A 57052-nucleotide genomic window follows, 5' to 3' on the forward strand; every position below is an offset into this window, starting at 1 on the left:
TTGCAGAATGCACCCGACCACGATGCGGATTATTTTAAAATTCCGAAAGTGATTGAGCGATAGCTTTTAGCTGTCAGTAATCAGCTATCAGCTTCTGGCAATCGGTACTTAACTACCAATTTAAAAAACCTGCTATTCGCTGAAGGCTGATAGCTGATCACTTATTCATACGGCTGCATCTTCTCGCAAGTGCAAACACAATTCGGATCGGAGATATTTAATTTTTTTAAAAAAGCCTGGTAAAAACCGGCGCGGTCTGCCGGGCCAAACTGGTTTGCGCGGCCGCATTCTACTTCGCCGTTGATAATGTTGGTAGTCATGCCGAAACCTGCTGTCCTGCCTTTTGCCGTATCGGCGGCGGTTGGTTTCCAGTTTCCGGCCATTACAGCATGTGCCGATGGTTTTTGTTCCTGCGGCATCATCCAAAAATAAAGAGCTGTTTTAAAAGCCGTTACGGCATCGGTGGTAATTAAATCCGGGTTTTGCAGCAGTTTGTTTTTATCGCCAAAAATACAATCGCTTGCAAAACCATAATTGCCGTTGTAACTGATCTGCATCGGCCCGCGGCCATAATATTTTTTTTCGGGAACAGCCGGATAAACATCGTTCTTGTCCACGTAAGGCAAATTGGTGTTCACTTCGTGCAAAAACATCAGGCCGTCGTCGTATTGTCCGTTTCGGCCGTGCCGCGTTTCGTGAGCAATTTGGGCTAAAAATGCGGCCAGTTCCCGCTTGCTGGTTTCCAAACTTTTATCGGCACAAAAAGTGCCAAAATCAACGGTAAACTGGGTGTATGCTTTAGCTTTTGCCCAGGGTTGGTTCCAGTCCGCATCCTGCCGAACTACAGCAGATTTTCCGGTAGCTCGGTCTGTCCGAGTAATCCGAAATAGATACGTATCCCGTTTTTCAACCTTGATTACAATGTTTGATAGCGCTTTAATTGCACCGGTAAAAGAAGCATACGTGTAAAACGGGTCGCGCTGCGGAAACATTTCTTCAAAAGTTTTTTGGCTGAGCATAGCAGCGAAAGGAACTTTTGCAGGTGCTTCAGTTTGTTTGGTTCGGGTTGATGACAGGTATTTGAAACCGGCAATCAACATAAAGCTTAAAATTAAGGTGCTAAAAAAAGCATATTTTTTCATGGGTTGAGAAGTAAAACAAAGTCCGGGACCAGCAAAAAGCAAAACATAATTTTTAGATGATAAACAAAGTAAGGTTTATTTAATTGTATCAGCATGAAGATTTATACCAAAACCGGCGATTCTGGTTACACTTCTTTAATCGGCGGAACTCGCGTTCCAAAACATCATTTGCGTATCGAAAGTTATGGTACAATGGACGAGCTGAACAGTTACATCGGTTTGATTTGGGGCCAGGAAATTGATGGGCAAGACCGTTTGCTGCTCAAAGAAATACAAGACCGGCTGTTTACCATTGGCGCTTCGCTGGCTGCCGACCCGGAAAAATCATCTATGAAAATCCCTGACATTCACTTAAAAGATATTGAATTGCTGGAAACAGAAATGGACAGGATGGAAGGTGTTTTACCGCAACTGAAGCACTTTATTTTGCCGCGCGGCAACAATGCAATTGCCTTTTGCCATTTGGCACGTTGCGTTTGCCGTCGGGCAGAACGGATTGTAGTTTCCTTGTCTGAAGAAAGTTTTGTAGAAGAAAAGGTGAAAATTTACCTGAACAGATTAAGCGATTACCTGTTTATGTTGGCACGAAAGATTGGGCACGATCAAAATATTGCAGAAAATAAATGGGTTCCGCGTATTTAATCCGGCAAAACATTTCGATATTAAAACTAAAATATTATACTTTTGCAAACTTTTAAATAACACAAATTTATTTATGTATTGGACACTCGAACTGGCATCGCACTTAGAAGATGCACCATGGCCGGCAACTAAAGATGAACTGATTGATTATGCCATACGCTCCGGGGCACCGGTTGAGGTAATTGAAAATTTGCAGGCTTTGGAAGACGACGGCGAGCCGTATGAAAATATTGAAGAGATCTGGCCTGATTACCCTACAAAAGACGATTTCTTTTTTAACGAAGACGAATATTAGCAACTTAGTTATTTTAAGTTTATTGCCCTTATTAAAGCAGCATAACTTCTTTTTTTAAAATTATTGCTTTAAGTTGACTTTTTGGAACGGTTTTCGCTTATGAGAAACCAAAATAACCACTTAAACTTTAAAACTTAAACTTAGAAATTATGGGAAATCTATTGTATCTTATCGCTGTAATCCTGATTATCTTATGGGTAGTCGGATTTTTATTTCATGGGCTCGGAACTTTTGGTGACGGAGGAATTATACACGTATTGCTTGTTATCGCCATCATCATGATCCTGTTAAAAGTGATCAGAAGAGCATAAGCAAATCTTGATAACGAAAAAAGCCGCTACATGCGGCTTTTTTCGTTTAATAACATTGCTGCAATTCTTAGATCAGATGGAAACGTAATTTTAAAATTTTCCGGGTTTCCTTCTATTAAGTTGATTTTTTCTCCGGAGCGTTCTACTACGCTGGCATCATCGGTAAATTCTTCCAAATATTCTTGTTCGTAAGCTTTTTTTAACTGGTATGATTGAAAAGTTTGCGGCGTTTGTACTAAAAAAACTTCGCTTCGGTTTAAGTTTTGCGTCTCGCCGTTTGCCTTTTGCCATCGAACAGAATCTTTACTGGGGACGGCAACAACGGCATTTTCAACTTTTAATGCCTGTTGATAAGCGTTTGAAATAATTTCTGTGCTGATTAAAGGCCGAACCGCATCATGAATGGCAACAACGTCGTCTCCGCCTATTTTTTCTAATGCATTTTTTACACTGTGAAACCTGGTTTCTCCGCCTGCAACCAATTGGTGTTTGATTTTAAATTGATGCAATTCGCACAAACTTTCCCAGTAAGAAAACTGCTGCCGGTTTAAAACAACCAAAATTTCGGGTTTTTCCAACGAAGCAAAAAAAGCCGAGATCGTGTGCATGATCACCGGCTGTCCATTCAATAACAAAAATTGTTTTGGTATTTCGCTGTTCATCCTGGTACCAGAACCTCCTGCAACAATCACCGCAAAAAATTTCATCTGTACCTGAAACCTAAAATTTATGTGCTAAAAGAAGCATTTAGATAATCAGCATGGCATCGCCATAACTGTAAAAACGGTATTTTTCTTTGATGGCCACTTCGTAAGCGTGCATCACGTTTTCGTACCCGCCAAAAGCGGCAATCATCATCAGCAGAGTTGATTCCGGCGTATGAAAATTGGTGATCATGCAGTTGGCAATACTAAAATCATAAGGCGGAAAGATGAACTTGCTTGTCCAATCGTTGGCTGCTTTCAAAGTATGGCTTGCCGAAACTGCCGATTCAATGGTGCGCATCGAAGTTGTCCCAACCGCACAAATGCGTTTTTTGGCTGCAATGCCGCGGTTTACAATGTCGGCTTGTTTTTGCTCAATGATAAACTGCTCCGAATCCATTTTGTGCTTGGTCAAATCTTCCACCTCAACCGGGCGAAAAGTGCCTAAACCAACGTGCAAGGTAACTTCTGCAAATTCTACACCTTTCAATTCCAAACGTTTCATCAGTTCGCGGCTGAAATGCAGACCGGCAGTTGGTGCGGCCACTGCGCCTTCGTTTTTCGCAAAAATGGTTTGGTAACGCTCTTTGTCTTCGGCAGTGGCTTTGCGTTTAATATATTTCGGAAGCGGTGTTTCGCCCAAAATTTCTACGTTTTTTCTGAATTCTTCGTCTGTTCCGTCAAACAAAAAACGAATGGTGCGGCCGCGGGAAGTGGTGTTGTCCACAACTTCGGCAATCAGCAAATCGTCATCGCCGAAATACAGTTTGTTGCCCACACGGATTTTTCGTGCCGGGTCAACCAAAACATCCCACAAACGAAGCTCTTTGTTCAATTCGCGCAGCAAAAAAACTTCGATGGTGGCACCGGTTTTTTCCTTGTTGCCATACAAACGGGCCGGAAAAACTTTGGTGTTGTTCAAAATCATTACGTCTTTGTCATCAAAATAATCCAGCACGTCTTTAAATATTTTGTGCTCGATTTTGCCCGAATCACGGTGCAGTACCATCAGCCTGGATTCGTCCCGCTTTTCGGAAGGCGAATGGGCAATCAATGATTCTGGCAGGTTGAACTTAAATTGAGATAATTTCATGGTTCGGCGTAATAAATTTAAGGGCGCAAATGTACAAATTTATTACCTTAAACGAACAGCTTAAACGGTTGTTTTTGCAGGATGTTAAAACGTGGTTTAAAGCGCTGCCGGTAAGTTTGGCTTTTGTGCCGATGCTTCTTTTACACCTGTTTTTTTGGTGTGCTTTTTGTTTTTTCAAACCAAAAAAGTTTTATTGGTTTTTTAAACCAGCCGTAAAAACAAATTTTTGCATAAAAATATAAGCCCGAATATCATTTAACTACCAAACAATTGTACTTTTATCGGCTTATAAAGCAAGCTGGTTAAATCTTGTACTTAAACAGGTTTTCATCCGCGGAAACCTGTTTATACGTTTATTATAAATTTTATTTTCATGTCAGAAACAGCACAAATAAAGCTTTCCGAAAATACCTATGATTTCCCTGTCATCACAGGGACCGAAAATGAAAAGGCGGTTGATATTTCAAAACTTCGTGATTTAAGCGGTTATATTACCCTGGATACCGGTTATAAAAATACTGGCGCTACCAAAAGTGCCATTACTTTTTTAGATGGCGAAAAAGGTATTTTAAGATACCGCGGTTATTCGATTGAGCAATTGGCTGAAAAATCAAATTTTATAGAAGTGGCTTTTTTGCTGATTTATGGCGAATTGCCAACGGAAAAGCAGGTTGCCGATTTCCAAAATGAGATCAGCCACCACACGTTGGTGCACGAAGACATGAAGAAGTTTTTCGACGGGTTTCCAAGCCATTCGCACCCGATGGGGCAGTTGGGCTCGCTGGTTTGTTCGCTTTCGGCTTTCTATCCCGAATCTTTGAAACTCAACCAAACTGAAGCGGAGATTAACCAAACAATCATCAAAATGCTGGCCAAAATGAGCACGATCGTTTCCTGGATCTACAAAAAATCTTTCGGCCACCCGGTTATCTATCCCAAAAACAAATACGATTATGTAAGCAATTTTTTGCACATGACTTTTGGCCAGCGTACAGAAGATGTTGAAATTGACCCGGTTTTGGTGGATGTGATGAACAAACTGCTGATCTTGCACGCAGACCACGAGCAAAATTGTTCTACTTCAACGGTCCGCATTGTGGGTTCTTCGGATTGTAATTTATACGCTTCTATTTCTGCTGGGATTTCTGCGCTTTGGGGCCCGCTTCATGGTGGTGCAAACCAAGCCGTGATCGAAATGCTGGAGCAGATTAAAGAAGATGGCGGCGACACGCAAAAATGGATTGCCAAAGCAAAAGACAAGAACGACCCTTTTCGTTTGATGGGTTTCGGACACCGGGTTTATAAAAACTTTGATCCTCGTGCCAAGATCATCAAAAAAGCCTGTGATGACGTGCTTGAAAAATTAGGCGTAAACGACCCGGTTTTAGAAATTGCCAAACAATTGGAAGAAGTGGCTTTGAAAGATGATTATTTTGTGCAGCGAAAATTGTATCCAAACGTAGATTTTTATTCGGGCATTATTTACCGCGCTTTAGGTTTCCCGACGGATATGTTTACCGTGCTGTTTGCGTTGGGCCGTTTGCCGGGCTGGATTGCGCAATGGAAAGAAATGAAAGAAAATAAAGAACCGATTGGCCGTCCGCGCCAGGTTTATACCGGTTATACCGAACGGGATTATGTGGAAATGCAGGCACGTTAAGTTTTAACACTGATTTTTATACGGTAAAAGAAGCTTCCGAAAAACGGGGGCTTTTTTTGTGCAGTTGTTTTTGCTGTCATCCCGACCAGGAGGGATTTTCTTTGAAGCGGAAGGTTTAGATTTTCTGGCTTGTTGAAAGAAGGTTTCTCCTTTCGGTCTGAAATAACAACACCACCAATTTTTGCATGATAAAAGAAGCATCAGCCTAAATCCCTTTGCTTAAAATTTATGTGGTAAAAGAAGTATTCAAGTTGAAAGAAGACTTTTGTCTTCGGATCGAAATAACAACACCACCAATTTTTGCATGATAAAAAAAGCATCGGCTTAAATCCTTTTACTCAAAATAAGAAACATACTTTGCCGGGATAGCTTTGATATTCCTGATTTTGATGTCTTTATAAAACACTTCCGCTGCTTCACTTTGCAATTGGATTTTGCCATGCGTAAGTGGTTTGCGCTGATTGCCGTCGTGGTAACTTGAATTGCTAAGGGCCATCACTACATGTCCGTTTACAATATGCAAACTTTTGCCGCCAAAACTAATCAGCTCAAGTTCTGTCCATTCGCCGTGCGGGCTTTCGTAATTTCCGCTGGCCTGGATAAAGTTTTTACCGTTACCAGTGGTAATTATTTCGCCTTTCGGGTTAAATTTTAGCGAGTCTTTTTTTGGCGAATAGTCAATGCGCACGTCAGCCTGCGAGTTGGCAATGCACCAATAATCGCCCATCGAATTTCCATTTTCATGTGCCGAAACCTGAAACTCCTGGCTCAACATCCACGAATGCCAGTAATCCACGCCGGCCGGGCCTTGCGAGTTATACAAAATGCCCGAATCCCAGGGTTCAGTTAAGCGCGGTACCCATTTTTTGGTGCCCCATTTTACCTTCAGCTTTAAATCATAGTTTTCAAAATCCTGTTTGGTAAAAACGCAACCGTAAATTTCGCCGCTGATGCGTAAAACTGGTTCGCCGTTTTGCATCACCACCGAAAAAACGTTGGCTTCATTTTTATTGTAACCAATTGGCGCAATCGGTTTTCCGCTGGCATCCACCGGAACCTGGCCTTTATAACCCAACTGGTGCCGGTAACTTTCATAGTTTTCCCACTTCGATAGGTTTTTATCCAGCAAATCCGTCCACAAATTTGGTGGCATAAAAGAAGCATTCAGCAGCAGGAATAAGCCGCAAAACAGCAAAATTGCAATTCGTTTCATATTTATTTAAGTTGAAGTATTTGCAGTTGGTTTTCAGTAGTCGAGATAACCACTACCTAACCTGATGCTGCAATGCAAAAGATAAAAAGCTGCCATCAATAGCCAAAGCAAAAGCCAAAATAAGGGCAGGCGTAAAGCCTTTAATTTCAAAACCGGCAAATATGGCATCGGCTATTTTAACCACAACGGCGGTAACCAATAACCGGATGATAAAAGAAAGCAGGCCAAGTGTAAGCAAATTTAAAGGAAAGCGGATGACGGCACCGATGGTTGCATTTAATAAACCAATGACCAAAGCAACTAAAATGGCAGTCCCGAAATTGCGGATAATAATGGTTGGTAAAAAATGCGACAGTAAAAGGATGATGCCTGCGTTTACCAGTAATTCAATAATAAAGTGCATAGGTTTTTTTGTATTTTTTATTAATGGTTAAAACTAAAAATTTATACCGATAAAAACAGTATCAGGTTTTGGAAGTACCGGAGAATTGAACACTGCAATTCCTTTTTTCTAAGTAAGATCCTTTGTTTACACTTGCATCAAAAGCAATAAGCATGATTAAAATAGGCATCATTGGTTTGGGCGATATTGCAACGAAAGCGTACCTTCCCGTTTTAAGCAGCAAAGCCGGTTTCGAGTTTCATTTATGTTCGAGGAATGAAAGCCGGTTGCAGCAATTGGGCACCCAATACCGCATTTCAAACTTGCATACAAATTTAACTTCGCTGATGGCAAGCGGAATACAAGCTGCTTTTGTAAATGCCGCAACCGAAGCGCATTATGAGCTGGTGAAACAATTGCTGGAAGCCAACGTTGCCGTTTTTGTAGACAAGCCTTTGACGATGGATTACCCTTTATCAAAGGAGTTGGTAGAACTGGCCGAAGCGCGAAATGTATTGCTGATGGTTGGTTTTAACCGCCGTTATGCGCCTGTGTATCAGCAGTTAAAATTGGAAGAGCCGATGCTTGTTTTAATGCAGAAAAACCGGAAATCGTTGCCGGATTTTGTCCGCCGGTTTGTGGTGGAAGATTTTATCCACGTGGTAGATACACTGCGTTATCTTTTTCCATACGAGATTAAAAATCTGCTGGTAAACGGCATCAAAAAAGGAGAAATGTTGCACCAGTTGGTAGTCCAGTTTGTAGCTGAAAACGGCGCGGTTGCCATCGGCATCATGAACCGCGACACGGCAACAACTGAAGAAAAAGTGGAAGTGATGACGGCCAAACATAAACGTGTAGCTTATAATGTGGCCGATTTGGTAATCGAAGAAAACCGGAATAGTATTCGAACCGCAACCAATGATTGGGAATCTACTTTGCGCAAGCGCGGTTTTGAGCAAATGGCGGATGATTTTTTGCAAGCGGTTGTCCATCAAACTACAACCCAAATTTCTGCACGCGATGCTTTGTTTACCCATGAAATTTGTGAACGGATTGTGGAAGATTTGGAGGCAAACTTGTAATTTGTTAAATCATAACCCCAATTGCAGTACTTTCTTTCTAAAATTTGGCAAGAACTTGCCAATCGTTGATAAAAGAATTTGTACCTTTAACAGTACAAAATTATGAAAGCTATAACTATTTCGGCGTTGCGCGCTAAGATGAAAGCTTATTTGGATGGTGTAAGCAAATCGCAGGACGTTTTGATTGTTCCCCGAAACAACAAGGAAGAAGATGCCGTGGTGATTATGTCTATCAAAGAATATAATTCATTAACGGAAACCAATCATTTATTGTCTACTGCTGCCAACCGCAAACGGTTGGAGAAATCTCTTAAACAACTTCGTTCGGGCGATACCACCGCTTATTCTTTTGATGAAAAAGATGTAGCGGTACATTGATATGAATACCGAATTTACCCCGGACGGCTGGGAAGATTTTGAATATTGGCTGGACAACGATCAGCAAACAGCGGATAAAATCAGGGAATTAATAAAGTCTATTAAACAAACTCCATTTAAAGGTTTGGGGAAACGAACCGTTAAAATATGAACTAAAAGGGCTTTGGTCGAGAAGGATAACCGGAGAACACAGGTTGGTTTATCAGGTTTCTGGTACTAAAGGAGAAGATCAAAAATGCTCGATTGTTCAAGGTCGGTTTCATTACGACCATTGAATTTATCAATCAAACACCGTTTAAACAATTCAGTTTTAATCTTCATTCTGTTAATAAAAAGAGTGGAATAAATGTCATAAATAATAAAAATTATTATTTTAAGTAACTTTTAAGTAACTTTTAAGTAACTTTTAAGTAACTTTTAAATTCTAAACACGTAAAATTGTACCGGCTATCAAAAACTAAAACCGTTTTAAGGTAGTAAAAATTTGCTGATCCTTGCCCGTTGCAAAACGGGCTTTTTATTTTTTGGGCAAAAAAAAGCCGGAAAATTTTCCCGGCCTACACCAATTTTTATCCGATAAAAGAAGCATTGGCAAAGTTTAGTTCTCGCCGCGTTTCAACCCAAACTTTTCAATTTTACTGTATAAATGGCTGCGTTGGATGTCAATATCGTCGGCCGTTTTAGAAACGTTCCAGCCATTTTTTTCGAGCTTGAATTTGATGTATTCGCGCTCGGCAAAATCCTTGTATTCCTGGAAACTTTTAAAGTTGTCAAAATCCGGCTGTGCAGAAATGGCTTGATGCCCAACCGTAACCGGGGCCGATGGGTTGGCAAAAGCTTTTACATCCAAATCGGTAATTGTTTTGTCGCTCAGGATGATCAAACGTTCGATCATGTTGCGCAGCTCGCGGATGTTGCCCGTCCAAGGCAAAGCTTTTAAAGCTTCCATGCCTGCATCCGAAACCTTTTTTACCGGCATGCCATAATCGGTGCAAACTTCTTCCAGAAAACTTTTGGTGAGGAGCGGAATATCATCACGCCGGTCCGAAAGTGGCGGCACATGGATCAGGATCACGCTTAAACGGTGGTACAAATCCATCCGGAAATTGCCGGCTTCGATCTCTTTCAGTAAATCTTTGTTGGTTGCGGCCACCACGCGTACGTCCACATCAATTTCTTTTTCGCCGCCCACGCGCGTAATTTTGCTTTCCTGCAAAGCACGCAGCACTTTGGCTTGGGCCGAAAGGCTCATGTCGCCAATTTCGTCCAAAAAAAGCGTGCCGCCGCTGGCAGATTCAAACTTGCCGATACGTTGTTTTACTGCGGAAGTGAAAGAGCCTTTTTCGTGGCCAAACAATTCGCTTTCAATCAGTTCTGAAGGGATTGCCGCACAATTGACCTCAATTAACGGCGCATCGCTGCGGTGCGATTTCTCGTGCAGCCAACGGGCAACCAATTCTTTTCCACTGCCGTTGGCACCGGTAACCAGTACGCGCGCTTCGGTTGGCGCCACGCGGTCTATCGTTTCTTTTATTTTGCTGATGGCTTGCGACAGGCCCAGGATTTCGCGGGTTTTAGAAACTTTTTTCTTTAAAACTTTTGTTTCCGAAACCAGTGAGCCGCGGTCCAAGCCATTACGTACCGTGATGAGCAAACGGTTTAAATCCGGTGGTTTGCTGATGAAATCAAAAGCGCCTTTTTTGCTGGCTTCCACCGCTGTTTCTACCGTTCCATGGCCGGAGATCATGATAAAAGGCAGGTCTGGTTTTACGGCAAGCGCTTCGGTAAGCACTTCCAAACCATCCATACGGTTCATCTTGATGTCGCACAAAACCAAGTTGTAGTCGCCCTTTTTGATCAGGTTGAGCGCATCAACGCCGTTATCTACATCATCTACCTGATAATCTTCGTACTCCAAAATTTCCCGAAGCGTACTCCGTATGGCACGTTCATCATCTATAATCAAAATTTTCGACATTGATTTTTATTGCTTAAAGGCTTGGTTTTTTTCCGGCCGCTAAGATAGAATTTTTTGGGCTTTAAAAATCAAACCCTCTCCATGTTGCAGAAAAGGGTTTGGTGTAATAATCCGGATAGCAAACCTGTAAGCCGGGTTCTGTGCCCGGTTGCCCGGGTTTCTGCCATTTATCTGGGATGATGATCGCCCATCACCTCAATCAGCCTACCCGTTCCGGCGTTGCGTGGCAACAAAAGCGGACCGCTTTCTGTGGTTGCCGGAACCTATTTGGCCTTTCAGCTCCTGAGGTTTACCGCAAGGCATGTTGCCATGCCAGGCCGTGCGCTCTTACCGCACGTTTTCACCCTTGCCGCCGATAAATCGGGGCGGTTTATTTTCTGTGGCACTTGCTGTCGCCCATCCGGAAATGGCGCCTTCCCGTTAGGAAGCAGGATGCCCTGCGCTGCCCGGACTTTCCTCCCCGAAGGGAAAACCCAACGGAGCGGCAGAACGTTTTGCTGGGGGCGAAGATAGTAATTAGCTGAAAGCATTCAGCTATCAGCCATCAGCTTCTTTTATAGCTGGTAGCTAATAGCTGATAGTTAATGGTTGATAGCTAATAGCCGGGAGCCGATAGCTAACTGCTGACTGCCGATAGCTGACTGCTGATAGCTGACTGCCGATAGCTGAAAGCCGATAGCACCTTTTCCCAAACAAAACATTTTCCAAAGAGTTAATAGGTTTAAAAACAGATAAAAACTTCGACATGAAAAAATATAACCATTACTTATTGCTTGCTGCTTCCGTTTTTGTGATTTCCTGCGGCCACAGTACTTCGGGCGGTACCACAGACAAAGAAAAAGATGAAGCCCAAAAAGGTGCTTTGGCCGATACCGTTAAAACTACCGATGTATTGCAGGTTGGCACGGGCGATGCCGGTTTTGCTTATAAAGCCGCTGCCAGTGGCATGATGGAAATCCAATTGAGCGGCTTGGCGCAGCGAAAAACTATGGCGCGATGATGGTAAAAGACCATACCAAATCAAGCACCGAATTGAAAAACCTGGCTAACAGCAAAAAATTAACTTTGCCGGTGGCTTTGGAAAAAGATGTGCAAGACCGTGTAGATTCGATGAGCTTGCAAAGCAGCGCCGGTTTCGATTTAAAATATATGGAGATGATGGTGCAGGCACATCAAAAAGACGTGGCCGAATTTGAAAAAGCAACCACCACGGTAAAAGACCCGGACTTGAAAGCTTTTGCCGTAAAAAACCTGCCGATTTTAAAAATGCACTTAAACGAAGCGGAAAAACTGAACGCTTCCCTCAACAAAAAAAATGACGCCAACAATGCCAAAAATGCCAGCGCACAAAAAAAGTAAGCGTATTTTAGGCCGGTAAAAGAAGTATTGGTTTAAACTAAAAAGCCGTATTTTCCTCAAAACAAATTGATTGTTGGTTGGAAAGTGCGGCTTTGTTTTTTAGCTGTGATTTTTCAGGGGAACCGGTCGTAAGCCGATGCTTCTTTTACCGGCATTTTTTCAGCCTCAATCAAAAAAATACTAAAAATATTAGTAATTTTAATATTGATTTTCTACCTTAGCAGAACATAATTCAAGCATTTCCTCTAACAAAAAAAAATTGACCAGCATGAAAACAGCAAAAAAAGTTGTCTTGAAAGGAAGCCACAGGCCAACGCCCAAAACCGAACTAAAACCAATTGATTCGGAAGCGTTTATAGAAGTTACCGTTCGCATCCGCAGAAAAAGATCAATAGATGAAGCCATAGCCAAAGGCGAAGTGATTGCGCGCGAAGACTATGCGCAGGAATTTGGCGCTTCGCAGGAAGACGTAGAAGCGGTGGAAACTTTTGCAAACGAGCATCATTTAACCACGGTTTTGGTGGATTTGGCACGCCGAAGCGTGATTTTGAAAGGCAAGATCAGTGATTTTGAAGCAGCTTTTGCCGTAAACCTGAACTTGCAAGACCAACAAGGAACAGAATTTAGAATCAGGACGGGCGATATCCATGTGCCTGCAGAGTTGGCCGATGTCATCACCGGTGTTTTTGGTTTTGATGAACGCCCGGCAGCGCGGCCGATGTTCCAGATTTACAAACCCGATCAGAAAATTATAAACCATGCTGCCGGAACGCCATCTTACACCAGCGACCAGTTGGCCAAAATTTACGGTTTCCCCACCGGCGTAACCGGAAAAGGGCAATGTATCGGCATCATTGAGTTGGGCGGCGGCTATAAAACGATTGACATCACCAATTACTTTAAAAACCTGGGCATAAAAAAACCGGTGGTAAAAGCAGTATCGGTAGATGGCGGCAAAAACGCGCCAACAAATGCAAACAGTGCCGACGGCGAAGTTTTGCTGGATATTGAAGTGGCCGGGGCAGTAGCGCCCGAGGCAAAATTGGTAGTTTACTTTGCACCAAATACCGATCAGGGTTTTTTGGATGCGATTACGCAGGCAGTGCATGATACAACCAATAAACCTTCTGTTATTTCCATCAGTTGGGGTTCGGCAGAGGTAAACTGGACACCGCAAGCTTTGACCAATTTTAACGAAGCTTTTAAAGCCGCTGCCGTTTTGGGCGTAACCATTTGTGCTGCCGCCGGCGATGGCGGATCGGCCGATGGCGTAACCGATGGCAAAGTGCATGTGGATTTTCCTTCTTCCAGTCCGTACATTTTGGCTTGCGGTGGCACCAAACTGTTGACCGATGCCAGCAACAAAATCACTTCCGAAACCGTGTGGCATGCCGCCAGCGATTCGGCAACCGGTGGTGGCGTAAGCGATGTTTTTCCGTTGCCCGATTATCAGGCAAATGCAAATGTCCCTGCTTCTTTAGATACCAAATTTAAAGGCCGCGGTGTGCCGGATGTTGCCGCCGATGCCGACCCAAGTACAGGCTACAAGGTTTTGGTGGATGGCCAGCAATTGGTTTTTGGCGGAACAAGTGCCGTTGCACCGCTCATGGCCGGGTTGATCGCTTTAGTTAACCAGCAAAAAGGTAAAACGGTAGGTTTTATCAACCCAACCATCTACGCAACGCCAAACTTATGCCGCGATATTACCGTTGGCGATAACAAAACCACCAAAACCACTACCGGTTATACGGCCGGCCCAGGCTGGGACGCTTGTACAGGTTTGGGTGTTTTATCACAATTGCCATAAAATATAGTGCTAAAAGAAGCATTGGTATTGTTTTGATTGAAGGATGTTTAAACAAGTCCAGGATTGGCAAACGTGGCTCTGGCATTTCGAAACGCAGTGAGAAATCTTCTTCTAACAGTAAAAGTTAAAACGCTTTGAAGAGAATTTCTCTCTGCGGCCGAAATGACAGCAGGCTACAAATCAATTTTATCTTTTGATCGCTTTTTTCAAATCTTGTATCAACAATTCTGTTCGGTAATCCACACCTTTTTTAGTTAAATGATAAGGTGTATCAAAAATCAAACTGTCAGGAATGATGTATTCTTCAGGAGAAGAAATCAGTAAAAAATGATTGTCTTTTAATACTTCTTTTACATGCATAATTTTGGTAACAGAATTTTGATAGGATGATTTTTGATAACCCGGAAATGTAACGTACAATTTTGCTTTTTTTTGATAAACTTCCTTTCTAAAATTTAACAAAGCTTGCAGTGCATCCAAGTTAAAACTTTCATTAATTGCAGGATAAGGTTTTGGGTTTTCGCCAGATAATTTCCAATGTGCAGTTGCATCGCCAAAATTGTTAAAAGCTGCACGGTCGTATCGTCCAACGCCATCGTTCTTTGGAAACTTGTAAAATAAAAAGATGGGCCGAAGTTTGGATTGTGCATACTCCGGCAACAATTTTGCAAGTGTAAAAACTTGTTGGTAATCAAGCAGTTTTCGGCTTTGCGGTATAATATCGGTTACCAATGAAAGCAGTTCGCCTTCTCCGTTGGCCAGGTTTCCGTAAAACTGTTGGTATTCAGAAGATAAAACAATAATGTCGCCAGGTTTGATATATTGCAAAGTATTGGACAGCATAAATTTTAACCCAAGGTTTACATGCACGCCCGTATTAATCGGGTTGATGTTCAGCGAATCTTTGATCTTTTTACTATCCAAACCATAAGCCAGGTTAGAACCGCCAACAAAAATAAGGCGCGGTTTTAGCGTATTTTTTAAAAGCTTGTTTTTGTCAATTTGGGTATAAAGCATATTTTGCCTGCCAGATTTTGCAGGTATAAAAAGAGCAACAATTAGCAAAACAAGTAATCCAAGTACAAAGATTGATGTTTTGACGAAGAACTTTTTCAGCATCTAAAATTGGAAATAAATAAACTGACGTTGAGAAAATTCTCCAAAAACCACAATCATAATGAGCAAAATATAGTAAACTGACCAACGCAACCAAACAGGTTTGCACGCCAATGCTTGTACAATGCTTCTTTTACCTTGCAAATATTGAACTGTTTCCAGAAACAAAATCAACAATACCGACAAAGCCATCTCTTTGTTGTTCAACCCGTAATCTTGTAAAACCGGCAAGTGGTTTGTAAAGTGGTTAATTATATCCGGGATGTCTGTAAAAATATGTTTAACAATATAAAAAGCAGTGTGCAAATTATCCGCACGAAAAAAGATCCAGGCAAAAGCAACCAGCAAAAACGTGGTCAAAGTTGATAAAAATGGAATTTTATCCAGTAAAAGAAGCTTGTTGGTTTTCTCTCGAAAGTTTTTGGTAATGATCGCAAAGATGAGGTAAAAGCCATGCAAAGCTCCCCAAATGATATACGTCCAACTGGCGCCGTGCCACAAGCCGCTAATCAGAAAAACAATAAACAAGTTAAAATACCAACGGGAAATGGCAACCCTGTTTCCGCCCAACGGAATGTACAAGTAATCGCGAAACCAGGTGGATAAGGAAATGTGCCAGCGTTGCCAAAACTCGTGCAAACTTTTGGCCTGGTAAGGTTTGTTAAAGTTAACCATCAACCTAAAACCCATTACCCTTGCAATGCCGATAGCCATGTCCGAATAGCCGGAGAAATCGCAAAAGATTTGAAAAGCAAAAAATACGGTTGCCAAAATTAAGCTGAAACTATTGAAATGCTGCGGATGGTTGTAAACCGAATCTACCACAATTGAAAGCCGGTCGGCAATCACCACTTTTTTAAACAAACCCCAAGCCGCAAGTTTCAATCCGATGGTAACTTGTTCGTAATTAAAATGGTGCTTTTCCCTAAATTGGTATAAAATATTTTGTGGCCGCTCGATTGGACCGGCCACTAATTGCGGATAAAACATGACATACAAAGCGTAAATACCAAAGTGTTTTTCGGCTGGATGATTGCCGCGATACACTTCGATGGTATAACTCATGGCTTGGAAAGTATGAAAAGACAAACCGATTGGCAACAAAATTGACAAGTACGGAAGTGGGTTTTTCGTTTCAAAGTTCTCCAATAAAAAGCTTAGGTTTTGATTGATAAAATTGAAATATTTAAAAAAAACCAATACGCCAATGTTTGCAATTAAACTTAAGATTAAAAACAACTTACGATGTTTGCCTTGTGCGTTTTCAATCCAAATTCCGGCAAAGTAATCAACAACAATGGTGAAACCTAAAATTAGAATATAAACCGGAACAAAAGCCATGTAAAAATAGCAACTGCTTAACAAAAGCAACAACCATCTTTTTGAATAAGGCAACAAATAATATAAACTTGTAACAATGATAAAAAAAACCAGAAATGAATAAGAGTTAAAAAGCATAGGTTTTGGTTGTCAATGTAATTTCTCCAATTTTAATTTAAATCAGCTTTTTATTGAAGTAACAACATATCCAACCAACTCTTTAACATAAATATTCCAATCCGACAAAGTTTGTGCAGACGGAATAAAATCAGCAAAAGTAAAAAGCCCTTTTCCGGCAAAATAGTTACAAGGATATGGCTCAATATTTAGGTTTGCTTTTTTGCAAATCAACAAAGCACGCCGCATGTGAAAGGCCGAAGTAATCAGCAAATATGGTGGCGGCAAATGTTTGGCTTCTAAAATTTGTTTTGAAAATTGGATATTTTCAATTGTGTTGCGCGATTTTTTTTCAAACAATAAGGCACTATCAGCAATATTAAAACTTCGGGCTTCTGTTCTGATCCAATTGCCTTCGGTAAAATTAAATTTGTCGGGAACTAAGTTTGCACTGCCGCCGGTAAAAAGTAAATGGCTTACGGTTCCGTTTTCTTTTAGTTTGATGCCTTGGATAAACCGATCAGAAGCAGCGTTTAAAAAACCATGACCACTATTATCTTCGTTAATGTAACCGCCTAAAATTAAAGCACAACTATAATTGTTTTTTTTTAAGGTTGTGGTTTGGATGTCCCAATATTTGGCAAATTGGTTTAATAAAAATGGATCAGAGAAAAAAAGCAACAGGACAACACTTGCAATTATAGCTACGCGACGATGCCTTTTATGTTTTGTAAAACACGCAAACAGGAGCAAAATGATAATCCACATGATTGGGAAAATAAAAAAGATTAATAGTTTTGAGAGGATGAAAAACATATTTTCCAGTTGGTAAAGTTTGATGAACAATAGGATTAAAAGCTTTGTAGGCACACTAAATTTTGCCGATAAAAGAAGCATTAGAAAACACACAAGTAAAATCTAATTTTTTGAAATTAATCTCTGTTATGCTTAAATTTAATGGAAACAATATTGGTTAAAACATAAGCGATAAAGACTGTCCAAAAAGGCATCGTGATATAAAACATTCTTCTGAAAGCACTTACCAGTGTACTTCCAGCCAGGTAAATTAAGATGAACAAAAGCAGTAGAATTATTTCTTGCGGTAGTTTTTTATAATGAAAAATGCCCAATCCAAGCGTAATTACCATAAAAACAAGCACAAACATATTTGGAATAATGGTGAAATAAGTTTTAACATCTTGTTCCATGTTGGTGAAAGGGTATGAGAAAAACATACGACCCAAATTGGCCACGCAATTTAGCATATATTTCTTTGGATAATGTTTGATGTTTTCAATTGCTTTGGTTTTGTAAATTGCATCGCGCTCTAATGGTGGTAATTTTAAAACGCTGTCCACAAAAACTTTGTAGTTTGGGTTTTGCAACATTTGCGGGTTATCTTTCCAATCGCCCCAATCATTTGGATACGGCGCACTCATGTTGTACAACGACCAGCCGCCGCTGTTTGTCCAATAAAAAGGTTTGTGCGTAACGCTGTAAGTGTAAACAAGATAAGGTACGCAAAGTAAAAACGACAGGGCAAATACGTAGGTAAATTTTTTTGCCGATGACCGAAATTTAGGCAGTAAAAACAGTATCAAAGAAATAAACAACATAGCGATAATCACATAGCCGAATACAACTTTAGTCATAGTTAAAAATGCAATTGCAATGGCACAAAGCCAAATTGTTTTTGAGGAAAGCTTTTTCTCTTTTCCAATCTTAAAAAACAAATAACCAATCAAGCTTATTAAAAACCAGGTTAAACATTCTGTCAAAACCAATGGGATTTTTTCGTAAACCGGAAAATACAATCCTAATAAAATTGCACAAACTAAGGCTGTTTTTTGAGAAGCATAAAGCCGGATGGTTTTATAAACAAGTACCAATGAAGCGTACATCATCAAAGCATTCAATATTCGGATGATCATCAACGGAAGTTTCAATAACAAAAAAGGCGCTACAACTAATGGATAACCCGGCCCGTTCCAAAGGTCAATATTGGGAAGCGGCGGCGAATAAAACCCGTGTAAAATGTTTCTTGCAAACCGGATGTATCGTTCTTCATCATCCACAAAATTATGTGGCGCAAGTACAACACAAATCGCCAAATACAATAATAGAAATGGAGCTAATTGTAAATAAATATTTAAGCCAGAATACCAACGTAAAAGTTTTTTCATATCCAATTACATTTTAAAAAGTCCGTATTTTGTGATCGAATACAAAGCCCGGAAACCATCTTTCCAGCCAATTTTTTTTCCTTCTTCATACGTCCTTCCGTAATACGAAATGCCAACTTCGTAAATCCTTATTTTGGGCACGCGTGCAATTTTCGCCGTAACTTCAGGTTCAAATCCAAAACGTTTTTCTTTTAATTGGATGTTTTGGATCACGTCTGTTTTAAACAACTTGTAACAAGTTTCCATATCTGTTAAATTGAGATTGGTGCACATGTTAGAAAAAGTGGTCAAAATTTTGTTGCCGATGGTATGCCAGAAAAACAAAATGCGGTGCGGGTTGCTGCCCATAAACCTGGAGCCGTAAACCACATCGGCAAAACCGGTGATGACAGGCTTTAATAAGTCGTTGTATTCGTTCGGGTCGTATTCCAAATCGGCATCTTGCACAATCAAATATTCGCCGGTTGCTTTGGCAATGCCGGTGTGCAAAGCCGCGCCTTTTCCCTGGTTAATTTCATGTTTAAAATAATTAATTGGCAGGTCAGGGTTGTTGGATTTATAAGTTAGAATTGTATTTTCGGTGCCATCGGTAGAGCAATCGTTTACAATAATCACTTCTTTTTCAATCTGGTTAACCAACTCAACCTGCTTTAATTTATTTAGAATGAGGTGGATGGTTTGCGCCTCGTTGTAAGCCGGAATGACGATGGATAATTTGCGGATCATTTTTTAAAAGTATAAATTTTATCGAATTAACATCAGGGCAAATTAATTTATACGTAACACTTGAATGTTTAAGTTACGCCATTTACCTTTGTTGCAATGATGCTTCGGCGTGTAGTTTCCCTTTTTCTGCTTTTGGCGGTGGTTTCGGCTAATTTTGGCCGGCTTTTCGTTTGTGCAGGTTTCGGGATAAACCAAAAATACATCGCCAGCAATTTGTGCGAAAACCGCGACAAGCCTTGGATGCACTGTAACGGCCATTGTTATTTGATGAAAAAGATCAAACAGGCCGAAGAAAAAGAGAAAAGCGAGGAGCGCCAAACGCAAAAAAGCTTGTTCCAGGAAAGTTATTTGGTGGTTTCTTCTGAAGTTAAATTCCACGCACAATTGTTGCAGATTATTGCCACGCCTTATTGTTCCGACTTTCAAACGCCAAATCCCGGCGCTGTTTTTCGCCCGCCACAGGCAGGATAAATGCTTCTTTTAAGGCTGTTTTTTTAGTGTTCATTTCAAATTAATTGGACTGAAACCTGCTGTGTAAATTCTGCAAAACAGCTTCCTTTTAACTCAATTATCCATTTATTTTTTTCGGGAAGCGGAAAACTTCCTGCCTGTTTCTATGAAGCGATACTTCTTTTACCTACTCTTTTTCATTGTCCCTTCGTTTGTGAATGCACAAAATTTATTGCAAGGAACGGTTACCGATGCCATTACCCACGAACCTTTATCCAATGTTGTTATAAGTTCGGCTGGCGCGGATTTGAATGTTTTTAAAGACCTCGGCCAAACCAATGCACAAGGAAAATACAATCTAAACTTACCGCAAGGAACAGTTAAAATCCGGTTTTCGATGACGGGTTATACTTCAAAAATTGTTAATATTTCTGCTTCAACCTTAAACATTAGCCTGCAACCGGCAACGCTTGATCTGCAACCCGTTATTGTTTCTGCAAGTAGAGAAAAGCAAGCGCGGCAGGATGCACCAATCGCCATCAGCAAGATCACTTCAATGCAAATTCAAGACACCAAGGCAACAGCATTATACCAATTGTTGAATAAAGTTGCCGGCGTTTACATGGTTGATCTGGGCAACGAGCAGCATACGATGGCCATCCGCCAGCCTATTACTTTAAGCGCTTTGTATTTGTACATGGAAGATGGTTTGCCCATCCGGCCGACCGGTATTTTTAACCATAATTCTTTGTACGAAATCAACATGAGCAGCGTGCGCGATATTGAAGTGATTAAAGGCCCGGCTTCTTCGCTTTACGGCAGCAATTCGGTTGGTGGCGCGGTTAATTTTATCACGCAAAATCCGCCTTCGGGTTATGCCGGAAACGTGAGTTTGCAGGGTGACCAATACCATTACCGCCGCGTGGATGCCAATGCTGGTTTTACTGCCGGAAAATTTGGTTTGTATGCGGGCGGTTATGTAGCGCATCAAAAAAATGGCTGGCAGGATTATTCTGATTTTGACAAGTATTCTTTCAACCTCAAATCTACGTATGATTTTGACGCCGCCACGCGTTTAACCGCCGCCGCTTCCTACAATTACCTCAACACACAAACGCCAGGAACGTTGGATAGCGCGCATTTTTACGATAAAAGTTACGGCTCCAACCAGCGTTTTACGTATCGAAAAGTGGAAGCTTTTCGTAGCAGCGCGCGTTTGGATCATGCTTGGAACGAACGTAATGCTTCTTTTATCACTGCTTTTTTCAGGGATAATTCCACCGCACAATTGCCCAGTTATTACATTGGCGATGTTCGAAATGCGGCTGGACAATACCTGAGTTCGAACGGACAAGTAAACGACCAGAAGTTTCGCAGTTACGGCTTTTTGGCGCAGCACCGCGCAGATTTTGGTTTCCTGCATTCGCGCTTAATTTTGGGTGCTTATCTGGATGATAGTCCGAGTTCTTACTACGCGCAATACCTCAGCATTACCAAAGACGTTGAGCGAAATTACTACACCGATTTTGTAAATACCGGCCGATATTTGGATGATTATCAGATCAAACTGTTTAACACTGCAGCTTATGCGCAATACGAATTGAAGCCAATTGAAGCTTTACGAATTGTTGCTGGTTTGCGTTACGATCGTGTGCATTACAATTTTGAAAATGGCTTGCCACCAAGCAACACCAAGTATAAACAACAGGAAACCAACGACTTCAACATTTTGGCACCGAAGCTGGGTTTGACTTACAACTTTGGAAATAACCAAGGTTTTTACGCTAATTACAGCGCCGGTTTCCAACCGCCTGAAACGAGCAATTTGTACAGTTCGCGCCAATTGGTTCCGCTTAAACAAGCCACGTTTAACAATTATGAGGTTGGCGGATGGCTTTCGGCTTTGAATAAAAAAATGTACTTCGAATTGAGTTTGTACGATCTGGAAGGCCGCAACGAAATCATCAGCCAGCTTTTGCCCGATAACACCACGCAAAACCAAAACGCCGGTGCAACGCGCCACCGCGGCATCGAATACAGCATCAATTATTTGCCGGTAAAAGAAGTATCGTTTCGTTTTAGCGGAACAAACGCGCAACATACTTATTTGGATTACAGCGAAGTAGCTACCAATGCTGCCGGAAAAAATTATTCCATCAGTTACAACGGCAACCGCATGATCAACGCGCCGGCCTGGATCGCCAATTCGGAAATTTCGTACAAACCAATGTATTTTCAAGGTTTCCGCGTGGCGGGAGAGTGGCAGCACATCAATTCGTACTTCACCAATCCGGCCAATACCAAAACGTATGGCGGCTACAACATTTACAATTTGCGTTTGGGCTACGATTTTAAAAAGGATTTGCTGAAAGGCGCGGGCGTTTGGCTCAACGTGCTTAACCTTGCCAATAAACTCTACGCAACCACCGTAACCGGCAATTCCTACGGCGATACTTACAACACCGGTTCGCCGCGCATTTACAATTTAGGCATCAGTTATAACTTTTCCAAACACTGATTTTTGTATGATAAAAACAGCATCCAATGTTTTGGCTCCGCCCGAAAAAGACAGCAAAACAAAGCGAATTGTTAAAAGCAATTTTTATAAATGGCACCGCGTTTTGGGTTTGGTGGCATTGGTTCCGGTGATATTTTGGACGATCAGCGGTTTGTCGCACCCGTTTATGTCCAACTGGTTTAGGCCGTTTATCCCGCAGGAAGTTTTTCATCCCAAAACACAATCGGAAATGCAGCCGCAGCTTTCTTTGCAGGAAGTTTTGGATAGAAACCACCTCGCCGAAATCCGGAATTTTGGATTGGTTAATTTTGACCGCGGAACGTTTTACCAGATTTTAAACCGCGACAGCAGCTACCAATATTATAGTGCTAAAAACAGCATTCCGCTTCCTGATGGCGACAAGCTTTACGCAATTTACCTGGCCCGGTTTTTCACCAACGACAAAAAAACACCGATAAAAGAAGCATTGCTGCAAACCACTTTTGATGATCAATACCAGCCCATCAACCATTTGCTGCCGGTCTGGAAAATTAGTTTTGACCGGCCCGATGGCATGGATATTTACGTGGAAACCGGGCAAAGTCGCATGGCAACTTTCAACAACAACACGCGGAAAGGTTTTCTTTGGATTTTTGAACAGTTCCATACCTGGCAATTTTTGGCCACAATCGGCGGAGAAAAGTTTAGGATCGTGGTGTTGCTGGTGATTGTCAGCATTATGTTTTTATCGTTGCTGAGCGGATTGACGGTTTATGGTTTGTTTTGGAAGAAATTCAAATCCATCCAACAAAAACGAAAAGCCGAAGGGCGCGAAGACGAGCGTTTTGTACACCGTTTTCATCGCCAAATCGGGCTGATTGTTTCTTTCGTGCTATTCACTTTCGTTGCCAGCGGTGCTTTCCATTTGCTGGTGAAACTGCACAATATCCAGCCCGAAAAAGTTCACTACGCGCAACTCATCCAGCGAAACGAACTGCTTTTATCCAACTTAAAATTGCCTTTGGCAGATTCAAACATCAAGAAAATTGCTTTGGTTCAATTTCAAAACCGTGCTTATTATCAAGCTCTAAATACAAAAAAACAAGTTTTGTATTTTGATGCGCAAAACGGAAAAGAATTGCCAAACGGCGACCAGCAATATGCTGCTTTTATCAGTAATTTTTACCGGAGTTCGGCGGAGCAAAAGGCAAATCTTCAACCCAAAACCATTACTTTAATTAAGCAGTTTGATAACGAGTACGGTTTTATCAACAAGCGTTTGCCGGTAGAAAAAGTGAGTTACCCGAACCAGGAAAACTGGTATATCGAAACTACATCATCCAAACTTTCTACCACCGTTGCCGGGATTGACAGGGCAGAAGGTTTGTCGTTTATCTTTTTGCATAAATATTTTGGCATGACCTGGGCCGGAAAAAACGTTCGCGATATTGTAAGTATGCTGGCTGCGCTTGGCGTTTTGGTGGTTTCGTTGTTTGGCTTTGCTTCTTTTATCGGTAATAAATCTGTTTAAAAATATTCTTCCCCATGAAAAAAATAACTCTTTTTGCTGTTATAATCCTTTCTGTTTCGGCTTGTAAGCAAAGTGATCAACAAACTGCGGAAAACCCAAAAGACACAATTTATACCGGTAAAAACAGTATCAAATATACTTGCCCGATGCACCCGGAAGTGGTGGAAAACAAGCCGGGCGTTTGCAGGAAATGCGGAATGGAACTGGTGGAAAAAGAATGACATGCTTCTTTTATCCATCTAAAAACACAAAGAACTGTAAGTTGCCGAACCATAATTTAAAATAACAGAACAATGAAATATAGAATAATAATTGCCGCTTTTCTGCTGGTTTTTGCCGCTTGCAAAGACACCAAAACCGATGAGAAAAAGCTGGAGGCCGAAGTGATGGAAATGCACGAAAAAGTGATGGCCGACGGCGAAACCGCGATGCAAAACAAAATGAAATTAGATATACTGATCCTGAAAAAAGATAGTGTAAAAAAAGCATTTCCAAGTTTGGATACTTCCGCAGAGAATAAAACGATGCGCAATTTGAGCAGCCGGATTTTGAAAACAGATGATGCGATGAGCGACTGGATGCACAATTACAACCCAGATTTTACAGGAAAACCACACCAGGAAGTGATGGATTACCTGGCGCAGCAAAAAAAGATCGTCGGCCAAATCAATACAGCTTACAATTCCGTTATCCAGGAATCAAACCAATACTTGTTAAAATTTAAAAAGAAATGAAGAAGTTAAAATTAATAGGGCCTGCGCTCATTGCCCTGCTGGCTTTTGCGGCCTGCCAAAATAAAGTTAAAGAAACAAAACTGCCTATTTACGGTGAGCGGCAACCGATCACCAAAACAGTTGACGGGAAAACATTTACGGATACGGTTTACGCTACCATTCCGCCCTTTAGTTTTGTTGACCAGAACCGCGAAACCATCAGCGAAGAAAACCTGCGCGGCAAAACCTATGTGGCCGATTTTTTCTTTACTTCCTGCCCTTCGATTTGCCCAACGATGCAGCGCAACATGCTTTCGGTTGCCAAAGCTTATCAGGGCAAACCCAATTTTAAACTGGTTTCTTTTACGATTGACCCGCGGCACGATACCATTCCGGTTTTAAAAAATTATGCGGAGAAGCTGGGCGCAAAAGCCGATCAGTGGTATTTTTTGTTAGGGAAAAAGGAAGATGTTTACCAATTGGCCGAAAAGAATTATTTGGTTTCGGTAGCCGAAGACAAACGGGCGAAGGGCGGTTATGTGCACCAGGGCTGGCTGGTTTTGGTGGATAAAAAAGGCCGTGTCCGTGGCGCGTACGACGGCACCGACAAAAAGCAGGTTGACCAGTTGATTGTGGATGTAAAGCTGCTGATGGACGAAGACGAAAACCAGAAAGCATGAAACGTTTGATGGTTCTCCTTTTACCTTTCACCTTTATCCTAACTACTTTTTTCCTTTCCTGCCAAAGCGAGGCCGAGATTGAATACAAGCGTTATTTTATCCAGGGAAGGAATTTGTATCAAACCAACTGCAAAAACTGCCATGCCGAAAACGGTGAAGGTTTGGGCGAACTTTTTCCGCCGCTAAAAGAAGCAGATTATCTCAAAAAAAACAAAAACCAGTTGGCATGTATCGTTCAAAACGGTCTGAAAGGAACGATCAGCGTAAACGGAAAAACTTACAATGCACAAATGCCAGCGCAAACGCAACTGGCGCCAATTGAAATTGCCGAAGTGATTACTTATGTAACCAATGCTTTTGGCAACCAGCAAGGTTTGTACGAGGTGGAAAAAGTAAACGCCGACCTGAAAATTTGCAGGTAAAAGAAGCATTTGCTAAAATTGTATCAAGTACTGCGATAATAAAGCAACCCTAATTTCAGCAAATATTTATGGCAGTATTTACTTGAAGATAGAAGGACTTTTATGTTGGCAGAAACTTTAACATCCGTAATGAAAATCTTACTGTTCTAATTACCGGGAAAATAAAACATTACCGATAATTTATGCTTATTTAGGCAAACCGAAACTTACATAATCTTTTAACAAAACAATTATTACCGATATGCTAAATTTAAAAACTCACTTTTTAAGTAATTTCAAGGTATCTGCCACAAAAATTGCCATTCCGGTTTGTATCGCTTTAAGCACTTTGGCCCAACTTTCAAACGCGCAAACAGCCGTTAAAAATGCAGGTTTAAAAACGCCGGAAGGTTTTTCGGCAACTATTTTAGCCAGCAACTTGGGCAGCGCAAGGCATTTGGTTGTTACGCCGCAACACGATATTTATGTACGTTTGGCGCGGCCGGTAAATGGAAAAGGAACGTTGGTTTTGCACGAAAGCGATGGCAAAGCTGTTGTAAAATCAGGTTTTGGAAACTATGGCGGAACCGGGATTTACATCAAAAACGGTTACCTGTACGATTCTTCCAACGAAGAAATCTTCCGTTACAAGTTGAATGCGCAGAATGAAGTCATCAACCCAAACGCTCCGGAGAAAATTGTTACTGGTTTGATCAGCCGTTTTCAGCACGAAACCAAATCTATTTTGGTGGATGACAACAACAACATCTACGTAAATATTGGTGCTTATTTAAATTCCTGCCAGGAAAAAGACCGCCAGCGTGGTTCGATGGGCGTTAAAGGTTGTCCGTTGTTGGATTCTGCAGGCGGCATCTGGATGTTTAAAACCGATAAGCCAAACCAGCAATTGGGTGATGGCACACGCTATGCAACCGGTTTGCGCAATGTGGTTGGTTTAGACTGGAACAAACAAGATAACCAGCTTTATGTAATGCAGCACGGCCGTGACCAATTGCACGATATTTTCCCGGATATGTACACCGTAAAAGACAATGCAAACCTGCCTGCCGAAACGATGTACGCCTTGAAAAAAGGCGCCAACGCAGGCTGGCCTTATATTTATTACGATCCGATTCAACACAAAGAAATGGTGGCACCGGAATATGGCGGCGATGGAAAAAAATCTACGACCGAATATTTAGAACCTGCCGCCGCTTATCCTGCCCACATGGCGCCAAATGGTTTGCTTTTTTACACGGGAAATCAATTCCCCGAAAAATATAAGAACGGCGCTTTTATTGCTTTTCATGGTTCCTGGAACCGTTCGCCAGAACCGCAAGCCGGATATTTTGTGGTTTTTCAACCGTTTAAGAATGGCAAACCAACCGGCCAATGGGAAGTATTTGCTGATGGGTTTTCTGGATCGGCTGCACAAACTGCTTCCGGCCGTGCCGAACATCGCCCATGCGGCTTGGCGCAAGGGCCAGACGGTTCGCTTTATGTAACCGATGATTCAAAAGGAACGCTGTACAAAATCACGTATAAAAAATCATGAAGCCTTTTTTGTTAACCTTGTTTGTGCTTTTTTCAACCCACATTATTTTTGCACAGGTAAAAAAAGCACCAGCGCATAAACCTGTTGCCAGTAAAAACAGAATCGAAATTTCGTCGGCCTCAAAAGCTTCGATGACGAACGGGCAAGCAATTTATTCCCAAAGCTGTGTTTCCTGCCATCAGCCGGACGGTTATGGCGTGCAGAACATGAACCCGCCATTAATTAAAACCAGTTACGTTTTGGGCGATAAAACCCGGTTGATCACTATTCTTCTAAAAGGTTTGAGCCACCAGGAAATTGACGGCAACATGTACCAGAACGTGATGCCCTCGCACGATTTTTTGACCGACCAGCAAATTGCCGATGTACTGACTTATGTGCGCAACAGTTTTGGCAACAAGGCAAGCGCGGTTACAGAACCGGAAGTGAAGGCATTGAGGGCGAAAAAGTAAATTTGCACAAACCTATCTCACCAATTTTTATAGGGTAAAAGAAGTATTTATAATCCTGCCGCTTAGTGCGGCAGGATTTTTTATTTGGAGAAAATATTATTTCCATAATTTGTTCAAGTCAACACACATCTGCATTTTGACTAAAACAAAAGGTGTTTTCACTAAATCTATTTTTGAATGGATGATGAGCTTTGTACCATCAACAAAAAGAAAAAATAATTTATTATGAAAGCGATTAGAATTCATGAATTTGGCGGGCCAGAGGTAATGAAACTGGAAGAAGTAGAACGCCCAGTTCCCGCAGCCGATGAGATTTTAGTGAAAGTATATGCCAGCGGCGTAAACCCTGTAGACTGGGTAGTCCGTAATGGCGGAAATGATTTTTTAAAGCCTTACTTAACGCTGCCTATGACATTAGGCTGGGACGCAGCAGGCATTGTAGAAGAAACAGGCAGCGAGGTAACTGAACTAAAAAAAGGGGATGAAGTGTATGGTATCCCTAATTTTCCCGGCAGCAATGGAAGTTATGCGGAATATTGTGCTGCAAAAGCAAGTCAGTTCTCGGTAAAACCAAAGAGTATTTCTTTTAATGAGGCAGCAGGTGTGCCTTTGGTTGGGCTTGTGGCCTGGACGGGTATTTTTGAGTTGGGAAAGCTGCAGGCTGGGCAACGCATTCTCATTCACGGAGCATCTGGTGGTGTTGGAAGTTTTGCAGTACAGTTTGCAAAAGCAAAAGGTGCTTATGTTATCGGCACCGCTTCGGTCGGCAACTTGGATTATTTAAAGCAGATCGGTGCTGATGAAGTGATTGATTACAGAAGCCAAAAGTTTGAAGACTTGTTGCAAGACATTGACCTTGTGTTTGACGCTTCGCCGCTTCGTGATAATAACGACAGAATGAAATCTGTTGGCGTATTAAAAAGTGGCGGGATTTTGGTGAGTGTAAACGTTGATTTTCCATTTGATGAAACGGTTTTAGAAGCTTTAAAGAAAAAGAACGCGAAAGGTGAACTTCTTTATGCACAAATGAACCATCGGGAATGGTTAACAGAAATTGCCCAATTAATTGATAAAGGCAAGGTGAAGGTTACCATCAGTAAAGTTTATCCTTTGGAACAAGTTGCCGAAGCGCACCGTGAAAGCGAAACCTTTCATGTGCGTGGCAAGTTGGTGTTGGAAATCAAAAAAGAAGACGGCCGGGCATGAAGCATTTTAAAACCATAAGCGAATTTCACCAGTTTAGAAATTTGCCCAAACCCCAACATCCGTTGATTAGCGTAATAGATGTTGCAACCGTTTCGCATTTGCATAGCGATGAGCCGATGAATTTGTTGTTAGATTTTTATTCTATTGGCGTAAAAAGAATGTCCGGCGTTAAAGTAAAATACGGGCAACAACCATTTGATTTTAATGAAGGCGTAATGTCTTTCATGTCGCCAAATCAAGTTTTTAGTATTGCGCTTGATAACAAAGCTGAAGCATTAAAACAGTCAGGGTGGGTGATCAACATACATCCTGATTTTTTATGGGATACGCCATTGGCCAAAACCATCAAGCAATATGATTTTTGGGATTATTCGCTTAACGAAGCCTTATTCCTTTCCGAAAAAGAAGAAGCTGTCATCAATAATATCATCCTTAATATCCAGCAGGAATATCATTCCAACATCGACAAGTTTAGCAAAAGCATTATCATTTCCCATATGGAAACCCTGCTCAATTATGCCGACAGGTTTTACCATCGGCAGTTCATCACCAGGGAAAAAGCCAATCACCAGATACTGGAACGTTTGGAAAAATTGGTTAGCGCGTATTTTAACAGCAACGATTTAATCAACAGGGGTTTGCCAACCGTTCGATATGTTGCCGAACAATTGCATCTTTCGCCCAAGTATTTGAGTAGTTTGTTACAGGTATTGACAGGGCAAAACACCCAGCAGCACATCCATGAAAAGTTGATTGAAAAAGCCAAAGAAAAATTGTCAACCACCGATCTGTCTGTGAGTGAAATTGCTTACGAGTTGGGATTTGAACATTTGCAGTCGTTCAGCAAGTTGTTCAAAACAAAAACAAACCTTTCGCCTTTGGATTTCAGAAAATCATTTAACTAAGACTTTTAATCCCACTAAAGTTTTAGCCTGTTTGTTGCACCTATAAAATTCTAAAAAAAGGTTGATAAAAGAAGCATCAAGAGGGATAAGCATACTTCTTTTATCAACCTAAATCTTAACTGAGTCCGTTGATTGAAACGAAAGGATCACAAATCCTTAGCTCAAGGGGCCAGGGTTGCAAACCCTGACCAGCAGAATATTATATTGGTGCTTTGCTATTATATCGATACAAAAATTATAATAACTACTGATTTCTGTGTGATAAAAGAAGCATGGAAACTAAACTGAATAAAATATAAAAAGGAGCTATCCCTGAATTTTGGGATAGCTCCTTGCGCATTGTAAAAATTATTTTTTGTTCCTGCCAAAATCTATTCCAACACCTAAATAGGTAAAATTTAAAGGTTTATCTTGACCACCTGGGAAGTTGTTAGAAGTGTTTGCTGTTATTCCGAATTTTGGTGAAATAATTAAATTTTTATTGAGGTGGATCTTTACAATATTAAATTCGAATTTTATGACAAATACTTTTCCTATATTACCATATTGACTATTGTTTAAATTAGTTTCAAATTCTTCCTCAAAATAAAAACCATTTTTTTTGCTTCATTATTATCATACTTTATACCTAAAATTAGCGGATCAATAATGGACATAGGATAAAATGTTATGCCACCACCCAAACAAACTAAATTTAGATTAGCATAAGAATTTTTACCCGGCATTGTATTATAGTCAGTAATTGCATTTAAGGAAATTACTTTACCTAAAGAAAACTCTCTTCGTGCGCCAATAGAATAATAACTTTTAAATTCATCCTTAGTAGGACTACCGCCTGGTAATCCTAATCTACTGACTACACTAAATGTTGACCTTTCTATTTTATAACTGTTTTGTGCTTTACTTTCTAAGCAGCATAAAATTAATACTAAGCAGATAAAATATTTGTACATATTTTTATTGTAAATAAATTTGATCATCTAAGTGCCCATTTCCATAAATTGGTATGATAAATCATTCGATCCAAACCATATGCTGCACCTCCTACTGCAGTAAAACTGGCGTATTCCCCCTTATCTGTTCCCGATGGATCAGTCGATGCAAACCCAGAGCCTAAAACTGCACCTACTGCCGCTGATGCAATCACTACAACTGCTGTTACTACAGTTGCAGCAATAATTTTTGCGACCTTGGTTACGACTTTAAATATACTACTAAAAAACCCATTAACCTTTACATTGTTAATTGATTGTACTGATAAATTATTAGTTCCTTGTTCCGTTAAAAAAGCTCTGAAGTCTATAGTATTAACCATTTGAAGGGCATAGCTTGAAGCAACTAGGATATTGGTTTGTTCATTAGGGTTTAAAGAAATTGAATTTCCAACATTGTACATATAATTATTTATCGCCACAGTAGCCTTTAACTTTATAGAATTATAATAATCATCCTCGTTAAAATTTGTTGTGTCCACACTATTATAGATATAATTATTCATCTCAGTATCTGCAATAGTTTTTAATGTAGCTGAAATGCCATTTATACTTTCTCGAACGGCAGGTGATGACTTTAATGCGTCAGTTATTCCGTTTAGATCACAAAATGCAGTTAGATCAGAATGGATTTTTTGGAATAAAATTTCAGGAGTAGAATTATTAAAATCTTCTGTCGTAGTGGTAAATGTAGGATTATAATTTTGACTCATAATGGGGTCAGGGGCATAGTAAGCAGCTACCCCTGAATCTCCATAATTATCGTGCATGAACGCTAATCCATAATAATCATTTTCGTTTTGGTAAGTATTAACTTTTAAATTACTTGTTTTTTGTGACCTTTTTTTGTTAATAAAAGCTGCGAGGTTGTTTACATTTTTGGTTGTGTTAATAAAAGTATGATGGGCTAAAATAGCAGCAGGGCTGCCGAAGTTTGTTGGTTGTGAAATCAAACAAAACAGTTGGCTGCCCCCGCTGCCATAGTGGCAAGGTAGTAAAAAACGGGAAGAAAAAGACAGGTTTTCAAAATTTGCTTTGCAAGGATTGTAGCCTGCAGTTCCAGGAAGAATACCTTTACTGGGGCGCAGACCACAAGAACAAGGGTTTGTTAAAGCGGATGCTTTTGAGGGGCAGTGGCGTAAGGGACTGTGCTGTTGTACTGGGCATAAGTGCGAACTGCGTGCTCAGAAGTATTTTAAGCATGGGCAAAGCTTCTGAAATCAAGCCGAAACGTAGTTCGTACCACCTGGTTCAGATAGATGAACAGTGGTCATATGTAGGAAATAAACAAAGGAAAGTGTGGCTGCTGTACGCTATTTGTAAACAAAGTGGTGAGATCATAGCGGCAAGCTGGGGCAAAAGGGACAAGCGGAATATAAAAGCTTTGCTAAAAAAGCTGCAGGGGCTGGAAATCGGCTTTTTTTGTACCGATCACTGGGGTGCATTTGCACAAGTGCTGCCAAAAGAAAAACACATTATAGGCAAAAAACACACAAAAAAGATAGAAGGGGTAAATACATGGTTCAGGACAAGGCTAAGAAGGCTGGCAAGACGGACAGTTTGCTTCTCGAAAAAGCTTATCTACCACTATTCAATTATGAAAACTGCTATCTACGAACGAAATATTAGATCATCATACATTTGAAAACACAACCACATTTTTTATTACTTCACTTTTATCAAAAGTTGTTTTAGTTTTTGATGCAATTTTTTCATCATTATTTTCTTTTTTACAAGAAGTAACAAATACTGAAAATAAAACAACCAAGATAGTACTGTTAAAAAATTTAGTTTTCATGTTTTTTAAAATTTAGTAGATTTTTTAATACGTTCTTTAATTTTCGTTGTACGTTTTAGTTTTCTTTTCCTGCCATATTTTCCCTCCTTTTCTTATGCAATTTATAACAAAAAAATTACAAATAAAATAATAATTAAATATTTAATGATTTGTTAATACTAATCCGTCCTTTAAGCTTAGGATTTTTTTAATCCCCCTACAATATCCAAATGTGCTGGTTGCTCCTATAACATTAAACTTTAATACCTTAAAAAAAAGGTTGATAAAAGAAGCATCAATGGGATTAGCATGCTTCTTTTATCAACCTAAAATCTGTAATTGAGTTGTTGAATTAAATCAATAGGATCACAGATCCTTAGCTCAATGGACAGAGTTACAAACCCTGACCAGTAGAAAGTTAAACGTATTATGCTGTTTAAAATTAATAACCCTCCATAATTGTCTTTTGGAGGGTTGTTAATAATCAACTTACCGATTTCTTATTTCAACGCATAGTTTAAATAGCCACCATCAGCTTTTATTTCTGTTCCGGTAATATAGCTTGCCGCGTCTGAAGCCAAAAACAGCGCTGTTTTTGCAATCTCGTCAGGATCACCCATTCTCTGCAATGCAGTTACTGAAGCCAAATATTCTTTTGCTTCCGGAGGTAGTACACTTGCTAAGCCTGGGGTTGTAATTGGCCCGGGGCTAATTATATTAACACGAATTTTTCTTGGGGCCAATTCATTTGCCGCAACTTGGGCAATTTTATTTAGTGCCCCTTTTGTTGCAGAATATACGCCCGTCCCTAAATTAGCGGCTGTTGCAACACTTGAAGACGTAAATAAGACGGAAGCACCATCAGACAAGTGTGGGATTAACTTTTGCAATGTGAAAAAATGACCTTTGACATTCGTGTTGAATTGTGCATCGAATTCCTCTTCGGTAACTTGTGCAATTGGTGAAAAGACCCCAATTCCCGCATTTAAAAAAAGTACGTCTAATTTCACTTCACTTTCTGAAATCACTTTTTCCAATATCGAAATTTCTGTGAGTTTAGAAGTATCAGAAACAACAGTTTTCAATTTTGGACTTTTGATTTCTTCCGCTGCCTTTTGCAGATTGTCGGCATTTCTTCCGGTAATCCAAACATTTGCACCCGCGTTGATAAATGCTTTTGCAGTTGCTAATCCAATTCCTGTACTACCGCCTGTAATCAAGACGTTTTTGTTTGTAAAGATCATATCTTATTTTTTGATTTAGTACAAAGTTAAAATGTCTAATTTATTTTGGTTACTTTGTAACGAAAAGTAACAGTAACATTCGAGTAACAAAGTAACTTATGAGTAACAACACATGCCACAACCTATGCCACAAAAAGGAGCTTATGGCTGTCCATGACGCTATGGATGTGCTAAATGGAAAATGGAAAATTTCTATTATTTCATCTATTTGCTTTTACAGCAAAAGAAGATTTTCTGATATTTTGAATGATGTTAGCGGAATATCGAATAAAATGTTGAGTAAGGAACTGAAAGAACTGGAAATCAATAGACTTATTTCCCGAACAGTTTTAAATACTAAGCCAATAACTGTTCAATATCAGCTTACCGAGTATGGCCAAACATTAAAGGGAATTATAAGTGACCTTACAGATTGGGGGATAAATCATCGAAAAGTAATTACTGGAAATATATAAGCATAAAACAACAAAGCCAAATTTTGCTGCCGGTGGTGGTTTGTAACCCCGTCCTTTGAATTAAGGATTTTTAATCCTATTAACCTGTCAAACCTTCTAACTGTAGCCTTTTCAATCCAAAAAAAGGTCGATAAAAGAAGCATTTAATTTAAAAGCTCATGCTTCTTTTACCACCCTAAAATTGGTAACCCGCAACCCAAAACCCGCAACTTACCGAATCAAATGGATAATCCCCTGCCTGCTTGGCGGGCCATGATTGTAACTCATGCCAGTCCATTCTTTACCGTTGATGTATGTGCCTTCTATTTGCCAAACGTAAACCCCTTGTGGCGCAGGCTGGCCGCCCATCATGCCGTCCCAGCCTTCGGCCGGTTCGCCGCGCTCGGTCAGTTTGGTGGTTTCCCAAATCACTTGTCCCCATTTGTTAAATACGCGCATCCGCCAGGTTTTTAAGCCGGAACCTTTTATTTTGAATGTCGTTACTTCGTCGTATTTGCTGGTTGGCATAAAAGCATTCGGAACAAACATTTGTCCGGGTACACCGGTGATTTGGACTTTATGAACGATGGTATCGCCGCATCCCTGCAAATTGTAAACAATCAGCCGTACTTTGTAAACGCCGGTGTCGCGATACGTATGCCCCGGGTTTTGCTTGCTCGAACCGCTGCCGTCGCCAAAACTCCATTGCCATAAAAGCGGTGAGTTAGTACTTCGGTCCGCAAAATCAAAATTATGGTACGGGTAGGCAATCACGCTGTCGGGTTTCACGGTAAATGCTGCTTTTGGCGGTATCGTTATCGTGATGTAGTTTTTCATCACCATCGTATCGCTGCAACTCAAACCGTTTTTGGCAATTAAAGTAATGGTATAAGGCGTATTGCGGGCCGTAAAAGTGTGCTGCGGGTTGGCTGCTGTCGCCGTTCCGCCATCGCCAAAATCCCAGAAATACGTGTTTCCAGTGCCGGGCGTCAGGTTTTTAAAGTTAACGTTTTGGCGGATGCAGCCCGTTTGCACATCGGCGTTAAAGTTGGCGACCGGCTGCGGATAAACTGTAACAGACTGGTAAGTAGAAGTATCGGCACAACCATTGGTAGCCGTTAGTTTGATGTTGAACGTACCGCTTTTAAGGAAAGTGTGCGTAACCACTTCCGGTGCCGATTGTGTAGCCTGCGTGGTGCCATCGCCAAAATCATACGTAAAATAATTGCCGCCTTTGGTGTTGTTGTAGAAATTAACGGTCCAGGGCGCACAACCAACTTTCTGATCGGCATTAATAACCAATTGCGGCAAAACCGATTTTGGCGAAATGCGCAAATTGTATTGTGTTACACTGATGCCGCATTCGGTTTGGGCGGTCATTTTCACCACAAAAGTTTTGGCCGTCGCTGAAATGTAAGTATGCAGCACGTTCTGATTGTCGTGCGTAACCAGCGTTTGCCCGTCGCCAAAATCAAAAGTATAAGTGTTGTTGATGCCGGGCGAAGTATTGTTGAAGTTGACCGTGAACGGAGAACAGCCGATCGTTCGGTCGGGTGTAAAAATCGAGATTGGTTTCGGCCTCACCAAAACGGTAGAAGTGTAAGTGCGGATGCCGCAGGTGGTTAACGCTTTTAAGGTGATGGTAAATGTGGTGTCTTTGCCATCCTTACGCGGCTGAAAAGTAACCGGAAGCGGGTTTACCAAAGCCGAAGTTTGGCCGTTGCCGAAATTCCAGGTGTAAGTGGCCTGGTCTTTCGGGTTAGAAGTATTGTTAAAGGTAACCGTTAAAGGGCCGCAGCCTTTGTTTTGGTCTTGGGTAAAGCTGGCTTTTACTTCTTTGATCGTTGAAAAAGTATGGGTAAAAGAAGCATCCGGGCAACCGAACTTGCTGGTCACGATCAGTTTGATGACCACTTGTTTGTTGTCTTCGGTGATCGTATAACCAGGGAAAGTCAGCCCGCTGCCAAACTGCACGCCGTCGGCAAACCAACTATAAGTCGCATTTCCGGGAGCTGCTGTTGCTTTGATATTTTTGGCATCCAAAACATAAGGGATACAGCCCAGATCGCCGGTAAAAGTATAAGTTGGATTTACCAGCGGGTTTACATTTACGTTGATGACATTGCTGATGCTTTGCTGCGGGCCGGTACACAAAAGCGAAGTAACCACCCGCCGGAATTGCGTAGTAACCGTTAAACTGTTGATCTGGTAATTGATACCGTTTGCGCCGGAAATGTTGGTCCAGTTGGCACCGTTATCAATACTGCTTTGCCATTGGTAATAGTAAACACCATCGGCACCGGCCGGTGTGCTGCCAACGAAAAGTTTTGGCGTGTTGTTGTAGCAAACTTCCTGGTTGCTGCCAACGGTATTTTCTGTGATGGGTGGTTGAACAATGATGTGTACCGGCTGGCTGATGCTGCTGCAAGGGCCGGAAGTTACAATCCGCCTAAAATAAATACTGCTCGTAGCCGTAAAGGTGTAATTAATGCTGCTGGCACCTCGGATTGTAGCCCAGTTGGCGTTATCGGCACTGCTTTCCCAACTGTAAGCGTAGTTGCCGTTTCCACCGGTTGGCTTGTCGCCGATGACGGAAATGGTTTGTCCGTAACAAACGGCAGGCGCAGGGAAACTGATGTTGTTGCTGAGCAATGAAAGATCGGAAATGGTTACGTCATCGGCAGAAGTAGCGCAGGCGCCAGTGCTGGTGATCGTCCAACGGAAAGTATATTGCTGGCCGGCAACCAAACCGCTAATTGGCGTATTATAACGGCTTGCATCGGCGAAGCCAACACCATTTTGACCGGAAGTTAAAGTCCACACACCGGTTGATGGCGAAGGGTTATTTCCCCTTAAAACATAAGTTGGCGAACTGCAAATCGCTTCATCCGCACCGGCATTTGCGGTAACCGGCTGCGGCAAAACAGTAACGGTAGCATCAACCGTAGGGCCAACACAGTTGTTTGCGCTGATTGGCGTAAGGTGATAAACAACGGTGGCAGGCGTAGTTAACGTAGAAGTAAGCACATCATCAATGCTGGTAGCAATCGTTGGATCCTGTTTTTTCATGTTACTAATGCCAGCAACAGGATCAAAAGTCCAGGATACCAAAGAGCCAGGAATATTAGTCTTAAACTTAATGCCAGTCGAACTTCCGCTGCAAACCTGGTTGCCCGTACTGGTTAGGATGATTTGCGGGATTGGTGTTACGGTAACGTTTAGGGTATAAGGTTTGCCAGGGCAATTTTTGTTGATTGGTGTAATGGTGTAAGTAACTGTTTTATTATAAAGCGGATCATTGTTTACCAAAACATCATTAATATCAGCCGTATTATGCGTAACAGATGGCGATTCTGAAGAAACCCAGGTAAAAGAAGTATTGGGATCATGTGCGGTAATATGATAACTTAAGGCACTTCCTGTACAAATCGGCCGACTTGGGCCGCTGGTAATATAATTGGTATTTTGGGGCGTTACCGTAATGGTTACCACGTTACTGTTGTTTTCCTGCGCACCAGTACATAATAGTGTACTTACAACTCGGCGGAATTGTGTAGTAACGGTAAGGGCGTCAGGCTGATAATCTTTACTGTTTGCGTTGGTGGTAATGTTTGGCCAGGTTGCGCCATTGTCTTCACTTTTTTGCCACCGATATTGGTAGATGCCATCGCCGCCGGCAGGTTTACTTCCGAGTAAAAGATCGGGCTTAGTATTATAACAGATTACTTGGTTTGCAGAGATGGAATTAGAAGCTAACTGAGGTTGCACCACAATTTGAACAGGACTGCTTGTGTTTGTGCAAGGGCCGGAAGTTACAATCCGCCTGAAATAAGTGGTTGCAGTTAAAGTGGGCGACAGGCTTTGCGCTGTTTGCTCGAGGATGGTTGTCCAGGAAGCACCGTCGGGGCTGCTTTGCCAAATATACGAATAAGTAAAGTTGCCGCCCGTTGGCTGATCACCATTAACCAATGCAGTTTGCCCGTAACAAATAGTTGAACTGGCAGAACTGATGTTGTTGGTTAGATCAGAAAGGTCGTTGATATTCACATCATCCGAAGAAACAGCACATTGCGAAGCACCTGTAATCGTCCAACGAAAAGTGTAAAACTGGCCCGGCTGCAACCCGTTCACGATGGTATTAAATTGAGCGGCATTTGCAAAAGCCACACCGGTTTGCCCAGAAACGATTGACCAGTTTCCGGAAGAAGTGCCTGGATCATTCCCTCTTAAAAGATAGCTGCTTGTACTGCAAATGGCATCATCCGGACCTGCATTTGCCGGTACAGGCAAAGGTTGTACAGTAATGGTAACGGTAACCGGCGTACCTTCGCATAAAGTAGGGGCGGGGCCAACAGGTGTAATGGTATAAGTTACCGAACCCGGAGTGGTGGCCGAAGCATTGTACAAAGCCTCCGTAATGGCAGTCGTATTGGTGGCAGGATGGTTAGAATTGTTGGAGATGCCTGGTGTGGCCGTACTCGTCCACATAAAAGTTGTGCCCGAAACATTGGAAGAAAGCCCAATATTAACGCTTTGCCCGCTACAAATGGTAGTTGCGGCCGGGTTAACCGTAACCGCAGGGCGCGGCCTTACCGTTACGGTAAAGGTAGAAGGAGTGCCGGGACAGCCATTGTTAACCGGTGTAATAGTATAAGTTACCGTACCGTCATTGGTTGGGTCAGTATTGGTCAATACATCGCTAAAACCTCCTAAGCCGCTGGTCATAGTCCTGCTGATATTGGAAGTTGCCGTTGATGTCCAATTAATTGTACTTCCTGTAACTTGCCCTGATGGTTGATAGGAGAAAGTTTCCCCGGTACAAATAGTTTGATCTGAAGCATTGGCAACTTTATTGCGCGGGTTAATCGTAATGATTACTTCGTCTGAAAGCTGGTCGCATGGAGCAGGGTAACCGGTTATTGCCGTTAAAGTCAACCTGACTTGTCCAGCATCAACTTCGGCAGCAGTTGGTGTATAAACAGCGTTTAAAGCAGTCCTTCCGGGAGAGAAATTACCGTTCCCGCCAACCCATTGAAAACTTTGCGGTTGCGGGTTGGAAATTTTACCATCCAAATTTACTACATCAGCAGGACAAATAGTTTGGTCTGGCCCGGCATTTACCGTAGGCGATTGCAAAAAGGTAATGTTTTGCGAGTCATCAGCCGAACCGCAATTATTGGTTTGGGTAGCCTTAACCGTGTAAGTGGCAAAATCTGTAAATAATATTTGCGGATATTTTGAATTGGCACTGGTTCCGTTCTGGTAACTGTAATTGCCGCCCGTTACCGTCCAGCTATAAGTATTCGACTGATCGGTTGTTGTTCCGGTAAAAAGGGTTTGCGTAGTGCCGGGGTTATTGGCAAAAGTAAGCACCTGGTTGGTGCCGCAATATTGTTTATCAGGCGATAAAGTAACCGTTGGCGTGGTGTTTACCGTGATGGTTTGCGAAGTGCTTATCGCACCGCAAGATTCTGTACCGATGGATAAAGTAAGTGTATAAATGCCGGGCGAAGGAAACAATATCTGCGGGCTATGGCTGGCCGAAGTGGTATTATTGATAAAAACCGTGCTTGCCGGGCCGGTTACGCTCCAGGTATAAGCGTTGTTTTGCGGGATGTTGGCGCAAGACTGATCGGTAACAGAATGATCAGTTGCCGAAACCATGCCATTGCTGCAAATGGTGGAATTATCTACCGTAAAGGCAGGCTGTGGTTTGGCTAAAATACAAACATCTTTATACACATCGGCCGCACTACAAACACTGCCGCTTTGTGCAAGCAATTTTAAAAGGATCCGGTGTAAACCCGAAGTGGTAAAAGTATAGGTAAAAGGAGTACTGCCCGGCCTGTTTGTGGCAACAAGTTGGCCATCAACATACCAAGCGTACCTTGCATTGGTGTTTACGCAGTTTGCACTTGAAGCATCCTGGCCAGGATCAGAGGTATTGTTAAAAGTAACGGCATCGCCCAAACAAGCACTGTTCGGGGCAGTAAAACTATTGGTGGGCGGCTGTACTACTTTGGCATAAACCGTAGTCGGAGAACCGAGCTTATCACAAATCCTGCTGCTCACCTGCGCATCAACCTGAAAAGTGTTGGCCTGCTGGCTATTGGTGTTGCCGCAGGAAGTATGGTTATAATTATGTGTCAACGTGCCGTGTAAAGCAATAATATCACATAAAGTATAAATGGTTGAGGTGCCATCGCCCCATTTCACAATAAAAAGGTTTCCGGGATAGTTGTACTGGATGCCATTTGGCGAGGTATAATCAACCGAATAACTTAATGTTCCATACGGTCCGTTAAGGCAAACTGTATTATTGCCGGTGGTGCCAAAATTAGTGTTTAATTTATTGTTAATGAGTTGGTAAGCTTTCGTTCCTTCCTTTCCGTTGTTAGTTGCTTTTACTAAAATGGTATAATTAGAAGTATTGGCACTAAAAGAAGTACCCGGGTTTAGTGTATAAGTCCCGCCATTGCTTTGGTTAAGTTCATCAAAGAAACTTGCCGTTACATTAGTGCCCGATGTAGAGGTGTTGATAAAATCATAAGATGGGCTTGGGCTGGTACACGAGCCAAAAATTTCCGGGTTGTCGCTGTTGATGCTTGAGCCGTCAATACTGGCCAAAATGGGCGAACCTGCCACAATATTAATGCTTGCCGTAGCAGAAGTTGCCGCAGGAAGGCTTGATTTGATGGCTAAGTTATAACCATTTCCGGGTGTTAAATTTGAAGGAATTACGCCGTTGACAAACGTTGCATAAAAACCGGTATAGCTGCCAATCTCCGTGTCCGGAGTGCCTCCCGGAACGGATGAAATATAAAGCTTAAAAACATTGTTCGGGTCAATACAACCGCCGGTAGTACCGATGGTAAACGGCACCGCAATACTCGAACCAGGCGTATAAGGCCCGGCATCAACTGCGCCCAGCGTTAAGGTTTGCGCGTTAGAAAAGCCGTGGCCGAGCGTTAAGAACGCAATTAAGCATAATACTTTTTTTAAACAAGCGTACAAGTGCCTCATCCTGCTTCAGCTTAAAAAGACCGAATAAACTTGTACGCTTTTTAACGAAGCAGGTTATGGTAATAATTTTCCCCAACCGCTTAGCCAAATTTGAGGCCTGTTTGAAATTAGCCTGATAAGGTTTCTATGCTTCTTTTATCGTATAAAAATTGGTCGGCATCTGGTTTAGTTGAGTTGATAACAACACCAATTTTTATAGGGTAAAAGAAGCATTGTATTTTTTCTCCCATCAAAATTAAACAACCGCTAAGTTTTACTGATTTTTAGGCGGTAAAAGAAGCATCCGAAAATTTAAACCGAAATAGAAAAGTACCGGATAAATAATACTTTTAAAGATGGAAAAATGGTTGCCGAAAGTTTTGTTTTTTGTTATTGTTTTTGCTTTGGCCCGGCCTGTAAATGCCCAGCATAAAGCTTCTATTCAGGTTGATTTAAACAAAACAATAGCACCTCTGAAACCCGTTTGGGCATGGTTTGGCAACGACGAACCCAACTACGCCTATATGAAAGACGGGCAAAAGCTGCTGACGGAACTTTCGGCTTTAAGCCCAGTGCCGGTTTACCTGCGCACTCATAATTTGATGACTTCCGGCGATGGGACGGCGGCTTTAAAATGGGGCTCGACCAATATTTATACCGAAGATAAAAACGGCAAACCCGTTTATGATTTTACCATTGTTGACCGCATTTTTGATGCTTATGTTAAACGCGGCATGAAACCTTTGGCGCAAATCGGTTTTATGCCCGAGGCTTTGTCCACGCATCCCCAACCTTACCAGCACCACTGGCAGCCCGGCCATCCTTATCAAGAAATTATTACCGGCTGGGCTTATCCACCAAAAGATTACCAGAAATGGGGCGAACTGGTTTACCAATGGGTGAAACATTGTGTAAAAAGGTACGGGCAAAAAGAAGTGGAAAGCTGGTATTGGGAAGTTTGGAACGAACCCAACGGCGATTACTGGAAAGCTTCCGTTCCCGAATTTTATAAATTGTACGATTACGCCGCCGATGGTGTAAAACGCGCTTTGCTGACCGCAAAAGTTGGCGGGCCAGACGTAGCCGGAACAGGCGGCGCAGGTGGTTCCAAATTTTTACGCGGCTTTATCCAACATTGTTTAACCGATACCAATAATGTAACAGGCAAAATCGGTTCGCCGCTGGATGTGGTTTTGTTTCATGCTAAAGGATCGCCAAGAGTGGTTGATGGTGTTGTGCGGATGAACATGGGCACACAACTCCGCGATATCGAAACCGGTTTTCAGATTGTCAAATCTTTTCCGCAAACCCAAAACCTGCCGATTATTATTGGCGAATCTGACCCGGAAGGCTGTGCTGCCTGCGGTATGCAAACCAATCCCGAAAACGCTTACCGCAACGGAACCCTGTTTTCCAGTTACACGGCTGCTTCTTTTGCCCGGGAATATTTACTGGCGAATGAATACGGTGTCAACTTTAAAGGCGCGGTTTCCTGGTCTTTCGAGTTTGAAGACCAGCCCTGGTTTGCCGGTTTCCGTGATTTGGCCACAAACGGTGTGGACAAACCTGTGCTGAACGTTTTCCGGATGTTTGGCATGATGAAAGGAAACCGGGTGGAAGCAAATGGCACCAATTTTTATCCGCTAAAAACAGTACGCGATTCCAGCGTGCGTAACCAAACTGATATTGGCGCTTTTGCTTCAAAAGATAAAAACCAGGCAGCCATAATGGTTTGGAATTACCACGATGACGACGTGCAAGAAAACGGAAACACTGCAATTGCAATCAACGGCATCCCTTCTAAACAAATCAAACTGACGGAATACCGCATAGACCAAAACTACAGCAACTCTTACGAGGTTTGGAAAAAGATGGGTTCGCCGCAAAAACCAACTTCGGCACAAATCTCAACGTTGGAAAAAGCCGGAATGCTGCAAACTGCCGGAAACCCTAAAACGATGACTGTAGAAAACGGCAAAATAACAATGGATTTGAATTTGCCGCGACAAGCTGTTGTGTTGCTAAAATTAGAATGGAAGTAAAAAAAGATGCGGTAAAAGAAGTATCAGGTTAACTTTTAAAGACGTTACAAAGAATGCCTGATACAAAGAGTTTGTATTTCTTGAACAGTTTAAATTTTGAAGCATTAAAAGGCAAACTGAAAGGAAAATATACAGTAAGGGTTGATTATCACTACAGGCTCGTTTTTTTAATTGAGCAAAATGAAATCACCGTATCAGAAATAATTGTTATAGAAGATTTAAGCAACCATTATCAGTAATATGGGCAACGATAAAATAATAGATAATCAAGGCAATGAAATCATCTTGGATATTGAATTACATCCCGGAGAAATTTTAAAAAACGAACTGGAAGCCAGGAAAATAACCAAGTCTGCATTTGCAATGAAAATTGGAATGTATCCTGGACATTTTGGGGATATTGTAAAAGGTAAGCGGAATATTACGGCGAGTATTGCTGTGAAATTAGAAACAGAATTAGGCATCGCAGCCGAATTTTGGATGGCGCTGCAGACCGATTACGATTTGCATCTCGAACGTAATAAACTCAAACATTCAGCATAGAAAATACCTGATAAAAAAAGCATTTGCTTTATTTGTGTATGGAGTTTGGAAAAGTACAACCGCAGGAAATACCTTTAATTGATTTTAGTTTGCCGCCCGATCCGGATTTTAACCAGGCAACGTTTGGAAAAAATCCTTCTTCGCAAAAACTAAAAGTCCATATTGGCTGCGTTACTTGGGGAAGCAAAGATTGGGTTGGCGAAGTTTATCCGCCGGGAATTAAAGAAGCGCGATTTTGGGAAGCTTACGCCAAACAGTTTAGCTGTATGGAACTGAACGCTACTTTTTACCAGGTTTATCCGGCAGAAACGATTGCAAAATGGAAAGAACGAGCGGCTGCAAACCCGGAGTTTTTGTTTTGTCCGAAGTTTTCAAAGCAGATAAGCCATGCCTCATCCTTAAAAACCACATATGATTTAACCACTGCTTTTTACGATGGCATTTTAGCTTTTGGCGAAAAACTGGGGCCGTTGTTCTTACAATTGAGCGATTATTTCGGGCCGGAGCGTTTTGCAGAACTGGAATCTTATTTAAAGCAATTGCCAAAAGAGGTACCGGTTTTTGTGGAATTGCGGCACGAGCGCTGGTTTTCGGACAAGCAATTGCAGGAAAAAGTTTTCGCGATGTTTAGAAGTTTAAATATTGGCGCCGTGATAACCGATGCGGCAGGCAGGCGGGACGCAGTACACATGCACTTGCCCATGCCTGCTGCTTTTGTCCGTTTTGTTGGAAATTCTTTGTTCTCTGAAAATAATTATCAGCGGGCAGACGATTGGGTAAAGCGGATCAAAATATGGCAGCAACAGGGCCTACAGTCTTTATTTCTGTTTGTGCATTTGCAACAAACTTTGGCCGAGCCTAAACTGGCAGATTATTTTATCCAAAAGCTTAACGCAGAATTGGGTTTGCAACTAAAAAGGCCGCAGTTTATTCAAAAGCCGTTGGAGTTGTTTTAATCAGCTAAAAATTTACACTGAAAATTATATGATAAAAGAAGCATCGGATCAAATCAAATTTTTCCGATAAAAAGGCCGCAGTTTTTTCAAAAGCCGTTGGAGTTGTTTTAATCAGCCAAAAATTTACACTGAAAATCATACGATAAAAGAAGCATCGGATCAAATCAAAACTTTTCCGCCTTCGATGTAGGTTTTAAAGTTCTTGATATCGTTGCGGATCATTTTTTCAAAAACTGGTGTAAACAATTTCGCCAAACCTTCTCCGGTTCCGGCAATCGGCGATTTATAGGCAATCACTACATTGATGACCGTCCCTTTTCCTGCAGGCGCATCACTGAAAGAAACGTGGCCTTCGTTATCAACCGTTGACTCTTTTAATGATTTCCAACTGATAAGTTTGCCCGGCTCGTCGCGCGTGATTTGTGCTTCCCAGCCAATTTTGGCCAGATTTCCCGGAACCCGGGCAACCCAATAGGAGTTTTTTGCATCTTTTTCTACCACCGATGCCAAATGTTTCATAAACAAAGGCAGGTTTTCCAGCTTACGCCAAAAACGATAAACCTCTTGTTTGGGTTTATTTACATTAACCACATGCGTAATATGGATACTGGAGGGCGTTTTGTTAATGCCGATGCTTTTGTAAACCGGGCAAACGCCGGTTATCCCACGAAACAACAAATAACCGCCGGTAGCAGCTTCTACCAAACCCCTGACCGGACTGCTAAAGATGCTGGCAATTCCGGCAGCGGTAATTTTGGTGCCGAGGGAAAGGGAAACTAATCTTTCGCCCCAAGCTAAATTTGGCGAAATAGCGGTAGAAGGCGTATGCAAACCAATGCGTTGCGCAAATGTAAAGGCCATAACTTTGTTTTTTGGTTAGTAAACGTTTTAGGTAAACGGGTTTTTTTAACGAATAAAAATAGCAGTAAGTTTTAACAGTAATGCATTTCTTTTTCAATTGATGCCTAAACTTTTGCCCTTAAAAGAAGTTCTTTTAAAAAATCCAACACATGAACGATAACCAATTACTCCGCCAGCAATTGGCCGGTTTGCTTCAAAAAAGTTATGCACACGTTAATTTTGAGCAGGCGATTGAAGGTCTCGAGCTAAAAAGCATTGGCGCGCAAGTACCGCATTTGCCTTACACTATTTGGCAACTGGCAGAACACATCCGTATTGTGCAACAGGATATGCTCAACTTTTCGGAGGACAAAAATTACCAGCCTTTAAACTGGCCCGAAGATTACTGGCCGAAAGAAGCCGCGCCGGCAAACCAACAGGAATGGCAAAATACTTTAGCCGAAATCAAAAAAAGCCAGGCTGCTTTTACCGCTTTAATTAACGATGAACAACTCGATCTGTTAAAACCTTTTCCGCATGGCGAAGGCCAAAGTTTGTTTAGGGAGGCCGTGATGATTATTGATCATTTGAGTTACCATACCGGGCAGATTGTGTTGATCAGAAGATTGCTGGAAAACTGGAAAGGATAACTTCAAAACACAGTTTATTTTCATAAAAAAAAGCAATGCCTTTTACAACATTGCTTTTTTTATGCCTATATTTTTTATGTAAACGGCTTAGCGAGCTTATCGCTTAATCATACATTTTTTTGCGGTCCGGATGTTCGCCACCGTCTTCTATTTCCGGTGGATTGGAAATTTCTTCACTTGGCGTTTGTAAAGCAGAGTTTCCCCAGCCCTGGCTATGGGTTTCTGAATCGCTTTGGTCGCGCTCGTTTTTCAGTTCCAGTTCGCTTGTCCCAAAATTTTGTCCGCCCATTGGTTCGCCTTCTAAACCTTTTGCACCTGCTTCGTGTACTGATTTTTCATTTCCGATCCAGGTTTTGGTCAGTTCCCGTTCGGTCGGGTCATCACTGTTTGCGTTAAAACCGTCTTTATCGGGCAGGTTGTCCTCGCCCACATTATCGTCAAAATCTTCATCGTCGTCATCAATTGACGACTCAGTTGCATCATTGGTTGGGTTCATCGTTGTGGTACCATGGTCGCCAAATTCCAAGTCATCATTTTTTTGCACGTCGGCTTCCGTTGTTGGCTTGTCGCTGTAACTTCCACCTTCCCAAACTACTTGATTTTGGTTACTGGATGTTTGCTTCGAACGATCAGTTTGACCATTAAAAGCCGAATTATCTTGCTGGTTCATAAAAACATGTTTGAGGTTATGTTTGAGAAGAACGCAACAGTGTAAAAGTTGTTTCTAAATTTTATGCGATAAAAGAAGTATTGGGAAGATGCTGGGGGAAGCCTGAAAGTCGGGCAAGTCTGAAAAGTTGACTTTTGTACTATGCGCTTCTATATCCTGTTTTTCTACATCAACCCGCAACTTGCAACCCGTAACTTATTTTATTGATACACTTTCATCACCGTACGTTCAACAAGTCCTTTTGGCAAAAGCCAGGTGATAAACGCTCCGGCTTTGTTAATCAAACCTGTGATCACTTCCGGTTTTTTCCGGAACATCGCTTTTACGGCAATTTTTGCAACAGCCTGCGGTGTCATGTTGACCTGGCTGGCCGCCTTTAAAGCTTTTGCCCCAACTTGCGCGCGCACTACAAAATCAGTATCCGTGGCGCCTGGCGAAACGGCTGTTACAGATACGCTGGTATTCCTTAGTTCCTGGTGCAAAGCGCGGCTAAAACTCAATAAAAAAGCTTTGCTTGCAGCATATAAACCCAATCCCGGCACGGCCTGGTAAGCCGCAGAACTTGCGGTATTTAAAATATAAGCCTGGGGCTGTGCCAAAAGCTGCGGTAAAAACAGTTGAGTTAACGTAACCGGAACGAGCATGTTCACTTGCAGCATATCCAGGTTATTGGGCAAGGTTTGTTTATTGAAAGCACCGCTTAAACCGTAACCGGCATTGTTTACCAAAATATTAATGCTGAAGTTTTGTGCCGCGCACCAATCAAAAACTTTTTGGCCGGCATTTGCTTCGGCCAGGTCTACGGCCAGGAATGCTGTTTTTACCGCATGTTTTTTTGAAAGTTCGTCTGCTGCCTGTTGCAGCAAATCCTGGGAACGGGCAATCAGGATCAGGTCAATTTTGCGTGCCGCCAGTTCTTCTGCTATCGCTTTGCCAATGCCTTTGCTGGCGCCTGTTATTAATGCGTATGCCATAAATTTTGTTAAACAAAAAGGCTGGTATAAGCCAGCCTTGAAATATCAGAAATGGTTTTAAAATTTAAAATTTTGCTTTATGCCCAAAGTGGTGGTAAAAAGGTGTTTTGCTTTGTTCGTTTTTCGGGATCATTTTGCCGGTAATAATCGGGATGTACATTACCCGCCGCCTGCTTTTCAGCCCTGTATAAGGCGATTGCTGCACACGGTGCCATAAGCGGCCATCGTGCACTGTTAAATCGCCTGCCTGAATATCAAAACCAACTTCCTGTGCGTCTTCGTTGTTGTCAATAAAATACTTTTTGGCAAACAGCAGTTTCAGGATGCCTTGTTTGTGTGTTCCGGTCAAAACCCGTAAACCACCATTTTCGGCAGGGCAGTCATCCAAATGGATGCCCACGTTGAGCATCGGCATAATGCGCTGCCCCAAAAATATATCACGCGGGCTATCGGTATGCCAGCCCATTTGAGAAAAAGTACTGTCGGGCGTTTTGATGTATTGGTTGATCACCAGTCCATCTTTCTCGTCTTCGCCGATGCGGCCCTCAAACGGTGCCACCATAGCCGGCAGTGCTTTAAAACGAGGGTCTTTTAAAAACTCGTGCAATACAGTATTATGCAAGGAAGAAAAGCAAAAACGCTGGATTATCTTTTGGCCGTTTTCATCTTTGCCAAATTTTAATGGCGTACCGTTCACTTTTTCGCGGCCTTCGTCAAGCCAGGTTTTTTGTAAGGTATTGATTTCTGTTAAAAGTGTTTCTACTGTGTCCCTGGTAATGAAATTCCTGAAAATTATCACGCCGTTTTTATCGAAAAAATCTAACTGCTCCTGGGTAAGTTTATTGCCAAGGGTGAAATTAGGGCATTCAAGCTTTATCATTCTGTTTATGTTATAGGCTTAAAAAAACTGGCAGTTCTGGTTGTTTTAAAAACAAAAGATAAATTTTGCCTTACAAAGCTGCCTGTTTTTCAAAGTGCCAAATCTACTTAAAATAGGTTTATAGTTTAAATCTAACTTAAATGTGCGGTTAATTTTACATTGATATTTAAATTAATGTAATTTTTTTTATTTAATCAATACTACCAAAACTAAGGGCATATTTAAATTTATACATATCCTTCAATATTCTCAGGATTGATATCAATGCTTCTTTTACCCTATAAAAATTGGTGCCTGTATCAATTTAAACAAATCAAAAACCAAATGTTTGCCAATTTTTAGGTGATAAAAGAAGCATTGGTATTTGTTAGGTAAATTTTAAACAAGCCCTAATACGCTGCAATTTTTTTTGACAGCCGGTAAAGTATATACGTAAAAAACGGTGCGGCAACAATATCTATTGTGTAATGTGCGTGCTGAACAAGTAACAAGATAGCGATGGCTACGGTGGCAAACAGCGCGTAGGCTTTGTCGTACCTGTTTTCCAAACATAGAAAAATCAGGAACATGGTTGCCGTATGGCCAGAATAAAAAAGGTCTTTGGTGATCAACTGGTTGCCATAAAACATAGCGGTAACAGGGTCATGCAGATAAATCAACCCTTTTGGCAGGTTGAGCGGTACTAAAGTAATGCTGATGATACGCGAAACAAACAAGAGCAAAACTGTCCATCCGGCAACGATTAAAAAGCGCGGGTTTTGTACGGCACGGCAAACTGCCAGTAAAATCACGCTCCACAAAATACAAAAAATTGGTATGGATACGTCGTGCTGTGGTATGAAATTGAGCAGCCAATCGTTTAAAACGATGCCATTACGTTGCTGAATGTAGTTAAAAAAGTACGGGTTTACCGAAACGACGATAAAAATAATGACGAGTACCGCAAAAAGCCGTTTTCTGAAAGCAGTAAGCTTCCATTCTTGCGTCCATTTGTCTCTATATGAAGTATTTGTTAAATTTAGGTTATCAATTTCCATCCGTGGTAAACTTACAGTGTTTTTGATAAATGGTGCAATGTAAAAAATATCTTGACAGATAGTTTACGGTTTTGGGCAGAAACAAGTTTAGGGACAGGCGAAAACAGGTTGATTGACGGAAAGTGGCAATGCTTCTTTTATGGCATAAAAATCAGTGGCGTCCGAAGCTTTTTACAAAAGCTTAAAATCATCGGCATCGTTTAAAAAGGGGAAAAAGCGGCGGTTTTTGGCCAGTTCTTCTGCCGAAACAGAAAAAGTATAAACATCTTCTTCGTCCCGTTTGTAATAAACAACTTTGCCGCCGGGGTCAATGCAAGAAGAATCGCCCGAATGGTAAACCTCGTTGCCATCGTAGCCCACCCGGTTTACGGCAATTACATAAGCCTGGTTTTCAACTGCGCGCGCCGGGATCAAAGTGCGCCAGTGCAAAGCGCGTTTTTCGGGCCAGTTGGCTACAATGATCAGCAAATCGTAAACAGCGTTAAAGTTGCGCGTCCAAACCGGGAAACGCAAATCGTAACAAATCATGGGGCAAATTTTCCAGCCTTTCAGCTCCACAATCAAACGTTCTTTTCCGGCAGTAAACGTTTCGTGCTCTTTGCCCAGCGTAAATAAGTGCCGCTTGTCGTACTGCGAAAACGTGCCGTCGGGCTGCATCCAGATCAACCGGTTATAAAAATTTCCGTTTTCGCTGATCATCAAACTGCCCGTAACCACGCATTTATATTTTTGCGCCAACTGCTGCATCCAGCCCATCGTTTTACCGTTCATCGGCTCGGCCAAACTGGTGTTCATAGTAAAACCGGTGTTAAACATTTCGGGCAAAATAACCAGGTCGGTATTTTCGCGGATGCCGGAAGACAGGCGCAGGGCAATGTTTTTTAGGTTCTGGTCAATGTTCTCCCAGAATAAATATCCCTGAAAAATAGTAACTTTTAAATTTTCCATTTTATTTTACGGCTGGGTTAAGGCAAAAATACATTGGCTTTTGGTTATGCTTTTAACAACTGTTCAAGCGCTTTTGCCAGTGTTTCCTGCTTTTTGGCGAAACAAAAGCGCAAGATGCCAAAGTCAGTTTTCTTGTTGTAGAAAGCAGAATTTGGTATCGCAGCCACGCCATTTTCCCTGATTAATTGCTTGGCAAAATCAACATCGTTTTCATTGGTTATCGTGCTGTAATTTACGGATTGAAAGTAAGAACCCGCGCAAGGCAGCAATTTAAAACGCGAACTTTCTAAACCAGCCCGAAAAAAATCGCGCTTTTGCTGATAGAAATCAGAAAGTTCAAGATATGCTTCTTTTACCTGCATAAATTTGGCAAGGGCAAACTGCATGGGCGTATTCACCGAAAAAACATTAAACTGATGGATTTTCCTAAACTCGTTCATCAGCCAAACTGGTGCCATGCAATAACCAATTTTCCAACCGGTGATATGGAAAAGTTTACCAAAAGAAGCAACAATCAAGCTGCGTTCGGCCAGTTCGGGGTAGCGCGCCATACTGCGGTGCGGTTGCCCATCAAAAATAATGTGTTCGTAAACTTCATCGCTCAAAATCAAAATATCCGTTTTATGGGTGAGGTTGATCAGCTCGCGGATGTCCTCTTCCTGTAAAACCGTGCCGGTTGGGTTGTGCGGCGAGTTGAGGATGATCATTTTAGTGCGCGAAGAAACCAAGCGCCGCACCATGTTCCAGTTGATGCGGTAATCGGGCGGTTCCAGTTCCAAGCGTTTTACCACGCCACCCATTAACTGGATAGCCGGGGCATAACAATCATAAGCCGGTTCAAAAATAATCACCTCATCATTTGGGTGGATGGTGGCGCAAATGGCCGTAAAAATAGCCTGCGTGCCGCCAGCGGTAATGGTAATTTCGTTTTCAGGATGATAAGTTGCACCGTACAGTTCCTGTGTTTTGGCCGCAATGGCTTCGCGCAAAGGCAAAACACCAGCCATCGGTGCATATTGGTTGTGGCCTTGCTGCATGGCCTGGTTTGTCAGTTTGATTAATTCGGGCGGACAGTCAAAATCAGGAAAGCCCTGCGATAAATTAATAGCCCCGGCCTGTTGCGCTAAAGCAGACATCACCGTAAAAATATTAGTGCCCGTTTGCGGAAGTTTAGATTGAAAAGCGATCATCAAAAGCGAAAGTAGTTATTATTTTAGGTTGATAGCAATAATCAGGGCCGAAGTTTTGCAGAAGAAGTTAAAATGGCATGCTTCTTTTACCGGCATAAAATTGGTGTTTTTTTATCTTTCGGACTTTTCCGGCTTCCTGTCTTCCCAACTTTATCTAAAGAATTAGTAAATTTGTTTATGGAAACATTGATTTTACGCCCAAAAACCAAAGAACAAGTAGCTGCTTTTAAAGCGATGGCCAAGGCTTTAAAAGTTGATTTTGAAACAGAAGAAAGTCCGTACGATCCGGAGTTTGTTAAAAAGATTTTACAAGGAAGGGAAGATGTGAAAAATGGCAAAGGGGTTAAAATTGCCATAGAGGATTTATGGAAGTAATATTTACGCCTCAGGCCGCAGAAGATTTAGAATTTTGGAAAAGAACTGGTAACAAGGCTGTTCAAAAAAAGATAGAACAACTTATTGTAGCCATACAAGAAAATCCGTTTGATGGCATTGGAAAGCCGGAACGATTGAAACATAATCTTTCCGGTTCCTGGTCTCGTAGGATCACCGGGGAACATCGTATTGTTTATCAGCTTCTTGATGAAGGTTTAAATTCAGTTTTAGAGATTCAATCTTTAAAAGGGCATTATTAAAATAAAGAACCCAACTTAAGCCATCATCTGAAACTTATTGTTCGGATAAGGGTTGTGCAGAAAATCAAACAAAAAGCATGAACCCCAACCCTAAATTAAAAGGACAATCTGCCTTGGTAACCGGCGCAAACAGCGGAATAGGCAAAGCCGTAGCCATCGCTTTAGGCAACGAAGGCGCAAACGTAGTGGTAAACTACGTAACACACCCGGAAACAGCAGACGAGGTAGTTAACGAAATTAAAACAAACGGCGGCAACGCCATTGCTTTGCAGGCCGATGTAAGTAAAGAAGACCAGGTGCAAAATATGTTTCAGGAGATGTACAAAGCTTTTGGAACGATTGATATTTTGGTGAACAATGCTGGCCTGCAAAAGGATTCTAAATTTACCGAAATGAGTTTGGCCGACTGGCAACTGGTGATTGATATCAACCTGACCGGACAATTTTTATGCGCCCGGGAAGCGGCACGGGAGTTTTTAAAACGCGGAGTTGTACCCGAAAGGAGCAAAGCCGCAGGTAAAATAATTTGTATGAGCAGTGTACACCAGCTGATTCCATGGGCTGGCCACGTGAATTATGCCAGCAGCAAAGGCGGCATCAACATGTTGATGCAAAGTATGGCGCAGGAACTGGCACCACATAAAGTTAGGGTAAACAGTATCGGCCCCGGAGCGATCCAAACGCCCATCAACAAAGCAGCCTGGGAAACGCCGGAAGCTTTAAACAGTTTGCTCACTTTAATTCCATACGGTCGAATTGGCCAACCGGAAGACATCGGGTTATTGGCAGCCTGGCTGGCCTGCGATGAATCGGATTACATCACCGGTGCAACCATTTTTATGGATGGCGGAATGACGCTTTACCCGGGTTTTTCTACCAACGGATAAAGCGTTTGATGCTTCTTTTACCATGCATTATTTGGTGCGGTTGTAAAACAGCGCCATTTTTCGCAATCTTTTAGCTAAAGTTGAATTAAGTTCGCCCGGTTGCATCCGCCAGCTCCAGTTTTTTTCTGTTGAAGCTGGCGTATTCATCCTGGCCCTTTCATCCAAACCTAAAACATCCTGCACAGGCACTACAACAGTTTTTGCTACGGATGAGTAAGCCAAACGGATCAAATTCCAATGTACATTTTGCCGGTTTAATGCTGCGTTGGCATATTGCGCCAGCCTTTCTACCGATTGCGGATCAGCATCTTTTGTAAACCAGCCAACGCTTGTATTATTGTCGTGCGTGCCGGTATAAGCAAAATGGTTTGGGGTATAATTGTGCGGAATATGCGGCGAGCCAGGCATGTCATCGCCAAAGGCAAACTGCAAAACTTTCATTCCGGGCAGGTTAAATTCGTCGCGCAATTGGTAAACAGCTTCGGTAATTTCGCCTAAATCTTCGGCAACAAAAGGTAGTTCGCCCAATTGCTGCTGCATCACTTTAAAAAATTCACTTCCCGGTCCGGTTTTCCATTCGCCGTTGATGGCTGTTTTTTCTGTTGAAGGCACTTCCCAATAATCGGCAAAAGCACGGAAATGGTCCAGCCGCAGCTTGTCAAACAGTTCTATGTTTTTGCGGATGCGCTGTACCCACCAGGCGTAATTGTTTTCTTTCATCACCTCCCAACGGAAAACCGGCATTCCCCAAAGCTGTCCATCGGCATTAAAATAATCCGGCGGAACGCCAGCCACGCCAACCATATTGCTGTTTTCATCCAAAGAAAACAATTGTGGGTTAGCCCAAACATCAACCGAATCGTAACTGATGTAAAAAGGCAAATCGCCCAAAAGCTGGATGCTTCTTTTACGGCAGTAATTTTTTAAACCATGCCATTGCTTAAAAAACAAATATTGCAGCCATTTTTCTTTTTGCAATTGCTGGTCGTTTTCTACCGCAAACCGTTTTAAAGTCTGCTCGTCGCGTTTTTTAAATTCGTCCGGCCATTCGTACCAGGGCGTTCCATCATGCTCTGATTTTAAAACGGTGTAAAGCACAAAGTTATCCAGCCAAAAATCTTCATTCTCACAAAACAGGTTAAATTCCTGCTCCAACTGGTCAAAATTCCCTTCCTGAAAACGTTGGTAAGCCTGGTCAAAAAGTTGTTCTTTTACCCGTTTTGCACCTTCAAAATCGGTTTGGTTGGTTGGCGGAAGCATTGATTTTTTCAGATCTTTTTTCTCCAGCAAACCTTCCTTCACCAACAATTCGGGACTAATCAGCAACGTGTTTCCGGCCATACTGGAAAACGAACTGTAAGGCGAATTGGCCTGCGCTGGCCCGGTTGGGTTTAGCGGCAGCAGTTGCCAGTATTGCTGTTTGCTTTTGTGCAGAAACCGGGCAAAACGTTTGGCTTCCGGCCCTAAATCGCCGATGCCAAAAGGCGAAGGCAGCGAAGTTAGGTGCATCAAAATACCAGAATTTCTTTCCGATGGCTGCTGTTCCATTTTTAAAAAAGCATAAGGCAACGAACCGAACAAAGCACCAACTTCAATCGCACTGTCTTCTACCAAGCCTTGGTTGTTATCCAGCAAATTTTTCCAATCTGCCGGTGCTTCCAAAGGCAAACTTACACGCGTTTGTTTCCAGTTGATGCTCTGAAAATCGGTATTTTGTTCTTTGCAAATGGTGGCCAAACCCATTGGCACAACCGTAATGTACCAGGTTTGCTCAAATTGCCGCGCAAAAGCCATCAGGTTTTCTTTGTATTTGCCTTTGATAGTCAGCGGGATGTATTTTCCTTTTGCAAACACTTCGGGCACTGATTTTCGCTCGGTAAAAAGAGCATTTACGAGATGTAATTTGATGCTGGCGTTGTAACGCGTTTCCCAAAGTTCATCCGGCGTTAACGGTTTTTCTCCGCTGATTTGTGCTAAAGCTGCCAACCGTTTTTCATAATCCACCGGACGGCGGTTATCCGGGTCAACCATGCTGAAATCCCAAAACTCGCAGCCCTGATAAACATCCGGAATGCCCGGACAGGTAAATTTCAACAGCACTTGCGCTAAAGAATTGATAATGCCGAGGTCAGCAATTTTTCGGTGAAAAACAGAAAAGTTCTGCCAAAATTTGGTTGATTTATCTAAAATTCCGTTGATAAAAGAAGCAGTGGCCTGTTCGTATTGTTCGTTCTCAGTTGCCCAATCCGAGTTTCTTTTGCCTTCCCGCAAGGCTTTCACCATGTATTCTTGCAGGCGGTCGCGGTAATTGTCTTCATCTTCGCCAGGCATCGGGAAAGTGGCGATCAGCGTTTCGTAGATGAAATATTCGTCGTTCGCATCCGGCAAGTTGTTGGTTTTCAATCTGGCGTTCATTTCCTGCCAGCCTTTCACCTGCTCAAACCATTCTTCCTCCAAGTCCGAAAGCACGTTTAAACGCGCCCGCGCACCTTCGCCGCGTTTGGTGTCGTGCGTAGAAGTCGCGTTGATCGCCAGCGGCCATTTCTCTTGTTTTTCCAGCATTTGGTTGTGGAATTCCTCTGCAGAAACCCCAAAAGCATCCGGCGCATCGCCAACTTCGCTATGGCCAATGAAGCGGTTGTAGGTGTACATCAGCGTATCTTCCACACCTTTGGCCATCAGCGGGCCGGTAAACTGCATCAAGCGTTGGTAAAAAAGCAAAGCACGACTGTTAAAATCATTTTTGTTTTTGGGCGAAGGATGCAGCAAAACATCTTCCAGCAGCGTTAAAGCCAGGTAAAGTTCGGGTCGGTTTTTGTGGATTAAAGCGAATACTTCTTTTACCTGCCTAAATTCTTCCTCGCCCAACGGGAATTGGTTGCCGTAAAAACGATAAACCGGACAATAGATCAGCAGTGCACCAATCGCATTTTTTAAATCTTCGGGACCGGTATTTTTTAACGCTTTTTTTGGTGCGAGGTTCAGTTCCAAAAAATAATGGTACAGGTTTTCCAGTTCGCCGCCCATGTGTTCGCGCAAAATAAGCGCTTTCTTTTCGCGGATTTGCTTTTGCACCGGTTTCTGGTCGCCGGACAATTGCTGGTAAAATTGGGTAAACTGTTTTTCCGAATTTTTATTGGTGAAAATATTATTTACCAAAGCCAAAAAGTCGTAACCTGAAGTTCCTTGTACCGGCCAGTAATCGGGCAAGCGTTCGCCTTTTTCCAGGATTTTCTCAACAACAATATAAGTTTCCGGTCCCGCCATTTTCCGCAATTGTTCCAGGTACAAAGTCGGGTCGTACAGGCCATCAATATGGTCAATCCGCAGTCCTTGGAAAATGCCTTCTTTTACCCATTCCAATATTTTTTGGTGATACGTTTCAAAAACTTCCTGTTGTTGGATGTTGAGGCAAACCAAACTGTTCACCGTGAAAAATCGGCGGAAATT

56 protein-coding genes, 1 other RNA gene and 1 pseudogene (1 of these 58 cut by a window edge) are annotated in these 57052 nt (G+C 42.0%); 33 read left to right on the forward strand and 25 right to left on the reverse strand.

Annotated elements, in window-relative coordinates; translation table 11 throughout:
* Window positions 1-161 precede the first annotated feature (161 nt).
* A complete protein-coding gene (locus tag Q0192_RS01195) occupies window positions 162-1142 on the reverse strand; it encodes a chitinase (protein WP_299284850.1) in 981 nt (326 codons plus the stop codon).
* A 93-nt stretch (window positions 1143-1235) separates the two neighbouring features.
* Here Q0192_RS01195 and Q0192_RS01200 point away from each other — a divergent pair, with 93 nt between their 5' ends.
* The 3 genes from Q0192_RS01200 to Q0192_RS01210 all read left to right on the forward strand — a co-directional run bounded on the left by Q0192_RS01200 (window position 1236) and on the right by Q0192_RS01210 (window position 2390).
* Window positions 1236-1784: a cob(I)yrinic acid a,c-diamide adenosyltransferase gene (locus Q0192_RS01200; RefSeq protein ID WP_299284853.1), complete on the forward strand. Its 549-nt coding sequence runs from the start codon at window positions 1236-1238 to the stop codon at window positions 1782-1784.
* 73 nt (window positions 1785-1857) lie between these two features.
* Window positions 1858-2079 carry a DUF2795 domain-containing protein gene (locus Q0192_RS01205; protein WP_002996718.1) on the forward strand — a complete coding sequence of 74 codons (222 nt, stop codon included), beginning with the start codon at window positions 1858-1860 and terminating at the stop codon, window positions 2077-2079.
* A gap of 149 nt (window positions 2080-2228) precedes the next feature.
* Entirely contained in the window at window positions 2229-2390 is a 162-nt protein-coding gene (locus Q0192_RS01210; protein ID WP_299284857.1) for a lmo0937 family membrane protein, read from the forward strand.
* A 26-nt stretch (window positions 2391-2416) separates the two neighbouring features.
* On the opposite strand, the gene Q0192_RS01215 is transcribed toward Q0192_RS01210, so the two are convergent.
* Both Q0192_RS01215 and queA read right to left on the reverse strand, forming a co-directional pair.
* A complete protein-coding gene (locus Q0192_RS01215; protein ID WP_299284860.1) occupies window positions 2417-3097 on the reverse strand; it encodes a 2-C-methyl-D-erythritol 4-phosphate cytidylyltransferase in 681 nt (226 codons plus the stop codon).
* 40 nt (window positions 3098-3137) lie between these two features.
* Window positions 3138-4187 carry a tRNA preQ1(34) S-adenosylmethionine ribosyltransferase-isomerase QueA gene (queA, locus tag Q0192_RS01220; RefSeq protein WP_299284863.1) on the reverse strand — a complete coding sequence of 350 codons (1050 nt, stop codon included), beginning with the start codon at window positions 4185-4187 and terminating at the stop codon, window positions 3138-3140.
* A 373-nt stretch (window positions 4188-4560) separates the two neighbouring features.
* On the opposite strand from queA, the gene Q0192_RS01225 reads away from it, so the two are divergent.
* Complete coding sequence (locus Q0192_RS01225) at window positions 4561-5847, forward strand: citrate synthase (RefSeq protein ID WP_299284866.1); 1287 nt, start codon at window positions 4561-4563, stop codon at window positions 5845-5847.
* Window positions 5848-6181: 334 nt separating this feature from the next.
* On the opposite strand, the gene Q0192_RS01230 is transcribed toward Q0192_RS01225, so the two are convergent.
* A complete protein-coding gene (locus Q0192_RS01230; protein WP_299284869.1) occupies window positions 6182-7060 on the reverse strand; it encodes a DUF1080 domain-containing protein in 879 nt (292 codons plus the stop codon).
* A gap of 52 nt (window positions 7061-7112) precedes the next feature.
* On the reverse strand, window positions 7113-7463 hold the full coding sequence (locus Q0192_RS01235; protein WP_299284872.1) for a phage holin family protein: 351 nt from the start codon (window positions 7461-7463) through the stop codon (window positions 7113-7115).
* 152 nt (window positions 7464-7615) lie between these two features.
* Here Q0192_RS01235 and Q0192_RS01240 point away from each other — a divergent pair, with 152 nt between their 5' ends.
* The 4 genes from Q0192_RS01240 to Q0192_RS18710 all read left to right on the forward strand — a co-directional run bounded on the left by Q0192_RS01240 (window position 7616) and on the right by Q0192_RS18710 (window position 9180).
* On the forward strand, window positions 7616-8527 hold the full coding sequence (locus Q0192_RS01240; protein WP_299284875.1) for a Gfo/Idh/MocA family oxidoreductase: 912 nt from the start codon (window positions 7616-7618) through the stop codon (window positions 8525-8527).
* 102 nt (window positions 8528-8629) lie between these two features.
* Window positions 8630-8905 carry a type II toxin-antitoxin system Phd/YefM family antitoxin gene (locus tag Q0192_RS01245; RefSeq protein WP_299284878.1) on the forward strand — a complete coding sequence of 92 codons (276 nt, stop codon included), beginning with the start codon at window positions 8630-8632 and terminating at the stop codon, window positions 8903-8905.
* Window position 8906: 1 nt separating this feature from the next.
* Window positions 8907-9056 (forward strand): type II toxin-antitoxin system YoeB family toxin, encoded by a 150-nt coding sequence (locus Q0192_RS18705; RefSeq protein WP_366518126.1) that lies wholly within the window; start codon window positions 8907-8909, stop codon window positions 9054-9056.
* 25 nt (window positions 9057-9081) lie between these two features.
* A complete protein-coding gene (locus Q0192_RS18710; RefSeq protein WP_366518127.1) occupies window positions 9082-9180 on the forward strand; it encodes a hypothetical protein in 99 nt (32 codons plus the stop codon).
* A 323-nt stretch (window positions 9181-9503) separates the two neighbouring features.
* Here the strand turns inward: Q0192_RS18710 and Q0192_RS01255 are convergent, their stop codons facing one another.
* Window positions 9504-10883, reverse strand: coding sequence for a sigma-54 dependent transcriptional regulator (locus Q0192_RS01255; RefSeq protein WP_299284881.1), 1380 nt, complete (start codon window positions 10881-10883; stop codon window positions 9504-9506).
* Between the two features lie 111 nt (window positions 10884-10994).
* Window positions 10995-11384: RNase P RNA component class A (gene rnpB / locus Q0192_RS01260), an RNA gene on the reverse strand.
* 244 nt (window positions 11385-11628) lie between these two features.
* On the opposite strand from rnpB, the gene Q0192_RS01265 reads away from it, so the two are divergent.
* The 3 genes from Q0192_RS01265 to Q0192_RS01275 all read left to right on the forward strand — a co-directional run bounded on the left by Q0192_RS01265 (window position 11629) and on the right by Q0192_RS01275 (window position 14049).
* On the forward strand, window positions 11629-11883 hold the full coding sequence (locus Q0192_RS01265) for a hypothetical protein (protein ID WP_299284884.1): 255 nt from the start codon (window positions 11629-11631) through the stop codon (window positions 11881-11883).
* Window positions 11880-12242: a DUF4142 domain-containing protein gene (locus tag Q0192_RS01270; protein WP_299284887.1), complete on the forward strand. Its 363-nt coding sequence runs from the start codon at window positions 11880-11882 to the stop codon at window positions 12240-12242. Before Q0192_RS01265 ends, Q0192_RS01270 begins: the two co-directional genes overlap by 4 nt.
* A 268-nt stretch (window positions 12243-12510) precedes the next feature.
* A complete protein-coding gene (locus Q0192_RS01275; RefSeq protein WP_299284890.1) occupies window positions 12511-14049 on the forward strand; it encodes a S53 family peptidase in 1539 nt (512 codons plus the stop codon).
* Between the two features lie 186 nt (window positions 14050-14235).
* Here the strand turns inward: Q0192_RS01275 and Q0192_RS01280 are convergent, their stop codons facing one another.
* From Q0192_RS01280 to Q0192_RS01300, 5 genes are all read right to left on the reverse strand, one after another.
* A complete protein-coding gene (locus Q0192_RS01280; protein ID WP_299284893.1) occupies window positions 14236-15066 on the reverse strand; it encodes a hypothetical protein in 831 nt (276 codons plus the stop codon).
* 102 nt (window positions 15067-15168) lie between these two features.
* Window positions 15169-16506 (reverse strand): MBOAT family O-acyltransferase, encoded by a 1338-nt coding sequence (locus Q0192_RS01285; RefSeq protein WP_299284896.1) that lies wholly within the window; start codon window positions 16504-16506, stop codon window positions 15169-15171.
* Window positions 16507-16665: 159 nt separating this feature from the next.
* Window positions 16666-17370 carry a YdcF family protein gene (locus Q0192_RS01290; RefSeq protein ID WP_299284899.1) on the reverse strand — a complete coding sequence of 235 codons (705 nt, stop codon included), beginning with the start codon at window positions 17368-17370 and terminating at the stop codon, window positions 16666-16668.
* 164 nt (window positions 17371-17534) lie between these two features.
* Complete coding sequence (locus Q0192_RS01295; protein ID WP_299284902.1) at window positions 17535-18785, reverse strand: glycosyltransferase family 39 protein; 1251 nt, start codon at window positions 18783-18785, stop codon at window positions 17535-17537.
* A 6-nt stretch (window positions 18786-18791) separates the two neighbouring features.
* Complete coding sequence (locus Q0192_RS01300) at window positions 18792-19511, reverse strand: glycosyltransferase family 2 protein (RefSeq protein ID WP_299284905.1); 720 nt, start codon at window positions 19509-19511, stop codon at window positions 18792-18794.
* 96 nt (window positions 19512-19607) lie between these two features.
* On the opposite strand from Q0192_RS01300, the gene Q0192_RS01305 reads away from it, so the two are divergent.
* The 11 genes from Q0192_RS01305 to Q0192_RS01355 all read left to right on the forward strand — a co-directional run bounded on the left by Q0192_RS01305 (window position 19608) and on the right by Q0192_RS01355 (window position 29901).
* The gene (locus tag Q0192_RS01305) at window positions 19608-19982 is read left to right on the forward strand and encodes a hypothetical protein (RefSeq protein WP_299284908.1); all 375 of its coding nucleotides are present in this window, start codon (window positions 19608-19610) and stop codon (window positions 19980-19982) included.
* A 145-nt stretch (window positions 19983-20127) separates the two neighbouring features.
* Window positions 20128-22479: a TonB-dependent receptor gene (locus Q0192_RS01310; protein WP_299284911.1), complete on the forward strand. Its 2352-nt coding sequence runs from the start codon at window positions 20128-20130 to the stop codon at window positions 22477-22479.
* 7 nt (window positions 22480-22486) lie between these two features.
* On the forward strand, window positions 22487-23989 hold the full coding sequence (locus Q0192_RS01315; protein WP_299284914.1) for a PepSY-associated TM helix domain-containing protein: 1503 nt from the start codon (window positions 22487-22489) through the stop codon (window positions 23987-23989).
* 14 nt (window positions 23990-24003) lie between these two features.
* Window positions 24004-24210, forward strand: coding sequence for a heavy metal-binding domain-containing protein (locus Q0192_RS01320; protein ID WP_299284917.1), 207 nt, complete (start codon window positions 24004-24006; stop codon window positions 24208-24210).
* Between the two features lie 72 nt (window positions 24211-24282).
* The gene (locus Q0192_RS01325) at window positions 24283-24723 is read left to right on the forward strand and encodes a hypothetical protein (RefSeq protein ID WP_299284920.1); all 441 of its coding nucleotides are present in this window, start codon (window positions 24283-24285) and stop codon (window positions 24721-24723) included.
* The gene (locus tag Q0192_RS01330; protein ID WP_299284923.1) at window positions 24720-25382 is read left to right on the forward strand and encodes an SCO family protein; all 663 of its coding nucleotides are present in this window, start codon (window positions 24720-24722) and stop codon (window positions 25380-25382) included. The genes Q0192_RS01325 and Q0192_RS01330 overlap by 4 nt, the downstream gene beginning before the upstream one ends.
* A complete protein-coding gene (locus Q0192_RS01335; protein ID WP_299284926.1) occupies window positions 25379-25804 on the forward strand; it encodes a cytochrome c in 426 nt (141 codons plus the stop codon). The genes Q0192_RS01330 and Q0192_RS01335 overlap by 4 nt, the downstream gene beginning before the upstream one ends.
* Window positions 25805-26045: 241 nt before the next feature.
* A complete protein-coding gene (locus tag Q0192_RS01340) occupies window positions 26046-27338 on the forward strand; it encodes a PQQ-dependent sugar dehydrogenase (RefSeq protein WP_299284929.1) in 1293 nt (430 codons plus the stop codon).
* Window positions 27335-27790: a cytochrome c gene (locus Q0192_RS01345; protein ID WP_299284932.1), complete on the forward strand. Its 456-nt coding sequence runs from the start codon at window positions 27335-27337 to the stop codon at window positions 27788-27790. The genes Q0192_RS01340 and Q0192_RS01345 overlap by 4 nt, the downstream gene beginning before the upstream one ends.
* Before the next feature lie 225 nt (window positions 27791-28015).
* Window positions 28016-28996: an NADP-dependent oxidoreductase gene (locus tag Q0192_RS01350; RefSeq protein ID WP_299284935.1), complete on the forward strand. Its 981-nt coding sequence runs from the start codon at window positions 28016-28018 to the stop codon at window positions 28994-28996.
* Complete coding sequence (locus Q0192_RS01355; RefSeq protein WP_299284937.1) at window positions 28993-29901, forward strand: response regulator transcription factor; 909 nt, start codon at window positions 28993-28995, stop codon at window positions 29899-29901. Before Q0192_RS01350 ends, Q0192_RS01355 begins: the two co-directional genes overlap by 4 nt.
* A gap of 557 nt (window positions 29902-30458) precedes the next feature.
* Here Q0192_RS01355 and Q0192_RS01360 read toward each other — a convergent pair.
* Window positions 30459-30854 (reverse strand): hypothetical protein, encoded by a 396-nt coding sequence (locus tag Q0192_RS01360; protein WP_299284939.1) that lies wholly within the window; start codon window positions 30852-30854, stop codon window positions 30459-30461.
* Between the two features lie 23 nt (window positions 30855-30877).
* A complete protein-coding gene (locus Q0192_RS01365; protein ID WP_299284942.1) occupies window positions 30878-31846 on the reverse strand; it encodes a hypothetical protein in 969 nt (322 codons plus the stop codon).
* On the opposite strand from Q0192_RS01365, the gene Q0192_RS01370 reads away from it, so the two are divergent.
* The gene (locus Q0192_RS01370) at window positions 31837-32538 is read left to right on the forward strand and encodes an IS1 family transposase (protein WP_299284945.1); all 702 of its coding nucleotides are present in this window, start codon (window positions 31837-31839) and stop codon (window positions 32536-32538) included. The two genes, Q0192_RS01365 and Q0192_RS01370, sit on opposite strands and share 10 nt — an antisense overlap.
* Here Q0192_RS01370 and Q0192_RS01375 read toward each other — a convergent pair.
* Both Q0192_RS01375 and Q0192_RS01380 read right to left on the reverse strand, forming a co-directional pair.
* Window positions 32527-32691 carry a hypothetical protein gene (locus tag Q0192_RS01375; protein WP_299284948.1) on the reverse strand — a complete coding sequence of 55 codons (165 nt, stop codon included), beginning with the start codon at window positions 32689-32691 and terminating at the stop codon, window positions 32527-32529. The two genes, Q0192_RS01370 and Q0192_RS01375, sit on opposite strands and share 12 nt — an antisense overlap.
* 479 nt (window positions 32692-33170) lie before the next feature.
* Window positions 33171-33914, reverse strand: coding sequence for an SDR family oxidoreductase (locus Q0192_RS01380; protein WP_299284951.1), 744 nt, complete (start codon window positions 33912-33914; stop codon window positions 33171-33173).
* A 143-nt stretch (window positions 33915-34057) separates the two neighbouring features.
* Between Q0192_RS01380 and Q0192_RS01385 the strand changes: the two genes are divergently transcribed.
* Entirely contained in the window at window positions 34058-34369 is a 312-nt protein-coding gene (locus Q0192_RS01385) for a helix-turn-helix domain-containing protein (RefSeq protein ID WP_299284954.1), read from the forward strand.
* 210 nt (window positions 34370-34579) lie between these two features.
* On the opposite strand, the gene Q0192_RS01390 is transcribed toward Q0192_RS01385, so the two are convergent.
* Entirely contained in the window at window positions 34580-41371 is a 6792-nt protein-coding gene (locus tag Q0192_RS01390; protein ID WP_299284957.1) for a PKD domain-containing protein, read from the reverse strand.
* 335 nt (window positions 41372-41706) lie between these two features.
* Here Q0192_RS01390 and Q0192_RS01395 point away from each other — a divergent pair, with 335 nt between their 5' ends.
* From Q0192_RS01395 to Q0192_RS01405, 4 genes and pseudogenes are all read left to right on the forward strand, one after another.
* Window positions 41707-43392 carry a beta-xylosidase gene (locus tag Q0192_RS01395; protein WP_299284960.1) on the forward strand — a complete coding sequence of 562 codons (1686 nt, stop codon included), beginning with the start codon at window positions 41707-41709 and terminating at the stop codon, window positions 43390-43392.
* A gap of 47 nt (window positions 43393-43439) precedes the next feature.
* Window positions 43440-43631 (forward strand): annotated as a pseudogene (locus tag Q0192_RS18715) (type II toxin-antitoxin system RelE/ParE family toxin); the annotation flags it as partial.
* Between the two features lies 1 nt (window position 43632).
* The gene (locus Q0192_RS01400) at window positions 43633-43935 is read left to right on the forward strand and encodes a HigA family addiction module antitoxin (protein ID WP_299284962.1); all 303 of its coding nucleotides are present in this window, start codon (window positions 43633-43635) and stop codon (window positions 43933-43935) included.
* Between the two features lie 23 nt (window positions 43936-43958).
* A complete protein-coding gene (locus tag Q0192_RS01405) occupies window positions 43959-44891 on the forward strand; it encodes a DUF72 domain-containing protein (protein WP_299284965.1) in 933 nt (310 codons plus the stop codon).
* Window positions 44892-45050: 159 nt separating this feature from the next.
* On the opposite strand, the gene Q0192_RS01410 is transcribed toward Q0192_RS01405, so the two are convergent.
* Complete coding sequence (locus Q0192_RS01410) at window positions 45051-45752, reverse strand: SRPBCC family protein (RefSeq protein ID WP_299284967.1); 702 nt, start codon at window positions 45750-45752, stop codon at window positions 45051-45053.
* 149 nt (window positions 45753-45901) lie between these two features.
* On the opposite strand from Q0192_RS01410, the gene Q0192_RS01415 reads away from it, so the two are divergent.
* Window positions 45902-46381 carry a DinB family protein gene (locus tag Q0192_RS01415; protein ID WP_299284969.1) on the forward strand — a complete coding sequence of 160 codons (480 nt, stop codon included), beginning with the start codon at window positions 45902-45904 and terminating at the stop codon, window positions 46379-46381.
* Between the two features lie 103 nt (window positions 46382-46484).
* Here Q0192_RS01415 and Q0192_RS01420 read toward each other — a convergent pair whose 3' ends face one another.
* The 4 genes from Q0192_RS01420 to Q0192_RS01435 all read right to left on the reverse strand — a co-directional run bounded on the left by Q0192_RS01420 (window position 46485) and on the right by Q0192_RS01435 (window position 49942).
* Window positions 46485-47051, reverse strand: coding sequence for a hypothetical protein (locus tag Q0192_RS01420; protein ID WP_299284971.1), 567 nt, complete (start codon window positions 47049-47051; stop codon window positions 46485-46487).
* Between the two features lie 200 nt (window positions 47052-47251).
* Complete coding sequence (locus Q0192_RS01425) at window positions 47252-48025, reverse strand: SDR family oxidoreductase (protein WP_299284974.1); 774 nt, start codon at window positions 48023-48025, stop codon at window positions 47252-47254.
* A gap of 64 nt (window positions 48026-48089) precedes the next feature.
* Window positions 48090-48905, reverse strand: coding sequence for a phytanoyl-CoA dioxygenase family protein (locus tag Q0192_RS01430; protein WP_299284977.1), 816 nt, complete (start codon window positions 48903-48905; stop codon window positions 48090-48092).
* A 389-nt stretch (window positions 48906-49294) separates the two neighbouring features.
* Window positions 49295-49942 carry a phosphatase PAP2-related protein gene (locus Q0192_RS01435; RefSeq protein WP_299284980.1) on the reverse strand — a complete coding sequence of 216 codons (648 nt, stop codon included), beginning with the start codon at window positions 49940-49942 and terminating at the stop codon, window positions 49295-49297.
* A gap of 51 nt (window positions 49943-49993) precedes the next feature.
* On the opposite strand from Q0192_RS01435, the gene Q0192_RS01440 reads away from it, so the two are divergent.
* On the forward strand, window positions 49994-50146 hold the full coding sequence (locus Q0192_RS01440) for a hypothetical protein (RefSeq protein ID WP_299284983.1): 153 nt from the start codon (window positions 49994-49996) through the stop codon (window positions 50144-50146).
* On the opposite strand, the gene Q0192_RS01445 is transcribed toward Q0192_RS01440, so the two are convergent.
* Window positions 50114-50890 (reverse strand): amidohydrolase, encoded by a 777-nt coding sequence (locus Q0192_RS01445; protein WP_299284986.1) that lies wholly within the window; start codon window positions 50888-50890, stop codon window positions 50114-50116. The genes Q0192_RS01440 and Q0192_RS01445 overlap by 33 nt on opposite strands.
* A 44-nt stretch (window positions 50891-50934) precedes the next feature.
* A complete protein-coding gene (locus tag Q0192_RS01450; RefSeq protein WP_299284989.1) occupies window positions 50935-52080 on the reverse strand; it encodes a methionine aminotransferase in 1146 nt (381 codons plus the stop codon).
* Between the two features lie 177 nt (window positions 52081-52257).
* Here Q0192_RS01450 and Q0192_RS01455 point away from each other — a divergent pair, with 177 nt between their 5' ends.
* The 3 genes from Q0192_RS01455 (at window position 52258) to Q0192_RS01465 (ending at window position 53602) form a co-directional block, all read left to right on the forward strand.
* On the forward strand, window positions 52258-52455 hold the full coding sequence (locus Q0192_RS01455; protein ID WP_299284992.1) for a DUF2683 family protein: 198 nt from the start codon (window positions 52258-52260) through the stop codon (window positions 52453-52455).
* Entirely contained in the window at window positions 52446-52715 is a 270-nt protein-coding gene (locus Q0192_RS01460) for a Txe/YoeB family addiction module toxin (RefSeq protein ID WP_299284995.1), read from the forward strand. The genes Q0192_RS01455 and Q0192_RS01460 overlap by 10 nt, the downstream gene beginning before the upstream one ends.
* A 77-nt stretch (window positions 52716-52792) precedes the next feature.
* Window positions 52793-53602: an SDR family oxidoreductase gene (locus Q0192_RS01465; RefSeq protein ID WP_299284998.1), complete on the forward strand. Its 810-nt coding sequence runs from the start codon at window positions 52793-52795 to the stop codon at window positions 53600-53602.
* Between the two features lie 27 nt (window positions 53603-53629).
* On the opposite strand, the gene treY is transcribed toward Q0192_RS01465, so the two are convergent.
* Window positions 53630-57052 carry the 3' portion of a malto-oligosyltrehalose synthase gene (gene treY, locus Q0192_RS01470; protein ID WP_299285000.1) on the reverse strand. It continues 801 nt past the right edge of the window, so only the last 3423 of its 4224 coding nucleotides appear in the window; its start codon lies beyond the right edge, outside the window; it ends in the stop codon at window positions 53630-53632.

This window comes from uncultured Mucilaginibacter sp., from assembly GCF_937859865.1.
Taxonomy (GTDB): Bacteria; Bacteroidota; Bacteroidia; order Sphingobacteriales; family Sphingobacteriaceae; genus Mucilaginibacter_A.

What these genes read in the sequence shown, in the direction of transcription:
- Q0192_RS01285 (WP_299284896.1), bottom strand. Translation starts at nt 16,506, where the DNA reads ATGGCTTTTGTTCCGGTTTATATTCTAATTTTAGGTTTCACCATTGTT.
- Q0192_RS01465 (WP_299284998.1), top strand. Translation starts at nt 52,793, where the DNA reads ATGAACCCCAACCCTAAATTAAAAGGACAATCTGCCTTGGTAACCGGC.
- Q0192_RS01230 (WP_299284869.1), bottom strand. Translation starts at nt 7,060, where the DNA reads ATGAAACGAATTGCAATTTTGCTGTTTTGCGGCTTATTCCTGCTGCTG.
- Q0192_RS01360 (WP_299284939.1), bottom strand. Translation starts at nt 30,854, where the DNA reads ATGTACAAATATTTTATCTGCTTAGTATTAATTTTATGCTGCTTAGAA.
- Q0192_RS01445 (WP_299284986.1), bottom strand. Translation starts at nt 50,890, where the DNA reads ATGGAAAATTTAAAAGTTACTATTTTTCAGGGATATTTATTCTGGGAG.
- Q0192_RS01270 (WP_299284887.1), top strand. Translation starts at nt 11,880, where the DNA reads ATGATGGTAAAAGACCATACCAAATCAAGCACCGAATTGAAAAACCTG.
- Q0192_RS01460 (WP_299284995.1), top strand. Translation starts at nt 52,446, where the DNA reads ATGGAAGTAATATTTACGCCTCAGGCCGCAGAAGATTTAGAATTTTGG.
- Q0192_RS01225 (WP_299284866.1), top strand. Translation starts at nt 4,561, where the DNA reads ATGTCAGAAACAGCACAAATAAAGCTTTCCGAAAATACCTATGATTTC.
- Q0192_RS01205 (WP_002996718.1), top strand. Translation starts at nt 1,858, where the DNA reads ATGTATTGGACACTCGAACTGGCATCGCACTTAGAAGATGCACCATGG.
- Q0192_RS01375 (WP_299284948.1), bottom strand. Translation starts at nt 32,691, where the DNA reads ATGAAAACTAAATTTTTTAACAGTACTATCTTGGTTGTTTTATTTTCA.
- Q0192_RS01310 (WP_299284911.1), top strand. Translation starts at nt 20,128, where the DNA reads ATGAAGCGATACTTCTTTTACCTACTCTTTTTCATTGTCCCTTCGTTT.
- Q0192_RS18705 (WP_366518126.1), top strand. Translation starts at nt 8,907, where the DNA reads ATGAATACCGAATTTACCCCGGACGGCTGGGAAGATTTTGAATATTGG.
- Q0192_RS01210 (WP_299284857.1), top strand. Translation starts at nt 2,229, where the DNA reads ATGGGAAATCTATTGTATCTTATCGCTGTAATCCTGATTATCTTATGG.
- Q0192_RS01450 (WP_299284989.1), bottom strand. Translation starts at nt 52,080, where the DNA reads ATGATCGCTTTTCAATCTAAACTTCCGCAAACGGGCACTAATATTTTT.
- Q0192_RS01330 (WP_299284923.1), top strand. Translation starts at nt 24,720, where the DNA reads ATGAAGAAGTTAAAATTAATAGGGCCTGCGCTCATTGCCCTGCTGGCT.
- Q0192_RS01240 (WP_299284875.1), top strand. Translation starts at nt 7,616, where the DNA reads ATGATTAAAATAGGCATCATTGGTTTGGGCGATATTGCAACGAAAGCG.
- Q0192_RS01280 (WP_299284893.1), bottom strand. Translation starts at nt 15,066, where the DNA reads ATGCTTTATACCCAAATTGACAAAAACAAGCTTTTAAAAAATACGCTA.
- Q0192_RS01245 (WP_299284878.1), top strand. Translation starts at nt 8,630, where the DNA reads ATGAAAGCTATAACTATTTCGGCGTTGCGCGCTAAGATGAAAGCTTAT.
- Q0192_RS01455 (WP_299284992.1), top strand. Translation starts at nt 52,258, where the DNA reads ATGGAAACATTGATTTTACGCCCAAAAACCAAAGAACAAGTAGCTGCT.
- Q0192_RS01295 (WP_299284902.1), bottom strand. Translation starts at nt 18,785, where the DNA reads ATGAAAAAACTTTTACGTTGGTATTCTGGCTTAAATATTTATTTACAA.
- Q0192_RS01325 (WP_299284920.1), top strand. Translation starts at nt 24,283, where the DNA reads ATGAAATATAGAATAATAATTGCCGCTTTTCTGCTGGTTTTTGCCGCT.
- Q0192_RS01400 (WP_299284962.1), top strand. Translation starts at nt 43,633, where the DNA reads ATGGGCAACGATAAAATAATAGATAATCAAGGCAATGAAATCATCTTG.
- Q0192_RS01200 (WP_299284853.1), top strand. Translation starts at nt 1,236, where the DNA reads ATGAAGATTTATACCAAAACCGGCGATTCTGGTTACACTTCTTTAATC.
- Q0192_RS01335 (WP_299284926.1), top strand. Translation starts at nt 25,379, where the DNA reads ATGAAACGTTTGATGGTTCTCCTTTTACCTTTCACCTTTATCCTAACT.
- Q0192_RS01305 (WP_299284908.1), top strand. Translation starts at nt 19,608, where the DNA reads ATGATGCTTCGGCGTGTAGTTTCCCTTTTTCTGCTTTTGGCGGTGGTT.
- Q0192_RS01420 (WP_299284971.1), bottom strand. Translation starts at nt 47,051, where the DNA reads ATGAACCAGCAAGATAATTCGGCTTTTAATGGTCAAACTGATCGTTCG.
- Q0192_RS01290 (WP_299284899.1), bottom strand. Translation starts at nt 17,370, where the DNA reads ATGTGGATTATCATTTTGCTCCTGTTTGCGTGTTTTACAAAACATAAA.
- Q0192_RS01265 (WP_299284884.1), top strand. Translation starts at nt 11,629, where the DNA reads ATGAAAAAATATAACCATTACTTATTGCTTGCTGCTTCCGTTTTTGTG.
- Q0192_RS01355 (WP_299284937.1), top strand. Translation starts at nt 28,993, where the DNA reads ATGAAGCATTTTAAAACCATAAGCGAATTTCACCAGTTTAGAAATTTG.
- Q0192_RS01340 (WP_299284929.1), top strand. Translation starts at nt 26,046, where the DNA reads ATGCTAAATTTAAAAACTCACTTTTTAAGTAATTTCAAGGTATCTGCC.
- Q0192_RS01255 (WP_299284881.1), bottom strand. Translation starts at nt 10,883, where the DNA reads ATGTCGAAAATTTTGATTATAGATGATGAACGTGCCATACGGAGTACG.
- Q0192_RS01425 (WP_299284974.1), bottom strand. Translation starts at nt 48,025, where the DNA reads ATGGCATACGCATTAATAACAGGCGCCAGCAAAGGCATTGGCAAAGCG.
- Q0192_RS01430 (WP_299284977.1), bottom strand. Translation starts at nt 48,905, where the DNA reads ATGATAAAGCTTGAATGCCCTAATTTCACCCTTGGCAATAAACTTACC.
- Q0192_RS01390 (WP_299284957.1), bottom strand. Translation starts at nt 41,371, where the DNA reads ATGAGGCACTTGTACGCTTGTTTAAAAAAAGTATTATGCTTAATTGCG.
- Q0192_RS01235 (WP_299284872.1), bottom strand. Translation starts at nt 7,463, where the DNA reads ATGCACTTTATTATTGAATTACTGGTAAACGCAGGCATCATCCTTTTA.
- Q0192_RS01315 (WP_299284914.1), top strand. Translation starts at nt 22,487, where the DNA reads ATGATAAAAACAGCATCCAATGTTTTGGCTCCGCCCGAAAAAGACAGC.
- Q0192_RS01395 (WP_299284960.1), top strand. Translation starts at nt 41,707, where the DNA reads ATGGAAAAATGGTTGCCGAAAGTTTTGTTTTTTGTTATTGTTTTTGCT.
- Q0192_RS01275 (WP_299284890.1), top strand. Translation starts at nt 12,511, where the DNA reads ATGAAAACAGCAAAAAAAGTTGTCTTGAAAGGAAGCCACAGGCCAACG.
- Q0192_RS01385 (WP_299284954.1), top strand. Translation starts at nt 34,058, where the DNA reads ATGGCTGTCCATGACGCTATGGATGTGCTAAATGGAAAATGGAAAATT.
- Q0192_RS01320 (WP_299284917.1), top strand. Translation starts at nt 24,004, where the DNA reads ATGAAAAAAATAACTCTTTTTGCTGTTATAATCCTTTCTGTTTCGGCT.
- Q0192_RS01350 (WP_299284935.1), top strand. Translation starts at nt 28,016, where the DNA reads ATGAAAGCGATTAGAATTCATGAATTTGGCGGGCCAGAGGTAATGAAA.
- Q0192_RS01435 (WP_299284980.1), bottom strand. Translation starts at nt 49,942, where the DNA reads ATGGAAATTGATAACCTAAATTTAACAAATACTTCATATAGAGACAAA.
- Q0192_RS01215 (WP_299284860.1), bottom strand. Translation starts at nt 3,097, where the DNA reads ATGAAATTTTTTGCGGTGATTGTTGCAGGAGGTTCTGGTACCAGGATG.
- Q0192_RS01300 (WP_299284905.1), bottom strand. Translation starts at nt 19,511, where the DNA reads ATGATCCGCAAATTATCCATCGTCATTCCGGCTTACAACGAGGCGCAA.
- Q0192_RS01410 (WP_299284967.1), bottom strand. Translation starts at nt 45,752, where the DNA reads ATGGCCTTTACATTTGCGCAACGCATTGGTTTGCATACGCCTTCTACC.
- Q0192_RS01415 (WP_299284969.1), top strand. Translation starts at nt 45,902, where the DNA reads ATGAACGATAACCAATTACTCCGCCAGCAATTGGCCGGTTTGCTTCAA.
- Q0192_RS01380 (WP_299284951.1), bottom strand. Translation starts at nt 33,914, where the DNA reads ATGATCTTTACAAACAAAAACGTCTTGATTACAGGCGGTAGTACAGGA.
- queA (WP_299284863.1), bottom strand. Translation starts at nt 4,187, where the DNA reads ATGAAATTATCTCAATTTAAGTTCAACCTGCCAGAATCATTGATTGCC.
- Q0192_RS01195 (WP_299284850.1), bottom strand. Translation starts at nt 1,142, where the DNA reads ATGAAAAAATATGCTTTTTTTAGCACCTTAATTTTAAGCTTTATGTTG.
- Q0192_RS01345 (WP_299284932.1), top strand. Translation starts at nt 27,335, where the DNA reads ATGAAGCCTTTTTTGTTAACCTTGTTTGTGCTTTTTTCAACCCACATT.